The following is a 57,671-nucleotide window of genomic DNA, read 5'->3' as shown; positions in this document are numbered from 1 at the left end:
ACTTCCATAAGGTCACGCCACTCTTGCTTAGGCTCTGGTGGCGGCAATAAGTTTGCTTCTAGAATCGCACTTGCGTACATGTTGAAACTATTGACCGCAACGTCTGGCAAACCAAGCTTAAAGCGAATCATCTCACCCTGCTCTGTTACACGCAGACCGCCTTTTAAGCTTTTCGGTGGCTGAGAAAGAAGGGCAGCATGAGCAGGTGCGCCGCCACGGCCAACTGTACCGCCACGACCGTGGAATAGAGTAAGCTCGATGCCTTCTTCGTCACACGCTTTAACGAGAGCGTCCATTGCGCTGTATTGCGCCCAACCTGCTGCCATCACACCGGCATCTTTGGCCGAGTCAGAGTAGCCAATCATAACCATCTGGTGGTTTTGGATGAAGCCTCGGTAGAGGTCGATGTCCATAAGCTGTTTAATCACAGACTCTGCGTTGTTCAAGTCATCAAGTGTTTCAAACAGTGGACACACGTCCATGCGATAAGGACAACCTGATTCTTGTAGCAGTAGGTGAACGGCTAATACATCTGATGCGGTGCGAGCCATCGAGATAACATACGCACCAAAGGCTTCACGAGGTTGCGAGGCGACAATCTTACACGTATCCAGCACTTCTTTTACGGGTGCAGATGGCTCCCAGTCGCGAGGTAAAAGCGGGCGCTTAGAGCTGAGTTCATTGGTTAGGAATGCAATTTTATCTTGCTCGCTCCATTGATCGTAATCACCAATGCCCAAGTAGCGAGTCAATTCAGAAAGCACGTCTGAGTGACGCGTACTCTCTTGGCGAATGTCTAGGCGAACTAAGTGAACACCGAAGGCTTTAATTCGACGCAGGGTATCCAGTAATGAACCATCTGCGATGACGCCCATGCCACATTCGTGCAGTGATTGGTAACAGGCGTACAGGGGTTCCCATAGCTGCTCAATGTTTTGCAAAGGAGCCTTAACTGCGAGCTTTTGACCATTCACTTTCGCATCTAAAATCTCAAGTGTTTCAGTCAGCAATGAACGCAGGCCTTTTAGTACAGCACGGTAAGGTTCATGTTGGTCATCACCAGCGAGTTCACGGATAGCATCATTACATTTGGTCATCGATAGCTCGCTCACGAGCTCATTAATGTCACCTAAGTAAAGATCTGCCGCTTTCCAGCGAGACAGTAACATCACTTCACGGGTAATGGTGTGCGTGACAAACGGGTTTCCGTCTCTATCGCCACCCATCCATGAAGAGAAATGAACAGGGCGGGCATCAATTGGTAGCCCTTCGCCTAGGTAGTTGGTCAGGCGTTCATCCAGTTCACGTAAGAATTCAGGGACACCTTCCCAAAGTGAATTCTCGACAACAGCAAAGCCCCATTTCGCCTCATCAAGTGGCGTTGGGCGTTGCTTACGAATTACGTCCGAATGCCAGCCTTGAGCAATGAGTTGCTCTAATCGACGTTCTGTCTTTTGACGTTCTTTATAAGAGAGGTCGGTTAACTCAAGCTTCGACAGGCACTCATTGGTTTTGACTAGCTTATTGATCATCGTACGACGAGTGATCTCAGTTGGGTGCGCGGTCAATACCAATTCAATATTGAGGTCGCGTACTGCTTGAGCAGTATCCAGTTTGCTGATGTCGTTTTGGCTAAGCTTTGAGAATAGACTATTGATTACGTCAGGCTCGCATACGTGCTCTTCACAATGACGTGAAATCGTATGGTACTGCTCTGCCATATTGGTCAGGTTTAGAAATTGGTTAAATGCGCGTGCAACGGGGGTAAGCTGCTCATTAGGTAAGCTTTTAATCTCTTCAATCAGGGTATCGCGATCGGCCTGATTGCCTGCACTTGCTGATTTAGAAAGCTTACGAATCGTCTCAACTTTCTCTAAGATAACGTCACCATGAGCATCCTTGATGGTGTTGCCAAGCAAGCGGCCAAGCATGCTTACGTTACTTTTGAGTGCAGCGTATTTTTCGTTCATTTGTCATCCTGCCTTGTAAAAAAATTACATCCACTGTTCCTTCTTAGGTAGATAATCTAGCTAAAAAAGCTAGTAAGAGTCAAACATTGCAGTATAAGTTTGCATTTATTGTGCAAGTGAATGTAAACGAGATTACCTGCCTAACAGTCAATGAATTACTGAAACTTTATTACAAAAGTGTGCAGGGAATGCGTGCTAGTTGGTTGATAACTAGCACGCTTTTCGCCTTTTGGTGGAGGATTTGGATCGTTCGAAATAAAAAGTGCGCTTAGAAGCAGTACTTGTACATCGATTTTGACAGAATATTGATGGTTGGATCGATAAATTCAAACGCTAAGAACTCATCAGGTTGGTGCGCTTGGTCTATTGAACCTGGGCCTAGAACCAATGTTGGGCAAAGCTGCTGCAAAAATGGCGCTTCAGTACAGTAGTTAACCGTCTCGGATGGCGTTTCACAGATCGATTCAACGCCAGCAATAAACGGGTGATCGTGTTGGCATTCATAACCAGGAATGGGTTCATGAAGCGGTGTTATTTCTACCCGCCCTGGCCATTTTGCTTCGACTTCTTTAAGAGACGCTCTGAGCATGTTGTCCAGCCCATCAAGGCTGATACCCGGTAGAGGTCGTACGTCATAATGAAGCTCGCAGCAGCCACAAATGCGATTGGCACTGTCGCCGCCATGAATATGACCGAGGTTAAGCGTTGGGCTAGGTATCGCAAAACCGGGGTGATGGTATTCCTTGATGAGTTTGTCACGCATCTTCATAAGGGCATAAAGAACCTCATGCATGATTTCAATGGCGTTAACACCCAGTGCTGGATCCGAGGAGTGCCCCGATTTTCCGGTGATACGAACCGCGTTTGCAACGTGCCCTTTATGACCTCGAACAGGCACTAGGCTGGTTGGCTCACCAATGATGCAGTAATCGGGCTTGAACGGTGCGTTCTCGGTAAAGTGACGAGCGCCGAGCATGGTTGTTTCTTCGTCGCACGTCGCTAGTATATAGAGAGGTTTGGTTTGCTTGGACCAGTCGACCTTTTTGACCGCTTCAATAATGAAAGCAAAGAACCCTTTCATATCGGCTGTACCCAACCCATAAAAACGGTCATTGGCTTCGGTCAGTGCGTGGGGTTCAAAGTTCCAGCGTCCCTCGTCGAAAGGGACAGTATCGCTGTGGCCTGCGAGCAGTAATCCACCTTCTCCTGATCCCTTCTTCGCAATCAGATTGTGTTTACCAGGTTCAACTTCGGTCACCGTGACTTCAAAGCCAATGTCTTTTAACCAAGTGGCGAGTTTTTCAATCACCTGGCTATTACCTTCATCCCAGCTTGGATCGCTTGAGCTTATAGAAGAGGTTGAAATTAGGCCTTTATAGACCTCAATAAAACTAGGTAATTGCATATTATCTTCACTTCTACTGTTGACAGAGATACGTTAAGAGGGTAAAACACATATTAAATCATAATTAATGAATAAAAAATCAAATTAAGCGGTTTTTTTAAAATTAATAGTCAAAATTATACGTTTGAAGTGTCGTTGCAACCGAGTAAACCAATGGATACGCACTTTAAACCGAAATAGTCACTAACCTAGAACTTGGAAGTTGTTGATGTCACACGCTGAAATACTAAAAACCACCATTATTGGCGCAAGCGGTTATACCGGAGCAGAATTGGCCGTTATGGTTGAAAAGCATCCGCACCTTACGCTATCAGGTTTGTACGTTTCCGCCAACAGTGTTGATGCAGGCAAAAATATCGCTCAGTTACACGGCAAGCTTGCAGGTGTAATTGACATGCCTGTTCAGCCTTTAGTCGATGTGCAAAAAGCAGCGTCTGAGTGTGATGTGGTGTTCTTGGCAACCGCTCATGAAGTCAGTCACGATTTAGCGCCAGTATTTTTAGAAAACAATTGTCAGGTATTCGACCTTTCAGGTGCATTTCGAGTCAAAGGCGAAGGCTTCTACCAAGAGTTTTATGGTTTTGAACATCAACATGCCGGTTGGTTAGACAATGCTGCTTACGGTCTAGCGGAATGGAATGAAGAGGCGATTAAAGAAGCCAAGCTGGTTGCGGTTGCTGGGTGTTACCCAACAGCGTCTCAATTAGCAATTAAACCACTTGTTGAAGCGGGTTTGCTCGATCTAAACCAATGGCCTGTCATTAATGCTACTAGCGGTGTAACCGGTGCTGGGCGTAAATCGACCATGGTAAACAGTTTTTGCGAAGTGAGTCTTCAGCCATACGGCGTTTTTGCACATCGTCACCAACCAGAGATTGCGAGTCATTTAGGCTGTGATGTTATTTTTACACCGCATCTAGGTAACTTTAAGCGTGGCATCCTAGCTACAACAACGATGAAGCTTGCTTCAGGTGTGACGTTAGAGCAAGTCAATCAAGCGTTTGCGTCCGCTTATGAAGGCAAGCCCGCCGTTCGTTTACTTGACGACCAAATGCCAAGAATTCAGAACGTAGAGTTCACTCCGTTTTGTGATTTAGGTTGGAAGGTACAAGGTCAGCACATCATCGTCGTCTCAGCGATTGATAACCTGCTTAAAGGCGCATCCAGCCAAGCGATGCAATGCTTGAACATTCATTACGGATATAAACAGCTCACTGCTTTGCTGTAAAAAGCCAATTAACATAGATAATTAGCCATTTAGACAGGCGTAGTAAGGAAGTACTATGACAAAAACCAACACCATGCCATTAGTGATTAAGTTAGGTGGCGCTGCGCTCTCTTGCAGCGAAACATTAAGCCAACTATTTGCCGCGATTGAGGCGTATCAGCAACAGGCGCAGCGACAAATCGTCATCGTGCATGGTGGTGGCTATTTGGTTGATGATTTGATGAAAAAGCTGAACTTAGAAACGGTAAAGAAAAATGGTTTACGTGTAACGCCGTATGATCAGATTCCTCTAATGGCCGGTGCACTTGCTGGAACCGCAAACAAACTACTGCAAGGGCAAGCAATCAAAGATGGCTTAAATGCGGTTGGTTTAAGCCTAGCGGATGGTGGCTTATGTCATGTTGAAGAGTTAGACCCTGAACTTGGTGCAGTAGGTAAAGCAAGCCCTGGTGATTCTACGGTACTTCAAGCCATCCTAAACACAGGCGCATTGCCAATCATCAGTTCTATTGGCCTAACCGAGTCAGGTCAACTGATGAATGTGAATGCCGATCAAGCGGCGGTTGCGGTTGCGGGTGCTCTCGATGCAGAACTTGTGCTGTTGTCTGATGTGAGCGGTGTTCTCGATGGAAAAGGGCACTTGATTGAGAGTCTTGATGAGCAACAAGCATCGGCCTTAATTCAAGGGAAAGTCATTACCGATGGCATGATCGTTAAGGTCGAAGCAGCGCTAGAAGCCGCCAATGACTTAGGCAGAGCCATTCAAGTTGCCACATGGCGTTACCCGGAAAAACTTACCCAATTATTTGCCGGTAAAAACATCGGAACACAGTTTTTACCTAAGTAAGAATGAAAACGAATCGCTATTTTAAATAGCAAGAATAATGGCTTACGCCACGGCGTGAGACGAGAGTGACTAATTATAAATGGAAACCTTAGCACTGACCGCCAAGCGCAGAGCAAGGAATTTGGAGAAAGAAAATGAGCAAAGTTAACGTAAAGAAAGTTGTAGTAGCCTACTCTGGCGGTCTAGACACATCAGTCATCATCCCATGGTTGAAAGAGAACTATGACTGTGAAGTGGTTGCGTTTGTCGCGGATGTTGGTCAAGGCGACGAAGAATTAATTGGTATTGAAGAGAAAGCAAAAGCGTCAGGTGCATCTGAGTGTTACATCGCTGACCTGAAAGAAGAAATGGTGGCAGATTACATCTACCCAACGCTAAAAACAGGCGCTTACTACGAAGGCAAATACCTACTTGGTACGTCTATGGCTCGTCCAATCATCGCGAAAGCGCAGGTTGAAGTCGCACGTAAAGTCGGTGCAGACGCACTGTGTCACGGCTGTACAGGTAAAGGTAACGACCAAGTTCGTTTTGAAGGCGCATTTGCTGCACTAGCACCAGACCTTCACGTGATTGCGCCTTGGCGTGAGTGGGATCTCGTGAGCCGTGAAGAGTGTCTCGATTACTTAGCTGAGCGTAACATTCCTTGTACTGCTTCTCTGACTAAGATCTACTCGCGTGATGCAAACGCATGGCATATCTCTACAGAAGGTGGCGTTTTAGAAGATACATGGAATGCGCCAAACGATGATTGCTGGGCTTGGACGGTCGATCCAGAGCAAGCGCCAAACGAATCTGAAACCGTGACGCTTAAAGTTGAAAAAGGCGAAGTGGTTGCGGTTGATGGCGAAACAATGACGCCATACAACGCACTGGTTTATCTAAATGAGAAGGGTGCTAAGCACGGTGTTGGTCGTATCGATATCGTAGAAAACCGTCTTGTTGGTATGAAGTCACGTGGTTGTTACGAAACTCCGGGTGGCACAATCATGATGGAAGCACTGCGTGCAGTAGAGCAGCTGGTTCTTGATAAAGCGGCATTCGAATTCCGTGAAGAGCTAGGTGTTAAGGCTTCTCACCTTGTATACGACGGTCGTTGGTTCACTCCGCTATGTAAGTCAATCCTTGCCGCGACAGAAGAACTAGCACAAGACGTGAATGGTGAAGTGGTTATCAAGCTTTACAAAGGTCACGCAACGGTCACTCAGAAGCGTTCTGACAACAGCCTGTACTCAGAAGAGTTTGCTACCTTTGGTGAAGATGAAGTGTACGACCAAAGCCACGCGGAAGGCTTCATCCGTCTTTACTCGCTATCAAGCCGCATCCGTGCGCTAAACGAAGCGAAGAAAGCAAAGTAACACTATTCAAATTGGCCTCGCTTTAGAAGCCTGATTAAGAGAACCCACTTATTGATTAAGTGGGTTTTTTATTGTTTGTCGATCAATAAAGTCTTAAAGCGTCACTCTCGTTTGCCTAATATCTCAAGGTATTCGCATTAACATTTATTTAAAGTGAATAATTATGTGAAATAAATGCATTTTTAGCTTGTTTTTATATAGAATTACTGTAAGTTTGAATCATACAAAAAAAGAAGCTGAATTTAATCAGAGAACATCGTTGCACGAGCAGTAGATACTGAGCATTTAGGAGAGACACAATGGCATTATGGGGCGGTAGATTTACCCAAGCAGCAGACACTAGGTTCAAAGACTTTAACGATTCACTTCGCTTTGATTACCGATTGGCTGAGCAAGACATTGTTGGCTCTATTGCATGGTCAAAAGCGCTGCAGTCTGTCGATGTTCTAAGCGAAGAAGAGCAGCAAAAGCTTGAACTTGCGCTTAACGAGTTAAAACTTGAGGTGATGGAAGATCCAAACCAAATCTTACGCTCTGATGCGGAAGATATTCACTCTTGGGTTGAACAGCAACTGATTGGCAAAGTAGGCGACTTGGGTAAGAAGCTTCACACCGGACGTTCTCGAAATGATCAGGTAGCGACGGATCTTAAGCTTTGGTGTCGTCAGCAGGGCCAACAACTGCTTATTGGCCTTGATCGATTACAAGCAAAAATGGTCGAAGTCGCTAAAGAACATCAAGGGACCGTGCTGCCTGGTTATACTCACCTGCAGCGTGCTCAACCCGTGACATTTGCTCACTGGTGTTTGGCTTACGTTGAAATGCTTGAGCGTGATTATTCTCGTCTTAATGATGCAATTAAACGTCTTGATACGTGTCCACTTGGCTCGGGTGCACTTGCGGGTACGGCTTACCCAATGGACCGTGAAGAGCTGGCACACAATCTAGGTTTTCGCCGTGCAACGCGTAACTCATTAGATTCAGTGTCAGACAGAGACCACGTGATGGAGCTGATGTCGATTGCTTCTATCTCTATGCTTCACCTCTCTCGTCTTGCCGAAGATATGATTTTTTACAACTCGGGTGAATCTAACTTCATCGAGTTGGCTGATACCGTGACATCAGGATCTTCTCTTATGCCACAGAAGAAAAATCCAGATGCGCTAGAGCTTATCCGTGGTAAAACCGGTCGTGTTTATGGCTCACTAGCCTCTATGATGATGACGGTTAAGGCACTGCCACTGGCTTACAACAAAGACATGCAAGAGGACAAGGAAGGGCTGTTTGACGCGCTTGATACTTGGAATGATTGTATGGAAATGGCCGCGCTTTGTTTTGAAGGCATCAAAGTCAATGGCGAACGCACACTAGAAGCGGCGAAGCAAGGTTATGCAAACTCAACCGAGCTAGCGGATTACCTAGTAGCGAAAGATATTCCATTCCGTGAGGCTCACCATATTGTTGGAGTCGCGGTTGTTGGTGCGATTGCCAAAGGGTGTGCACTGGAAGAATTGTCCATTGCGGAGCTGAAAGAGTTCTCGGATGTGATTGAAGAAGATGTGTATGACATTCTGACGATAGATTCCTGTCTCGAGAAGCGCAGTGCTTTAGGTGGTGTATCGCCGAAGCAAGTAGCTTACGCCGTGGATCAAGCGAATCAACGCCTAGCACAGCGTGATACGTCCGCTGTGAAAGTAAGGCCTGCTCGTCTAACCGATATTGAAGCGCTAGAAGGCATGGTGACCTACTGGGCTAACATGGGTGAGAACTTACCGCGTTCTCGTAATGAACTGGTTCGTGATATTGGCTCATTCGCGGTTGCGGAACACCATGGTGAAGTGACAGGCTGTGCCTCACTCTATGTCTATGACTCAGGATTAGCCGAGATACGTTCTTTAGGTGTTGAAGCCGGTTGGCAGGGGCAGGGGCAAGGTACTGCGATTGTTCAACACCTTGTAGAGAAAGCGCGCGAAATGGCCATCAAGAAAGTGTTTGTATTAACGCGTTCGCCAGAGTTCTTTATGAAACACAGCTTTATCCCGACATCGAAGTCGCTGCTGCCAGAAAAAGTACTGAAAGACTGCGATCAATGCCCACGACAACACGCCTGCGATGAAGTGGCATTAGAAGTGAACTTAGTTGAACAGATCATTACTAAAGTAAACGTGGCTTAATCGAAGCGCCTCAGGTTGTGTAAATGATTGTATATACTGTTTAAAACAACGGGTTCGAAAAAAGATCAAAAAAGATCCTATAAAGAATGAACTTCTCAGAAAAGTGGCAGTCCTAATTAGTACCACTGCTTTTTCTTAGAAGAATCTAAGAAGGCCCCGCAACCGATATTGGCTGCGGGGCTTTTTTCTTTTTATACCGTAATCAAAATCTTAGTGTGAATGTTTGAGCTTCTGTTCAAAGGGCTGGTGGAAGTGAATGCATTGATTCGAAATGAATGCAGATTCAAAAATCCTTCATTTCATTGTTGCATTTCATGCTTATGGTTGGCGGGTAGCTAAAACTCTAGTGCTTGCCTGAAGTACTGGAGTTTTTTTTGTCTTGCTTAGGCGCATTGCTTGATATGCCATTTCTGTCCTTCTTCTCTTTGAGAGGGAGCACGATAAACTTCATCCATAAATGCAGAAAGAGTAGGCCATTGAACGCAAAACCAGCCATGATGAGTGCGATGGATTCAATGCTTGTTGGCTCATCACGACAGGTAAACCACCAGACCACGCCACACAATACTGAAAGCGCGGTGAGTTGATCCATACAGCGCTTACATCGACCGATCTTTTTCCAGAACCAACCAGAGTTTTCACAGGTTTTACATGTCATGAAGTTTGCTTATTGGGTAATATACACGCCTATAGAATATCGTAAACCGACAAGAAAGTGAGCAAAATGATTGAGCGCCAAGAAACCAAGCAACGCATGAGCCGTATTGTGAAGCACAACGGTACTATCTATCTCTGTGGTCAAGTGTGTGCCGATGCAACCAAAGACATCACCGAGCAAACACAGACGATGCTAGATAAAGTAGAAGCCCTACTCGAGCAGGCGGGTAGCGATAAAGAGCACATGCTGTCAGCAACGATTTACTTAAAAGACATGAAAGACTTTCAAGAAATGAACGCAGTATGGGATGCATGGGTTCCAGAAGGTCACGCCCCAGCGCGCGCATGTGTGACTGGCGACATGGCTCGTGAAGCGCTACTTGTTGAAATCTCTGTGATTGCCGCTGAGAAAAACAGCAGCTGTTGCTAAGTTTTGAGTAAGCGGTAAAGCTTTGATTCGCTTATTGCCAAAGCCAAAAGGAAAGCCACTGGCTTTCCTTTTTAGTATCTAGTCTCTATTAGCCAATCAAACGGCTACCTGTCTCAATGAGCTGAGATTAACAACCTGGGCCACAATCTAGACAGTGTTTCACCATCTCTGGACCAAGGTGCAGTTTCGCATTGAGGTCACGTAGCGCTGTTCGAACACCTTCTTCAATCACTGGGTGGTAGAACGGCATGTCTAGCATTTCAGAAACCGTCATCTTGTTCTGGTGTGCCCAAGCTAGCAGGTGAGCCAAGTGTTCTGCGTTTGGTCCCATCATCTCAGCACCAAGGAAGCGACCTGTACCTTGCTCACCGTATACGTGCAGAATCCCTTTGTTGCGCAGCATCACTCGTGAACGACCTTGGTTCTCGAAAGACACCTCACCCGTTGCGAAACAACCGCATGTACCTAAGCGTGTGGTGATCTCTTTGTAGGTTTCACCAATCATTGCAATTTGTGGGTCAGAGAATACCGCTGAGATTTTAGATCTGCGTAGGCCTGCACGAATCTCAGGGAAGCGACCTGCGTTGTCACCAGCAATGCGTGCTTGGTCTGCTGCTTCATGTAACAGAGGAAGTTGGTTGCTGGCATCACCCGCAATAAAGACTGAAGGTAGCGATGTTTGTAGCGTGTAGTGGTCTGCGATAGGCACACCACGTTCATCAAGCTCAAGAGAGGTGCTCTCTAGGCCAAGTTTATCTGTATTAGGGCGACGACCTGTTGCTGCCAGCACGTACTCAACGATGTTGGTTTCAAGCTCACCTTGCTTATTGATGAACTGGATTTCGACGCGATCTTCACCCGATTCAATAGTAATACGCTTCATGCTTTCGATCTTCACGTCGGCATCTAGATAGAACTCTTCATTGAAGGCTTTGTCTGCGTACGCCATGATCTCTGGGTCGGTGACTGGGCCTACTTGACCACCTAAACCGAACAATTTGGTTTTCACACCTAAGCGATGCAGTGACTGACCAAGCTCAAGGCCAATAACGCCAGGGCCAAATACAGCAACTGATTCTGGTAAATCATCCCAGCTGAACACGTCATCGTTAATGATTAGACGGTCACCGAGTTCATTCCAAACTGCAGGGTATGCAGGGCGAGAACCCGTTGCGATAACAATACGCTTAGCCGTCACAACAGTGTGGTCATCCACTTGAAGTGTGTTGTCGTCTAAGAATTTAGCGTAGCCCGAGATCTTGTCTTGCTCTGGGATTTCATCAACACCTTCTAAAACAAAACCAACAAAACGGTCACGTTCAAACTTCACTCGGTCCATCACTTCACGGCCGTTAATCACGATATCACCTTGTGGGTGAACGCCAAAAGCCGGAGCTTTCTCTATTTGGTGTACGCTTTCTGCCGCTGCAATAAGCAGTTTAGATGGCATACAACCAACACGAGCACAGGTTGTACCGTAAGGGCCGCCTTCAATCATCACAACACTGTCAGTGTGTGCTTTTGCAGCGCGGTAAGACCCTAGACCTGCTGTACCGCCCCCGATAACTGCGACATCTACATTGACTTGTTTCATAATAATCTTCTCGTAATAGCTAAATTTAGTGTGAACGAACCCCTCCAACTCTGGTGATATTTTTTTGAGAGTCAGGACAACGGGTCAGTTTTGTGATTCTGTTTTATTAGGTTTAGCTTGTGACTCTGCTTTTTGTTACTAACTATAGATTAGTTAAAACTGAGCGAGCCACAGGCTATATTCTTTTTCCAAAGCTCAGGTAGAGTGTTTGGAATAGCTAACCCACAAGAGGGTGGGTTAGCTTAGTTTGACTGCAAAGCTTTTATTAGCAATGAAGCGATTAACCTAGGAAAGTTTCTAGTTCTTCGCTACCACCGATGTGTTTGCCACCGATGAAGACTTGAGGAACGGTCGTGCGACCAGAGATAGCACGTAGGCTTACGGTTGTTGCATCTTTACCTAGAACGACTTCTTCGTAGTTTAGACCTTTGTCGATTAGGTTTTGTTTCGCTTTCATACAGAAAGGACAGCCTGGCTTAGTGAATACTGTGATTGACTCTTGCTCTTTGTGCTCAGGAGCAAGGTAGTTAAGCATAGTATCAGCATCAGAAACTTTGAACGGGTCGCCTGGTACGTCTTCTTCGATGAACATTTTCTCTACCACGCCGTTTTTAACCAGCATGCTGTAGCGCCATGAACGTTTGCCGAAGCCGATGTCGTTTTTCTCAACGAGCATGCCCATGCCGTCTGTGAAATCACCGTTGCCATCTGGGATGAACGTGATGTTTTCCGCTTCTTGGTCTGCTTTCCATGCGTTCATTACAAACGTGTCGTTTACAGAAACACAAAGGATGTCATCAACGCCGTTTTCTTTGAATACTGAATGCAGCTCGTTGTAACGAGGCAGGTGGCTTGAAGAACATGTTGGTGTAAACGCACCTGGCAGGCTAAATACGATAACGGTCTTGTTTTTGAATAGCTCTTCCGTCGTTACGTTAACCCATGCATCACCTTGACGAGTAGGGAAAGTAACTTGTGGTACGTTTTGACCTTCTTTTGATGTAAGCATAATCAGTTCCTATAAATTAAAGTGTTGTATTAGTTGGAAGTCTTATCAGCGTTTGTCTGTGCTCCGTTTTGTTGTAGCCATTATTGTTGATTTTCTTTGATAGGGATAATCGTTTGGTGCTATCGTTTCGATAGGCACTTTCTATTGAGGTCGATAGGCCTTAACGTTGATATTAAGTAGAGCACATATGAACATTCGTGATTTAGAATACTTGGTAGCACTAGCAGAGCACCAGCATTTTCGTAAAGCAGCAGAGTCGTGCTTTGTGAGTCAACCTACCCTTAGTGGGCAGATACGCAAGCTAGAGGATGAGATCGGCAGTGCATTGTTAGAACGCAATAGCCGCAAAGTTTTGTTCACTGAATCTGGCTTACAGCTGGTTGACCAGGCAAAAGTTATCCTAGGAGAAGTGAAACGCTTCAAAGATATGGCGAGTGGGCAGAGCGGAGAGATGGTTGGCCCAATGCAGATAGGCTTCATTCCAACCGTTGGGCCTTATATCTTGCCTAAGATTATTCCTCAGCTTAAAGCGAGCTTTCCTGAATTAGAGATGTTTCTTCATGAATCGCAAACTCATGACTTGGTGAGCAAGCTTCAAGACGGAAAGCTCGATTGCTTAGTATTGGCATCTGTTGCTGAAACGGCTCCTTTTAAAGAGATAGAATTATACGATGAACCTCTCGCCTTGGCGGTTCCTTGTGACCATGAATGGGCAGGCCTTGAATTTATTGATGTGGATGAGCTGAATGGGCGTACGGTCTTAATGCTCGGTGATGGGCACTGTCTGCGCGATCAAGCGCTCGGTTACTGTTTTGCTGCGGGTGCAAAGGAGGATGAGCGTTTTAAAGCCACCAGTTTGGAGACACTACGTAACATGGTTGCGGCTGGAGGAGGCATAACGCTATTGCCCGAGCTTTCCGTCCCTAAAGAATCGGAAAAAGACGGTGTATGTTATGTGAAGAGAATGGCCCCTCAGCCGTCGCGCAAAATTGTGTTGGCTTATCGTCCGGGCTCGCCATTGCGAGCGCGTTTTGAACAGCTAGGGGAAAAGATTAATGAAATTCTTCATGCAGAATCCAATGCTTCTTGAATCTGATTTAGAACGAAGACATAGAAATAAGGGATGAAGGAAGAGGAGCGATTCTAATTTGCTTCGACAAGGATACAAAAAGGGTTGGCACTGCCAACCCTTTATTATTTAAGAAAACCTAATCCGTCGTTTGAATTAAAACAGCTCTTCACCAGCGGAGTTAGAGTAAATGGTATCGCTGACCGACTCTTCTACGTACTCAGTTGGTTCCGTGCCTTCTAAGAAATATTCAAACATTGAGCTTGAATCAAACTTATTGGTCAACAAGCCTGAGTCTCGGTCAATTCTAACCCTGACGATATTGCTTGGGATTTGCTTAGATTGTGTAGGCACGCCTTCTAAGGCAACCTGCATGAAATCAACCCAGGCCGGTTGCGCTGTTTTAGCGCCCGCTTCACCACCCGTAATCTGGTCTTTACCGAGATTCTTGTTAGTGGTTGTTTTACCAAGCTTACGGTTGTGGTTATCAAAGCCGACCCATGAAATGGCCACCATACCCGGGCCATAGCCGTTGTACCACGCATCTTTTGAGTCGTTGGTTGTTCCTGTCTTTCCACCAATGTCACGGCGTTTTAGGGGCTGTGCTCGCCAGCCCGTTCCATTCCAACCGGTACCATCTCGCCAGTTACCACCGCCCCAAACGTTGCTGTACATCATTTCTCGCATCAAGAATGCCGTTTGTTCTGAGAGTACTTGCGGTGCATATTGCGTTTTTTCTTGAACATCTTGCTCCATAAACTCATTTTCATCGGGATTAACCGCAGCCATGGAGTCACAATCTTGGCGACAAATCTCTTTTGGGGTCGCTTGCCATTCTAGGTCACCAAATCGGCTTTCTACACGGCTGATGTAAAATGGGTCCACATAGTAGCCACCGTTTGCAAATACAGAATAACCTTGTGCCATTTTCACTGGGGTCAAACTGCCTGCGCCAAGTGCGATGGTTTCCGAGCGTGGCAGTTCGTCAATTTCAAACCCAAAACGAGTCAGGTAGTCTCGAGTCTCATCTAAACCAACAGCGCGAAGCACTCTCACTGCCATCACGTTTTTGGAGGTCGCTAAGCCGATACGCACGCGGGTTGGGCCAATGTAGGTCGGTGGTGAGTTACGTGGGCGCCACGCTGTACCTTGGCTTCTGTCCCATTGATTGATAGGTGCATCGTTAATGAGGGTTGCCAATGTCATGCCCTCATCCATGGCCGCGGCATAGATAAACGGCTTGATACTCGAGCCGACTTGGCGCACTGATTGCGTAGCTCGATTGAACTTGTTGTGAACAAAATTGAAGCCGCCAACTAACGAAATGACCGCGCCATTTTCAGGGTTCATAGCTACAAATGCGGTATTGGCTTCAGGTACCTGGCTAAGACGCCAAATCGAGTTTACGGAAGTGATAACCGTATCAGCATCTTCACTTGTATCAGCGTTCTCCGTTGCCGGAATATCTGTTAGTTCGGTCTCTGGCTGCTGAATCTCACGTACCCATACGAGCTCACCCAACGTCGCAATATCTCTGGCTTGCTGTGGTTCTTTACCTTGGCGGTCATCATTGATGAATGGTCGAGCCCATTTCATTTGATCCCAATCAATGGTCTGCTTATCACGCCCTTTTACTTCGACATCAATGGTCTTATCACTAACACCGATAACAATGGCTGGTCTTAACGAACCGTATATTGGCTGGGAGCGTAAGTAGCGGGTAATTTCATCTGTCGAAAGTGGTGCTTGACCTTTTTCCCAAGCCGATTGAGTCGGCTTGCGGTATCCGTGGCGTTCATCATAAGCGACCAAGTTTTCAATCGCTGCGATATTTGCGGCCTTCTGAAGCTTAGAGTCTACGGTTGTGTAGATGCTCATTCCCTGTGTATAGGCTGCTTCACCATACTGTTCAACCATCCAGGCTCGAGCGAGTTCGGCTACGTAAGGGGCTCTTAGCTCAATCTCTGCACTGTGGTAACGAGATTCAATCTCTTCAGCACGGGCTTCATCAAACTCAGCTTGAGTGATGTAGTTTTCATCCAGCATACGACGCAACACTACGTTACGACGGTGCGTCGCTCGCTCTAACGAGTAAATCGGGTTCATGGTTGAAGGGGCTTTTGGCATCCCGGCTAAGGTCGCGAGCTCACTCAGGGTTAATTCGTTAAGCTCATGACCAAAATAAGTTTGCGCCGCGGCGCCAAAACCATAGGAGCGATAGCCCAAGAAGATCTTGTTGACGTATAGCTGCAGGATTTCTTGCTTGCTCATTGATTGCTCTATGCGAATAGCAAGAAATATCTCTTTGATTTTACGCATGATCTTCTTCTCGTTTGTGAGGAAGAAGTTACGAGCAAGTTGCTGAGTAATCGTACTTGCACCTTGTTTGGCAGAGCCTGACATCGCCACGACAACGGCAGCACGTGCGATACCGATGGGATCAATACCGTAGTGGCTGTAGAAACGACTATCTTCTGTAGCAATCAGAGCTTCGATAAGGTGCTGTGGAATATCGTCATACTCGACCGGTGTACGACGTTTCTCACCAAATTGAGCGATCAGCTTACCGTCTTGGCTGTACACCTGCATCGGAGCCTCAAGCTCCACATGTCGCAATTCTTGAACGTCAGGCAGGTCTGGTTTTACGTAAAAGTAAAAGCCAATGATCGTACCGACCCCAAGAATCATGCAAAACAATGTGAATATAAATAGTCGCTTTATGAACTTCACCGAAGAATCCCTGATTAGTAGAGGTGGCAAAAGTGCAACCCCTTGTATTCTAAAATAAAAATAACTCGTATTTTAAATGACGGTGCTAAGGCTAGCAACGACATCTATTGGTCATAAATAGAGTCACTGGAGCAAAACACATGGGTAAATCGTTAATAACTGGTATAGATATTGGGCACTATAGTATTAAAGCCGTAGTTGTAAAGCCAGTGAGTGAAGGCTTTTCGCTCGTAAGTTTTAAAGAATTGCCCATTTCCGCAGGTGTATTCTCTGACAATCACACCGTTAATCATCAAGAAATTGTAAAGAAACTAAAAGAACTAAGAAAGACTCTGCCTTGGTTTAGTCGTCGAGTTGCCATCACCATTCCCGACAGTGCTGTGATCAGTAAGGTTCTTCAAGTTGAGAGGGATCTCGATGAACGTGAAACAGAGTTCGCGATCTATCAAGCCTTCTCACATCAATCTCCCTTTCCAATAGAAGAGTTGAGCCTCGATTATGTTCGTACAGACGTTGAGAGCAAAACGCCAACTGTTGCTTATCAAGTATATGCGACAAAGAAAGAAGTGGTAGAGAGCCGGTTGAATGCCGTTAAAAAAGCGGGGTTCGCTCCCATTGTTTGCGACGTCCATGCGCACAGTCTAGTCAGTACATGGCAGCTAGCGGCTCGAAAAACCAACCGTCACGATTGGCTCTTGGTTGACATTGGCTATTCCCAGACCTTGCTGTGTATGGATTTCATCAATCGAACTCCGTTCTGTAAAGAAATCGCCCTCGGGACAACGTTCATGGAGCACGAGCCCCAGTCGACGAACTCTTTGGTTGACACGAAGAGCGACCAATTTGTGCAGCTCATGATTGAACGCATTCAACGACAGATTCAAATGCTGTTGTCGTTGAATGAGTTGAAATCTGTCGGTGGGATTTGGCTGTCTGGTGGTGGAGCGCTGACCGAGACACTGTTAGAAGAGCTTGAGCGTCGATTGAGTCTCACTTGTCAGATTCTCAACCCACTGAGTTTATTTGAACAGTCGTCAGTCAAAAACTCCTCTCGCCATAAGGAATTCAATCGCTTTAGCTCAGCTGCTGGCATAGCGATTCGAGCGAATGATTGGTTGGAGGCTGAGTATGCTTCCTAACATCAATCTCTTTCCCTGGAGAGAGCAAAAACGTGAACAACACAAGAGACGATTTCTCAATCTCGCTGTTTTGGTATTGATGGTGTCGTTTCTGATTCAATACTTCATTGGCTGGTACTTCAATGAGCAAATGAGTCTGCAGCAAGGGCGCAATAATTACTTCACTCACTATATAGAGCAGTTAGATAAACAGATCCATGAGTTAAAACTCACGGAGCAAGATCATGCGGCACTTCTTACGCGTTTGTCTGTCGTGGAAAAGCTTCAGGAATCTCGGAATAAAAGTACTGAATTTATGATTGAGATTCAAAAGTTGGTTCCTGACGGCGTTTATGTTGACAAGATTAGGATAAATGGCGATGCGATAGAGATGAGAGGGTTTAGCGATAGCACGGCTCATCTTGCCACGATGCTCGACAATCTAGAAAAATCGGCATTTCTTACTGATGTTGAAATGCACTCTATTGTTCATGATCAAAAGCGATTCAATCATGACTTCGATACTTTCGAGGTTTCATTCCGTATTGCGGAAAAAGAGTTGAGAACGAGTAAGTTATCTGCCTTAAGCAATGACTCTCATGACCAAGGAATGGATGCAAAGCAAGGGAGGGATCATGGCTAATTTTCAGGATCTCGAACTTGATGAAATAACCGAGTGGCCTCTACTGCCACAGCTATTTGCGTTGGTTGTGCTTGCTATTCTCCTCCAAGCCGCTGGTGGTTGGTTTTATGTCATGCCCAAACAAGAACGCCTTGAAGTACTTAAGCAACAAGAAGACACGTTGAAGTCAACGCTCAGAATCAAGGCGCACAAGGTGGCGACGTTACCGGCATTGAGAGGCCAACTTGATGAACTGCAAGAGCGTTATGACTATCTCATGCGTCAACTCCCAGAACAGAAAGAGCTCGCGAGCATGCTTGCGTCAGTCAATGAATCAGGTCTGAAGAATGAACTGACATTTACGCGCATTGGTTGGGGTGAAAAACAGAATCAAGAATTTCTGTATCGCTTGCCGCTGAACATCGAATTGACGGGAAGCTACAGCAATATTGGCCAATTCTCAGAGGACATTGCCAGCTTAGCTCGAATTATTGTCCTTGAAGACATTGAATGGCAGCGAATCAGTAAAGAAAGTAGCACGCTGCACTTTCGAGTTCGAGCGTATACCTATCAATTTAAAGCGGAGGTCAGTGATGAAGGTTAAATCGCTTCTTTCTGTGGTCATTTGTATTTTTCTTTTCGGTTGCAACGCAAACCAAGACTCCGTTGATGAATTTGTTGCTCATGTTGAGTTGCAGGCACGTAAAGAGGTTCAACAGCTCGCCCCAATTTTGAAGTTTCAAGCGTCTGAGTATCACGCTAAGGGGCTACGCGAGCCGTTTGTCATTCCAGTATTTGCACGAGTTCAAGAGCAAGCCGTGGTAAAGAAAAACTGCTGGCAGCCCAGTAAGCGTGCTAAATCAGGCCAACTTGAGCGCTATCCAATCAGCAAGCTGAGACTCAAAGGCGTGATGGGCAACTCTGAACAAGTATCCGCGTTGATTCAAACGCCAACAGGGCAGGTCGTGAAAGTCGGTAAGGGCCAGTTCATTGGTCTTAACAACGGAAAAGTGACGCGAGTGACACCTAAGTACCTTGTGATTAATGAAACCTTGCCAGATGGGCTAGGTTGCTGGAGCAAGCGCAACGTAAAGCTTGCTCTTAAATAGAATTTTTATGTTTTTTGAGATATCACCATGATTAAAGGATTAACGCTACTAATGACCATCTTCTTCTCTCGGCCTTTATTGAGCTTTCTATTTGTCACGGCTCTGACTGCTTCTGCGCTTTATAGCACTAGCGCTTTAGCTACGGAGACTAATCAACTGTCAAACATAGATTTTCGAGTCGATAACAACAAAAACGCGCTGTTAGTGATTGAGCTAGAGTCGAGCACTTCCGTTGTCGATGTGCAAAAAGTACAAGAAGGCCTGAGTATCGAGTTATTGAATACGGAAGTCGGTGACGATCAAATCAACGTGCTCGATGTGAAAGATTTTGCGACGTTGGTTGAAAGTGTCGAGGTGTTTCGCAAAGGTGCGAATACGTTATTGTTGGCGAGCATTGCGGGCGAGTACGACTTTGACTACCAGTTTAAAGGGCGTTCACTCGAGGTTGTGATAACCGCAAAAGCTGATGAACAAGAATCGCCTACACCATCCCTCCTCGAAAAAGAAGGGAAACTGATCTCTATTAATTTTCAAGACATTCCAATTAGAAACGTCTTGCAGCTTATTGCGGATTACAATGAATTTAACCTCGTTGTCTCTGATTCCGTCGTTGGCAATCTGACGTTGCGCTTAGATGGCACACCCTGGCAGCAGGTATTGGATATCATCTTACGTGTTAAGGGCTTAGATAAGCGAGTGGAAGGGAACGTGATTCTAGTTGCTCCAGCCACTGAACTCGATCTTATGGAGCAGCAGAAGCTTGAAAAAGCCCGCCTGACGGAAGAACTGGGAGAGCTCTCGTCCGACATTATTAAGGTTAACTTTGCTAAAGCATCCGACATTGCCGATATGATTGGCGGGGAAGGAGCCATCAGTATGCTCTCTGAAAGAGGCTCTATTAACATTGACGAACGGACGAACTCTTTGTTGCTAAGAGAGCTGCCAGACAATATCGAGGTTATTCGAGGTATCGTATCGGCGCTCGATATTCCCGTTAAGCAAGTTCAAATCGAAGCCCGCATTGTGACCATTAATGAAGGTAACCTCGACGAGCTAGGTGTCCGTTGGGGGTATAGCAACACTAATGGAGATAACAAAGTAGGCGCTTCAATAGAAGGGAACAAATATCTTTTCCCTCAACTTGATGATGTTCTTAACGTGAATCTTGGGGCAACGGCGGCGAATGCGTCATCTATCGCATTTCAAGTGGGCACACTTGGAGATGCTTTATTAGACCTAGAGTTATCTGCCCTGCAGCGAGAATCTAAAGCGGAGATTATTTCGAGTCCAAGATTAATCACGACCAATAAAAAATCGGCCTACATTGAACAGGGTACAGAGATTCCTTATTTAGAGTCTTCGTCTAGCGGGGCAACCACTATCGCATTTAAAAAAGCGGTGCTTAGCCTTAAAGTGACGCCACAAATCACACCAGATAATCGACTGGTGCTTGATTTAAGTGTGACGCAAGACAGACCCGGTGAAGTGGTAAAAACGGGTACAGGCGAAGCCGTTGCCATTGATACCCAACGAATTGGTACTCAGGTATTGGTGAACAATGGGGAAACAGTGGTGCTAGGGGGAATCTATCAACACAGCTCAACTAACTCCGTTGATAAAGTGCCTTTACTCGGTGATTTACCGCTACTCGGTGCGCTTTTTCGCCGAACATACGAGCAAAAAGGGAAAAGTGAATTGCTGATTTTCGTTACGCCTAAGGTCATTCTTCAGTAACAAAGTGAAAATAATAGCGATCTACACAAAATAAAGTTGCATTAGTGGCAGCAGATCTAGATAATTTCGGGTCTTATCACGAAACATCTGTGAGGAATAGGTGCCACAAGCAACTATAAGGCCTGAGAATATCAGGTTTCTCTTGTGGCGATGTCATTGAATTAACGTTGTAAATTACTGCTAAAAACATGGCTGAGAAACGCAATATTTTTCTTGTTGGCCCAATGGGCGCCGGCAAAAGTACAATTGGTAGACACCTTGCACAACAACTGCATATGGAGTTTTTAGACTCAGATACAGTTATTGAAGAGCGCACAGGTGCTGATATCGCATGGGTTTTTGATGTAGAAGGCGAAGATGGCTTCCGTAAGCGTGAAGAGTCTGTCATCAATGATCTTACTGAACAGCAAGGCATCGTACTTGCCACTGGGGGCGGCTCTGTAAAGAGTAAGGATAACCGCAACCGTTTATCTGCACGAGGCATTGTTGTTTACCTTGAAACAACAATTGAAAAGCAGCTTGCGCGTACTAATCGCGACAAGAAGCGACCTCTGCTACAAACAGACAATCCTAGAGATGTTCTAGAATCTCTAGCGGGCGAACGCAATGATCTCTACGAAGAAGTAGCGGATTATACAGTTCGTACCGATGACCAGAGTGCAAAAGTAGTAGCCAACCAGATCGTAAAAATGCTAGAAGAACGTTAAGTCGTTTTTTATCGGAGAGCAAACCATGGAACGGATTACGGTCAGTTTGGGCGAACGAAGCTACCCAATCTCTATCGGTGCCGGGCTATTTAATAGTTCGGCACAACTTTTTTCTTCTTTCATCGATCAAGAGTTTTCTGCGCATCAGAAAGTAGTGGTTATCAGTAATGTAACCGTTGCTCCGCTTTATGCCGATCAAATTTTGAATCAATTTAAAGCGCTTGGTTGTGATATCTCACTATTAGAATTAGCTGATGGTGAACAACACAAGAATCTCGAGACCTTTAATCAAGTGATGGACTTCCTTCTGGAAGGTAACTACAGCCGCGATGTGGTGGTGGTGGCGCTTGGTGGCGGTGTTATTGGGGATCTTGTTGGATTTTCTGCGGCTTGTTATCAGCGTGGCGTGGATTTCATCCAAATTCCTACTACATTACTCTCTCAAGTGGATTCCTCGGTTGGAGGAAAAACGGCAGTCAATCACCCTATGGGTAAGAATATGATTGGTGCGTTTTATCAGCCGAAATCCGTCATCATTGACACGAACTGTTTATCGACGCTGCCGGAGCGTGAATTTGCTGCAGGCATTGCCGAGGTTATTAAATATGGCATCATTTACGATGAAGCCTTTTTTGATTGGCTCGAAGCAAATTTAGATAAACTGTATGCACTTGATAAAGAAGCACTAAATTATGCCATCTCCCGTTGCTGTGAAATAAAAGCCGAAGTTGTCGCTCAAGATGAAAAAGAGTCAGGCATTCGCGCATTATTGAATCTAGGTCATACATTTGGTCATGCCATTGAAGCTGAACTAGGGTATGGTAATTGGTTGCATGGGGAAGCAGTTGCATCAGGTACAGTGATGGCCGCAAAGACAGCAGAGTTACAGGGGCTTATCTCTGAACAGCAAGTTACGCGAATCATCTCTATACTCAAGAATGCAAAGTTGCCTATTCATACACCAGAAAGCATGTCATTTTCTGATTTTATGAAGCACATGATGAGAGATAAAAAAGTACTGGCTGGGGAGTTACGTCTCATACTGCCAACCAGTATTGGTACCGCTGAAGTCGTTAAAGGTGTTCCCGAATCCGTTCTTGAGCAAGCCATTGATTTTTGTCGAAGCGTATAATTTAATTTAAAGACAGTGAACTGTCAGTAGGACGGCTTAATGAGTTTAACGCATGAATCACGTGTGTTGGAATTAGAGTCCCAAACCGAGTTGCTTGAGCGCATGCAACTGTTGACCAATTTTGGTTCTAACCTTGTCACCGTAGGTGGTGAAGTTGGGGCTGGAAAATCATGGTTAGCGCAGCGTTATTTAGAAGCTTGGGCGCAAGACAAAAATCAATCATTGTTGATGTGTCATCCCAATCAAGACGATGCACAGCGCCGTTCTACTATTTTAAATCAAGTCATTTCCAATCCTCTCTTTAGCCCTCAAGATTCTTTGGTCGATAGTCTGCATCAAATTCTTGATGGTGAACCGTGTGACTTAGTCATCGTTGTCGATGACGCCCACTTACTTACCGAGTCTTTTATTTCAGAGCTATGGATGCTGGTGCTAGAAGCGCAAAGTAACCCGCACTGGAGTGTTAATGTTGTCCTCTTCGCCAAATCCAATAGCATCGAAGGTCTGTTGACTCGTTTGAGCTATGGCCAAGATCACAAACCTATTGAGTTAGAGGTTGATGCTCTTAGTCAGGAAGAGGCCGATCGATTTTTTGAATTTCTTGTGATTCGTTACGTTGCTGACGACATAGAGAAACGAGTTCGTCAGGTGTACAAAAAAGTGCTTCCGAATCCGGGAGCGATTATGGCATTAGGGGATCATCAAGTGGAAAAACGCATTATCATTCGCTCTATTATTGGCTCACCAATTAAGATTGCAGCTTTAATTGTCCTACTGCTACTCATCATTGGTGGTGGATATTACTGGATGATGGGGCAGCCTTCTCCAGATGATAAAGCTCAACAAATAAACAGTTCACTTGAACAGACGGTCATTCCTACTTTGCCAACCATTGAATCATCGTCAGAGACAGCAAACTCTCCTGAAGTGGATGGGCAAGACGAATCGATGGTTGATCCTAGCTATCAAGGTGCTGATGATGACAGTATGGCATTACCAGACAATATGATTGATGAAGCCGCCACCGTTGGGCTGAATGATGACGATCACCAGCGCGTTGTAATCACTTCCGATGTCGTGGACGCACTGCTAGAAGATAAGCCTGCGGATACCAGTGATATTGATAATGCGATATCCGATGCTAGAGAAGTGGCGACGGATCTGAATGAAGAAGCTGCAACGGAAGAGCTTGACGTGATAGACGAAGAGCCGCCGACCACAAAGACAATTACCTTTTCCTTTGAGCGAGAGTCCCTGCTCGCTTTCTCTCCTCGCAGTTATACATTGCAATTAGCAGCAATGAACTCTCTTAGTGAAGTTCAAGAATTTATAGAGCAATACACTCTGCAAGATAAAGTTCGAGTCTACCCAACGGTTCGAAATGAGATTGAGTGGTACATCGTGACTTATGAGAATTATCCGACGATTCAAATTGCTCGTGATGCTGTTGATACGCTTCCTGCAGAACTTCAAGAACTCGGTCCTTGGGCTAAATCAATGAGCCAAGTACACAGAGAGATAGAACGTGCGAAATAACGCTGAGGTTAGCGTGAAAATGTGTTACATTCCGCAACCTTATTTTGTGGTTGATAGACAGAGCAGTAGATGAAAAAGCAGCGTGCCTTTCTTAAATGGGCTGGTGGTAAGTATGGCCTAGTTGAAGACATTCAGCGTCACCTGCCTCCTGCTCGTAAGTTAATCGAACCTTTTATCGGTGCTGGTTCTGTTTTCCTCAATACTGACTACGATCAGTATCTGCTTGCAGACATTAATCCTGATCTCATCAATCTGTATAATCTCCTCAAAGAGAAACCTGATCTCTATATCTCAGAAGCCAAGCGTTGGTTTACTCCTGAGCATAATCGTAAAGAAGTTTACTTAGACATTCGAGCTGAGTTCAATAACACCGATGATGTCATGTATCGCTCGTTGGCTTTCTTATACATGAACCGATTTGGCTTCAATGGCCTTTGTCGTTACAACAAAAAAGGCGGCTTCAACGTGCCTTTTGGTTCTTATAAAAAGCCCTACTTTCCGGAAGCGGAACTCGAGTTCTTTGCTCATAAAGCCAAAAAATCCACGTTCATCTGTGAGGGTTATGTTGAGACCTTTAAGCGTGCTCGTAAGGGCAGTGTCGTCTACTGTGATCCCCCTTATGCGCCATTATCGACTACCGCCAACTTTACCTCTTACGCAGGAAATGGGTTCTCTCTTGATGATCAAGCGGCACTTGCCGATATTGCTGAGAAAACGGCCCATAATCGTGGTATTCCAGTACTGATCTCCAATCATGATACAACGCTGACAAGAAGGCTTTACCACGGCGCGGAACTCAATGTGGTTAAGGTGAAACGCACCATTAGTCGAAATGGAGCCGGTCGTAATAAAGTCGATGAGTTACTGGCACTGTTCTATGACAAGAAAAATAACAGTGCAGATACGTCACTTTAATCAGGGTACCCCCTAGGATCTCTTAGCTTGCTTCTGTAGAATTGCGCGCGAAACTTGTTCAACGCCAATTCTATCTAGATCATCATTTCAGATTTAGAGTCGATGACATTGGCCTGTTTATCCATTTAAGCATTTATAGCACGAGGCTAGGTATGAAAGACTTTCTTATCGCTCCATCCATTTTATCTGCAGATTTTGCTCGCTTAGGCGAAGACGTTGAGAAAGTACTCGCAGCAGGTGCCGATGTTGTGCACTTCGATGTGATGGATAACCATTACGTACCTAACCTGACGTTTGGCGCACCTATTTGTAAAGCGCTGCGCGATTACGGCATTACCGCTCCTATCGATGTTCACCTAATGGTGAAGCCTGTAGATAGCATCGTACCTGAGTTTGCAAAAGCAGGCGCATCAATGATTACCTTCCACGTTGAAGCATCAGAGCATATCGATCGTACTCTACAGCTCATCAAAGAACACGGCTGTAAAGCGGGTGTGGTACTCAACCCTGCAACGCCGCTTTCTTGCCTAGATTACATCCTAGACAAAGTAGACATGATTCTACTGATGTCTGTGAACCCAGGCTTCGGCGGTCAATCTTTCATTCCTCATACTCTCGATAAGCTGCGCGCTGTTCGTAAGCTGATTGATGAGTCTGGCCGTGATATCCGCCTTGAGATTGATGGTGGCGTGAAGGTTGATAATATCCGTGAAATTGCAGAAGCGGGCGCCGATATGTTTGTTGCGGGTTCCGCTATCTTCAATCAACCGGATTACAAAGAAGTGATCGATGAGATGCGTGCAGAGCTTGCAAAAGTAAACGCATAATCGTAAAACTACAGATAGATTGAATATTAAGGGGCTAATTTGCCCCTTTTTTACGTCTTATCGCTCAACTCATAAGACGAACATAATAAATAGGAAAGTAAGATGTCATTAAGCTCAATAAAACTGATCGCCTTTGATTTGGATGGAACCTTGTTAGACAGCGTGCCTGATTTGGCCGTTGCAGCTAACCAATCTTGTCAGGAGCTGGGTTTCCCTTCCGTGAGCGAAGAGCAAGTTCGCGACTACGTGGGTAATGGTGCTGATGTTCTTATCGGACGTTCACTGAGCCGTAACTTGACGGTTGATTCAAGCCTAGAGCCTGAGCTATTAAAGAAGGCGCGCATCCTGTTTGATGATTTTTACGAGCAGGGCGGCCACAAGTTGAGCCATCTTTACCCGTCAGTAAAAGAGACGTTGGCTGAGTTACATAAAGCGGGCTTCACTATGGCATTGGTGACCAACAAGCCATCGAAGTTTGTCCCAGATGTTCTGGCGCAACACGGTATCGACAAGTACTTTGTTGATGTGTTGGGCGGCGACTCTTTTCCAGAGAAAAAACCGAACCCAGTCGCGCTCAACTGGTTGCTAGAAAAGCACAATGTGAAAGCGGAAGAAATGTTGATGGTGGGTGATTCAAGCAATGATATCAAAGCGGCGAAGAATGCAGGCTGTCACTCGTTTGGTCTGACTTACGGTTACAACCACGGCGAGCCCATTTCAGCATCAAACCCTGACTATGTGGCGGATACCGTTGCTCAATTACTGGATGTCGTTCTAGTTTCAGTATAAAGCGGACAAAAGTTAGCGAACCTACTAGCAAAATACTTGTCAATGAGTACACTGGATAAGCCGTGCAGAAAGAGCTGCACGGCTTTTCTATATTTACGTTAAGAAGCTAAGTCTTAATAGACGACGTTATAAAAAACGGAGTTGTTAAGACACTAAGCGAACAAGCAAAGGAATTATAAGCATGAGCAAACCCATCGTATTCAGTGGCGTTCAACCGTCAGGTGAACTTAGTATCGGTAACTACTTGGGTGCTCTACGTCAATGGCAACAGATGCAAGATGATTACGACTGCCAATACTGTGTTGTAGACCTTCATGCTGTTACGGTTCGTCAAGATCCGAAAGCACTCAATGAAGCGACGCTAGACGCATTGGCTATTTGTCTTGCCGTTGGTGTTGATCCTAAGAAGAGCACGCTATTTGTTCAGTCACACGCACCAGAGCATGCTCAACTTGGTTGGCTTCTTAACTGTTACACTCAAATGGGTGAGCTGAGCCGAATGACTCAGTTCAAAGATAAGTCAGCGCGTTACGCAAATGATGTCAATGCGGGCTTATTTGGCTACCCAGTGCTGATGGCGGCAGATATTCTATTGTATGGAACGCACCAAGTACCTGTTGGCAATGACCAGAAGCAACACCTAGAGCTGGCTCGCGACATTGCAACGCGTTTTAATAACGTATACAGCACACCGGATAACCCAATCTTCCAAATTCCTGAACCGTACATTCCAACAGTGAATGCACGTGTAATGAGCCTGCAAGATGCGACTAAGAAGATGTCTAAATCCGATGATAATCGTAAAAATGTGATTACTCTGTTGGAAGATCCGAAGTCTATTCTTAAGAAGATCAATAAGGCGCAGACAGATACAGAAACGCCTCCACGTATTGCGAACGACTGGGAAAATAAAGCCGGTATTTCAAACCTAATGGGTCTTTACTCTGCCGCAACGGGCAAGTCGTTTGAAGAGATTGAAGCGGACTACAAAGGCGTTGAAATGTATGGGCCGTTTAAGAAGGATGTAGGCGAAGCCATTGTTGCAATGCTAGAGCCGATTCAATCTGAGTACCATCGTATTCGTGAAGACAGAGCGTATTTGGATAGCGTAATGAAAGCGGGTGCTGAAAAAGCGTCAGCCCGAGCGGCGGTAACACTTAAAAAGGCGTATGAAGCAGTAGGCTTTATAGCGCGTCCATAAAATAAGTTGCAGTAGCTATAAACGCTCACCTAGGCATTTATAGCTCTCAGAATACCCAAGCCCTTAGCATGCGTTAAGGGCTTTTTATTTATAAATCCATCAGTTAGCTCTTTCACTTCCTCCACTTCTTCCAATTTACCTCTGGTCGCGTTTACTTTGTTTGTTGAAATATTGCGCTTCATTCAAACATTACCCTGTGCAATGAGATCGAGATCTCGATAAGTGGTGTGAATGTTTTTATTACATACATAAAAGTCCAACACTGAACACGCAAAATAAAAACAACTATTCAATTAACGTGATATGGAATGCCTTCTAAATGTAACGGTTACATATGGAAGGATGTTCGAGGTGGATAATGGAAATCAAATTTACACGTAGTTTGCTTGCTTTAGCGGTAACATCGACCGTTGCAACCCCCGCACTGTCAGAAGTCGTCATTTCTCAGTACATCGAGGGAAGCAGTTATAACAAGGCGTTAGAAATTGCGAATACAGGCAATACGACAGTGAGCTTAGACAATTTTCAGCTTGCAAAATCGAGCAATGGTGGTGGAAGCTGGGATACCAAACTTCCGCTAACGGGAAGAGTGATTAAGGCGCATGACGTTCTTGTACTCTCTCATCCAAGTGCGGGGTCAGAGGTACAACAAAAAAGCCATGAAAATAACGCAACAGTGATTAATTTTAATGGGGATGATCCCGTTGCGTTGCTTAATTCTGATGGCACTGTTCATGACATGCTTGGCGAAATGGGCGATGTTGACTGGGGAAAAGACGTCACGTTAGTGAGATCCGACTTGACACCTTCCACTGGTTACCAAGCCTCCCAATGGGTTGTATTGGGTAAAGATGATTTTTCAGGCTTAGGGCTGCTTGATAGTGTTGACGTACCAGAGCCGTTCGCTTGTACACAAGACGGTTCATCGCCTGTGTTTACCTCTATCCAAGACATTCAAGGAGAAGGGGCGAGCTCACCATTCATCAATGGCTACCCTTACATTACTGACGAAGAGTACTTTGTTAAAGGGGTGGTGAGTGCAGTAACAACAGGGTTGACGAAAGGCTTCTATCTGAGCGCTCTGAATGATGATTACAACGCCAATACCTCTGAAGGTCTTTTTGTTCATACGAATCTTGCGCAATCGGATTTGATTGCGGGTGATGTCGTGTGCGTAAAAGGAAAAATTCAAGAGAGCTACGGTCTGACGCAACTTAAGGCTGAGAATAACAACTGGATAAAGCTCGCTTCTCAAGATGCTCCTCAAGCTGTAGATATCACCTTACTCGACAGCGATGAAAACTTTGAGCAAACGTTAGAGCGCTATGAAGGGATGTTAGTGCGAACGTCAGAAGATCTTGATATGCGTGTGACTCGCACCTTTGGTTACGACTATTCAGGTCGTCGCAACAATATGGTTTTGGCTCAAGGTGCCATCAATATGCAGCCAAACCAACTTCATGCAGCCGGCTCTCAAGCAGCAATTGAACAATCAGAGCACAATGCATTGGCGCGTCTATTTGTTGAAAGTGACCAGAAAGCGGGTAATGGTCAAGTGCCGTTTTACCCAGACTTTGGCCGTACCGATATAGACCAAAACGGTTCAACAGAAGACTACATTCGCATCGACGATTCAGTCATCGGGCTTGAAGGTGTTTTAAGCTATAGCTACAACGAGTATCGCTTGATTGCGACCAATCAGCTTAATAGCGACAATTTCATTCGTAATACGCCAAGAACAGAACGACCTGAAATGAATCGTGGTGATTTACGCATTGCGACCTTTAACGTTCTAAACTATTTCAACTCCCCATTTGGTGGCGATTCAAATCTGCATGGTGGCAATCGTGGTGCCAACAGCTATGAAGAGTTTGAAGTCCAACAGGAAAAAATCGTTAATGCAATCTTGTTACTGGATGCCGATATCGTTGGCTTGATGGAAATAGAGAACAACGGTTTTGGTGACAGCGGAGCAATAACCCAGTTGGTTGATCAAATTAACCTGCGTATCCCCAATGAAAAAGACCTCTATTCGTTTGTCGCGATAGATTCGAACCAAGATGGTGAGACAAACCATTTGGACTCGATTGGCACTGATGTGATTACAACCGGTGTTATTTATCGCGATAGCGCGGTTAAGCTGAAGAAAAGTCGAGTAATAGCAATGCCGAGTCAGTTAGCACCAGAAGTGCTGGATGATGAAGGCAAGGTGATAGAAGACGGTAAAAACTACCAGCGAGACTCATTAGCGCCAACATTTAAAGTAAAAGGCACGAAAGAGAAGATTACGGTTGCTGTCAATCATCTGAAATCTAAGGGCTCGAAATGTTGGGAAGATGCGGCTCCTGTCGCAGAAGGTGGGCAGGGTGGCATTGATGCCGACAAGCAAGGTTCGTGTGAGCAGTTTCGCGTTGCGGCTGCCGTTGCGCTAGGTGACGCGCTAGAAGACATCAAAGGGCATAAAGTGATCTTGGGTGACATGAACTCTTACGGGATGGAAGATCCTATGCTGATTCTGACGGATTATAGTGCTGAGAAGTACGGTAAAGAGATCAAAGCTGCACGTAATACTTTCATCAATGGTGAACAGCAGTTTGGTGATGATGGCGCTGTGATATCGGATAACTATGGCTACATCAATGCTGTCGCGATGTTGCACCCTAAAAGCTGGAGTTATTCATACAATGATGAGGTTGGTGCTTTGGATCATCTGTTGATCAGTGAGGGTCTTGCTGACAAAGTGGTTGATGCAACAGACTGGCACATCAATGGTGGGGAATCGACATTGTTCGATTACAACGATGAATACAAAGGTGACTTGCCGAAGTATCAAGATCATTTCCGCTCTTCGGATCATGATCCTGCGGTTCTAGAGTTGCAGATGGGCGGTTCTTTTGGCCTGATCAGTTTAATGTCGATGTTTGGTATTGCCGTGTGGCGTCGTCGCCAATAGTAACCAAATTCGAGATCGAAGTGTAAAACGATAAGGCCAGTTGATGCTGGCCTTATTTCTATTTTTATCAAGTTTCTACTTGCCTTTCCATGTTGGTATTGCACAATACCGCCCTCTGAATTGTTTCAATGTTTTGAGCTGTATTGTCACCATGCTATTGATTATCGATAATTACGATTCGTTTACCTACAATCTATACCAGTACTTTTGCGAGTTGGGTGTAGAGGTTGAGGTTGTGCGTAATGACGCGATTGATATAGTCGGAATTGAAGCTTTAAACCCAACTCATCTGGTTATTTCTCCTGGGCCTTGCACCCCGAACGAAGCGGGTATTTCCCTTGCAGTGATTGAATATTTCTCTGGAAAACTACCGATCATGGGAGTTTGCCTTGGTCATCAAGCGATAGCTCAGGTATTTGGCGCTAAAGTCGTTCGTGCGAGACAAGTCATGCATGGAAAAACATCGCCGATCACTCACAATGGTAGAAGTGTATTTGAAGGTTTAAATAACCCACTCACCGTGACCCGATATCACTCTCTCGTAGTACAAAATGACACGCTTCCTGACTGCTTCGAATTGACGGCATGGACAGAGCATCCTGATGGTTCAATGGACGAAATTATGGGTTATCAACATAAAACGTTACCCATTGATGCGGTGCAGTTTCACCCGGAATCGATAAAAACAGAGCAAGGACACCAACTACTGGCAAATTTCTTGTCACGCCAGCCTGTGTAATGATCTGACAACGATCACCTTTCTTAACATTTCTTTCATATTTACTGCCTGAATTCGCGAATGAAAAACTATTCGCAACAGATACTCTTTGCCCCTTTATTTCCTTGATAGCCCTAGTCTTCCATTGCCTGTTTTCATCAAACTCAAAAAAAAGCTTCATAAAAGAAGCGACTTGATGCATAAATAGTCATATGTAGTGATTATGCGTGGATGTTTCCGCAGATGAAAAGAATAAATCACTATTGAAATGGTTAATTAAATGTAAATACAATGCGTCAGCAGTAAAAGTGCGAAATAAAATATGCCTCCAATTGTAGAGAGGCAAAATGCGCAACTGAACGCTGATCGTGTTAAGAGGGAATGTGCGATGACAATGGAAAATAACGGTGTGGAAAAAATTAAAGTAGAACGCGAACTCTTCAATGAAGTGATGGTGCCTTGTTATAACCCAATGGAAATGATTCCAGTAAAAGGGGAAGGTGCACGCGTTTGGGATCAAAACGGTCAAGAGTACATCGATTTTGCTGGCGGTATTGCGGTGAGTTGCTTAGGCCATTGCCATCCTGAAATGGTGAACGCACTGACAGAGCAAGGTAATAAAATTTGGCACCTCAGCAATGTGATGACCAATGAGCCTGCGCTTCGTTTAGCAAAAACACTGACGGAAGTCAGCTTTGCTGAAAAGGTTTTCTTTGCTAACTCGGGCGCCGAAGCGAATGAAGCGGCTCTTAAGCTGGCGCGTCGTTGGGCAGCAGATGTTCATGGCGAAGAGAAATCTGAAATCATCGCATTCCAACAAGGTTTCCATGGTCGCACGTTCTTTACTGTCACCGTTGGTGGTCAAGCTGCATATTCTGATGGCTTTGGTCCTAAGCCGGGTGATGTCACGCACTTGCCATACAACGATATTGAAGCGCTTAAAGCCCATATGTCTGACCGTACTTGCGCCATCATGATGGAGCCACTGCAAGGCGAAGGCGGCATTATTTCGCCAACGGATGAGTTTGTTAAAACGGTTCGTGAACTGTGTGATCAGCACAATGCTCTGCTTATTTTCGATGAAGTGCAAACCGGTAATGGTCGTACTGGTGAGTTTTACGCGTACCAAGGTTTAGGCGTTACGCCAGACATCTTGAGCACAGCAAAATCGCTAGGCGGCGGCTTCCCGATTGGCGCGATGCTGACGACAGCAAAACTGGCTGAACACATGAAGGTGGGGACGCACGGTTCTACGTACGGTGGTAATCCATTGGCGTGTGCAGTTGCAGAAGCCGTAGTGAATGTGGTTAAGCAGCCAGAAACCTTAGCCGGTGTGAAAGAAAGAGAAGCACTGTTCCGCGAAGGATTGACTAAGATTAATGATAAGTACCCGATCTTCTCTGAGGTTCGCGGTAAAGGTTTATTGCTTGGTGCTGTTCTTAATGAAGAGTGGCAAGGACGTGCTCGTGACGTACTTGTTGCAGCGGGTCAGCAAGGTCTAATGGTGTTGGTTGCTGGTGCAAATGTGGTTCGCTTTACACCATCGCTTGTCATCACACCGCAAGAGATAGAAGAAGGGCTTGCCAAGCTAGAGGCGGCTATCGCGTCACTGGTTCAGTAAGCTAAGAGTATACAACAGCGTTGAGTGGCAATAGTTCAGCGCTGTTCACTGACAATTGTGGGTATCTAGCCCCAAATATACATATCATTTTTGCACTCTCTAGAGTGCTGTTCGGGGCTAAGCTCTCTTTTAGCTCCAATCGCTTTATAGCTCCACTTGCATCAGGAGGGATTGTCGATGCTGGTTGTTCGCCCTATTTCAATGTCTGACTACGACGCACTGCATACTTGCGCGGTAGAGTCGGGCCATGGTTTTACCTCTCTTCCCGTAAACGAAGAACTGTTAACCAATCGTATCCAACATTCAGAATATAGCTTCACGAAAGAAAACGTCACCGAGCCCGGTGATGAAGGCTATTTGATGGTCGGCTTTGACAGCGAAACTGGAGAGGTGGCTGGTTGTACTGGGGTCGAAGCCTCAATCGGCTGGGACGTCCCATTCTATTCTTACCACATCAGTACCGTTGTGCATTCTTCGCCAAAACTTGGCGTGAATAATGTTGTGAAGCTACTGACGTTTGGTAACAACTACACAGGTTGCAGCGAGATTTGTACCTTGTTCTTGCGTCCGAGTTTTCGTGGCGGTTTAAATGGTCGCTTGATGTCTAAGTGTCGCTTCTTGATGTTGGCTGAGCACCCAGAGCGTTTTTCTAAAACGATCTTCGCTGAAATGCGCGGGGTCTCTGATGATGAAGGTAACTCCCCGTTCTGGAAGTGGTTGCAAGAGCATTTTTTCTCAATCGATTTCACCATGGCTGATTACCTTACAGGGATAGGGAAAAAAGGCTTTATTGCGGATTTGATGCCTAAACTGCCTATCTATATCAATTTGCTGAGTAAAGACGCTCAGGAAGTGATCGGTAAAGTGCATGAAAATACTCTGCCTGCTCTCAAGCTCTTAGAGCGTGAAGGATTTACGTGTCGTAACTACGTCGATATCTTCGATGCTGGCCCGACAGTTGAATGTGATGCGCGCAATATAGAGTCGGTGCGTCACTCCTTTAGAGCCAAAGTCGTGATCTCTGAGCACACCAGTGCTGATGACTACCTGATTTCAAATACTTCATTTGAAGATTTCCGAGCAACGGCGGGCAAAGCGGCTTATGACCAAGCAAGTGATAGCGTTATTTTATCTCCTGAAGTCGCCAAGGCGTTAAAGGTTCAACAAGATGACTACGTGCGCATGCTTGCGCTTTAGTTTACGTTCTGTGTAACAAGTTAAGGAAACAAATATGACGCATTGGATTGCTGGAGATTGGGTTGCTGGACAAGGCGATGCAATGAACTCAACGAGCCCATACAATAACCAACAAATTTGGCAGGGTGAAAGTGCCACGCCACAACAAGTTGAAGCGGCAGTAAGTGCAGCGCGAGTAGCACTGATCGACTGGAAAAAAACACCCTTTGCAGAGCGTGAACAGGTGGTTCTGAAATTTGCGGAACTGGTTAAAGCGAACAGCGAAGAGATCGCTGAGATCATCGCGAAAGAAACCGGAAAGCCGATTTGGGAAACGCGCACTGAAGCAGGTGCAATGGCGGGTAAAATTGCCATATCGATTCGTGCTTATCATGAGCGAACCGGTGATGCGAGACGCGAAGCTGCGGGCAATCAGATAGTTCTTCGCCATAAACCGCTTGGTGTGATGGCGGTATTTGGCCCTTACAACTTCCCTGCGCATCTACCAAATGGTCATATCGTGCCTGCATTACTGGCTGGAAATACTGTTGTATTTAAACCATCCGAACAAACACCGTGGATTGGTGAGTTTGCCATGAAGCTATGGGAACAAGCTGGCCTACCCAAAGGCGTGATCAACCTTGTACAAGGCGCAAAAGAAACGGGTATTGCCTTAGCCGATGCGAAAGGCATTGATGGCGTTCTCTTTACAGGTAGCGCGAATACGGGCCATGTACTGCATCGCCAGTTCGCGGGTCAACCTGGAAAGATGCTGGCGTTAGAGATGGGTGGCAACAACCCGATGGTGATTTCGAATGACTATGGTGACGTCGACGCGACGGTGTACACCATCATTCAATCGGCATTCATTAGTGCGGGTCAGCGCTGTACCTGTGCTCGTCGACTGTATATCCCTCAAGGTGAAAAAGGGGATGCGCTGTTGGTTCGTTTGGTTGATGCGACGCGTAAGATTGTGGTGGATGAACCTTTTGCAGAGCCTGCACCGTTTATGGGACCACAAATTTCTAATGCGGCGGCCGAGGTTATTCTTAATGCGCAACAACACCTTCAATCGCTTGGTGGTGAAAGCCTGATTGAAGCGAGAGCAGGGCAAGCAGCATTTGTCTCTCCTGGGATTATAGATGTAACCAGTATCAGTGAGTTGCCTGATGAAGAGTACTTTGGTCCGTTACTGCAAGTGATTCGTTACAGTGGCCTAGAGAGTGCTGTTGAGATGGCAAACGATACTCGCTTTGGTCTATCGGCTGGCTTGGTTTCTACTGATGATTCTGAATGGGATTACTTTGTTGATCATATTCGTGCCGGTATTGTGAATCGAAATAGACAGTTAACAGGCGCAAGCGGTGATGCACCGTTTGGAGGACCTGGCGCTTCGGGTAACTTAAGACCAAGTGCTTATTATGCGGCTGATTACTGCGCGTATCCAATGGCGTCAATGGAAGGTGAAGAGACATTACTTCCGGCGACATTCAGCCCTGGTATTGAACTGTAACTCGTAATCTATACATGCCAGTTGATAGCTGGCATTAACAAGGACTCGTTATGACACCTGATACTCTCTTTTCTGCTCTTTGGAATGACTATATTGAGCGTTTATGTCCATCGGCCGCTCAAGTGCACCAATTGCTGCGTGAAGATGAAGCCCTGATCAACGATCACATTGCTTTAAGAACATTTAATAGTTCGCCGCTTGGTATTGAAACTTTGGCTAGGCCATTCTTGGATATCGGCTATGTCGCCTGTGGTGATTATGAGTTTGAGAGTAAAAAGCTGGTCGCTAAGCACTATGAGCATCCTGACCCAAAACAGCCCAAGGTATTCATCAGCGAATTGAAAGTGGATGAATGCTCTCAGCAGCTTCAGGAGATAGTTGCTCGGCTCGTCGAGCAATTGGATCATAGTAACCTAAAAGGTCACGAGTTCTTATTTGGTGGTCGACTTTGGGACTTGAGCTACGCTGATTTCCAAGCGCTGGCTAAAGAAAGTGAGTACGCGTCTTGGCTTGCTGCGCATGGTTATGGCGCAAATCACTTTACCGTAAGCGTGAACCAACTCAATACGTTTGAAGAAGTGAAACAGGTTAATGATCATCTTCGTCAGTCAGGCTTTGTGATTAATGAAGCTGGTGGCGAAGTTAAGGGCTCACCAGAGGTGCTTCTTGAACAGTCCTCAACCATGGCGGATAAAGTCTCTGTGCGCTTTAGTGATGGTGTAGAGCTGATTCCAGGTGGGTTCTATGAGTTTGCAAAGCGCTACGCGATGCCAAATGGCGATCTTTACACGGGCTTTGTTGCTGCATCAGCAGACAAGATATTTGAGAGCACCAATACTTAGTTTTAGTGAGCTGTATGTTAGAAATGAAAAAGCCACCAAGTGTTAGCTTGGTGGCTTTATTATTTCTAATCGCTAGTGCTTAGAGATTAACGAGTTCCGTAGACAACGATAGTTTTACCGTGTGCAGAAATCAGGTTTTGCTCTTCTAGCATTTTCAAAATACGACCAACGGTTTCACGTGAACAACCTACGATTTGACCGATCTCTTGACGAGTGATCTTAATCTGCATGCCGTCTGGGTGAGTCATTGCATCAGGTTGTTTCGCTAGGTTTAGAAGCGTTTGTGCAATGCGACCAGTTACGTCTAGGAACGCTAGGTCTCCTACTTTTTGGCTTGTCACTTGTAGGCGGTTAGCCATTTGTGACGAAAGACGCATTAGGATATCTGGGTTAACTTGGATAAGTTGACGGAATTTCTTAAAAGAGATTTCCGCAACTTCACAAGGTGATTTAGCACGAACCCATGCAGTACGCTCTTGGTCTTCTTCAAAAAGGCCTAATTCACCAATAAAGTCGCCTTGGTTCAGGTAAGAAAGAATCATTTCTTTACCTTCTTCATCCTTGATTAGGACCGCAACAGAGCCTTTAACGATGTAGTACAACGTTTCAGCTTTTTCGCCCGCGTGGATTAGCGTGCTTTTTGAAGGGTACTTATGAATATGACAGTGTGAAAGAAACCACTCTAGTGTTGGATCTGTTTGAGGTTTGCCTAAAACCATAATATATCAATTCCTCTGAAAGGTGCGCGTATCGCTTTCCATGTGTACAGCGAAGCCTTAAATTTAGCTTACTTTAGGGTAAGGGTACGATTCTAATGCCGTAAGCTATCTTGTATTACGGTTAAGAATAGTATCCTTTTTTTAGTCGGATTTCTTGATTTTAATCGGCCCAATATGCGGTTATTTTACGCAAAAATGTGCACATGATCACGGTATGAAAAGTAAACGACTCGAATGGTGAGTCTTTATCCGATTTTACCTGTCTCGATAAGTTGCTGCAGGATAGGTCTTGCAATGAGTTCCATAGCAAAACTCATCTTACCGCCTGGTACAACTAGGGTATTGTGTCTCGACATGAATGAGCCATCAATCATAGCGAGAAGATATGGGAAGTCGACGTTTTTAATACCGCGCAATCGAATAACCACAAAGCTCTCATCGAGACTTGGGATACCCTTTGCGTTCAGTGGGTTTGACGTATCGACGGTGGGTACTCGCTGAAAGTTGATGTGAGTGCGTGAAAACTGCGGTGTGATGTAATTTAAGTAGTCGTCCATCGAGCGAACAATCGAGTCCATCACCGCTTCTCGAGAGTGGCCTCTGTCTCGAGTGTCTCGAACGAACTTTTGGATCCACTCTAGGTTTACGATAGGCACCATGCCGATCAATAGATCCACATGCTGGGCAACATTCACATCGCCATCGACTACGCCCCCGTGCAAGCCTTCATAAAACAGTACATCTGAATTTTCTGGTAAGTCTTGCCATGGCGTAAAGGTACCTGGCATTTGGTTGTAGGGGACGGCCTCATCGAAGGTGTGCAGGTATCGGCGTACTTGCCCAGTGCCATCGTTGCCATAGGTTCTAAAAAATTCCTCGAGAGTCGGGAAGTCATTTGCCTGCGGACCAAAATAGCTGATGTGTTTGCCCTGTTCTCTGGACTTTCGGATCTCAACATCCATCTCTGGTCGGGTAAAGCGGTGGAAGCTATCGCCTTCAACCCAGGCTGGTTTCACATTCATCATATTAAACATTTTGCGAAATGCTTCTGATGTTGTTGTTGTTCCAGCACCAGAAGATCCTGTTACTGCGATTATTGGATGTTTTGCTGACATGACAAACCTTGTCGTAAATGAAACTTACTTGTTGAATGTTCTTGAAGCCCTTCTTTGATGGTAACAAGGGCAAGCTTTTCACTATAGCACGCATTAATGAAAGGTCTACGCTGAGCAAACCTGTATAGCGAAAAGCGAGAAGGCTATAGCGAATTACTCATTTTTATGTCTACAGTTTCATGTAACTCTGAGAACACAACCGTTGCCTCTCCGCTTTTTAATAGGAGTTTCACTTGCTCGACTTTTTCGTCGAGTGAGTATTCCAATTCACCATAATCTGTTCCCTCTCTTAGAACAAATTCTCTGATTAGGTTTTCTAAGGTGTCTGTTTCTATCTGTTGCCACGGAATAATCATAAGTTTCTTTTTCGTGCGTGAATGTGAATTGTCTTTCTGGGAGCGATGAAAATTGAATTCAATCCAGTCCAGATAAGCTTTCATGTAAAGGCGATGGCTAACTCTTTAGCGCCTCATAGTAGGCAGGCAACATTTGCTCTAGCCAAAAGACAGGCTTGGCAAGGCTACCTGAGATGAAGCCCACATGGCCACCATGGTCGAGCAGTCGGTAGTCAATGTTGTCTGGCAGTATAAAGCTAGGGATGACCTGTTCAGTCATAAAGGGATCATCTTTAGCGTGAATGATCTGAAGTGGCAGAGTGATCTGCTGAAGCTTATGGATTCCTGAGCAGCGTTGATAGTAATTCTGTGCGCTTTCAAAGCCATGCAACGGTGCGGTGATGAGCTCATCAAACTCGTAAAGCTTTGAGATACGTTTGATTCGTTGATAGGAAAGACCAAGCTCTCCTTTTAGTAATCGGTGTTTGTTGAGTGCACTTTTCTTTAAGGAGGAGACGAGATAACGACGATACACCTTAGAAAAACCTTGCTCAATTCTCTCTGAGCACGCAGAGAGATCCAGTGGAGCAGAGACAATCGTTGCGGCGTCGAGTAAGGGATTGTCATTATAGTGAGCGAGATAGTTGGCAAGCATGTTTCCACCAAGAGAGATGCCGACTGCGACCTTCGGTTTATTGGGGAAACGCATGTTGAGGTAGTTGAGGAAATAGCGTGCATCTTCAATCTCACCGGAATGGTAAGCACGTGCAAGATTGTTTGGTTTACCGCTGCAGCCACGAAAGTGCATCATAACCGCTAGCCAGCCTTGATCCGAGAACGCTTGCATCAAGCCATTTGCATAAGGGCTGTAGAAACTGCCCTCTAAGCCATGGAATAGGATGAAAACAGGTTTATTGCTGGCGCTTTCTGAGTGTGGGTCTTCACTCCACGCTAAATCAACAAAGTCACCATCGGCTGTGTCTAACGTTTGCCATACCGGTTCAAATAGTGCTTTATTTCGCATTAGGCGAGGGGCAAGTGTTTGTAGGTGCGGGTTTTTCATGCCCGTCGCGGCGATAAATTGAGTCATGGTGAACCGTTAGTGTTTGTTGTTATTGTTTTGACTGCATGGCGCAGGTGCTGAAAAGGCTTGATAAAGGTGTTCACCACCCAATTGACGGCAGTAGCGCTGAGTCAAAGATGGACTAGTGCTTTTGGTTAAAGGTATTTGATTAATACAGTCAACTAAGTCTGATTGCTGTTGCCTTTCTAGTTGAAGTTCAAATTGCAGAGACTCCCGATACAAGGTGTCTGGAATGTGCAGTTTGAGTTTTCGTCTAAGCTCTCGATAGCTATGAAGTAATGCCTCAGAACGGCCTAGGCACTCTTCAACTTTATGCCAATCTTCATCAAGAAAACTGACCTGCTGCTCATCAAGCCATTTTAAGAGTAACAGCAGGTTTACATTGCCGTGGTATTGATTTTGGAGTTCTAAACACGCCTGTTTCACTTCGCGAACGCTGTAGTATTGAAGACTGAATTGCCACAGTCTCTCTAGTGTTAGCGATAATTGAGCGTGTATTTGATTCATCCGCGATTAAATTCCTCTTCCATCTGCTCTAAGGCTTCTTGTCCGGCCATCCATTCCATCTCTACCTCTTCAAGTTGCGACTTGCTGTTTGCTTGAAGCGCGAGTACTTCGGTAAGTTTAGCTTTATTTTCCGCTTCATACAGAGAAGTATCGGATAATTGATCTTCAGCCTGAGCAATCGCGTCGCTGAATTTATCCATTTGCTTTTCTAATTTGGTCAAGTTCTTACGCAAAGGTGAGGTCAGTTTTCGGAACTCTGCGTCTCGACGTTTCTGCTCTTTTTTAGCCGCTGCGCTGTTGTTGCCTTCTTTTTCTGGCAGCTGTGCTTGTGCTTCTTTCTTTTCCGCCTTTTGCTGCTCAGTTAGCCACTTGTAGTAATCGCTCAGGTCACCATCAAAAGGGGCAACCTGACGATCATGAACCAGGTAAAGATCATCGGTGGTCGCGCGCAGGAGGTAACGGTCATGACTGACAATCACCATCGCTCCCTCGAACGTTTGCAGAGCAAAGGTCAAGGCTTGACGCATATCGAGATCAAGGTGGTTAGTTGGCTCATCGAGTAGTAACAGGTTCGGTTTTTGCCAAACGACAAGCGCTAGCACTAAGCGGGCTTTCTCGCCGCCAGAGAAAGGGGCAACCTTATCCAGTGCTTTTTCACCTTGAAACCCAAAGCTACCTAGATAATCACGAAGCTGTTGCTCCGTTTTGCCAGGGGCAATCTGCATCATATGCTGCAGTGGTGTCTCTTCAGGGTGTAAGGTCTCAAGTTGGTGCTGGGCGAAGTAGCCAATTTTCACACCTTGAGAATAACCAAGATCGCCAGATTGCGGATTCAGTTCTCCTGATAACAACTTGATTAAGGTTGATTTACCCGCACCATTGCGGCCGAGCAAGCCAATTCGGCTGCCGGGAACAAGGTTAAGGCGAATCTTTTCAAGGATTAAAGTGTCATCGTACCCTGCACTGACATCATCCATCATGATGATTGGGTTAGGCAGGGTGGCAGGCTCTTTAAACTCAAAGCTGAATGGGTTATCAAACTGAGCGGGCAGTACCTTTTCCATTTTTTCTAGGGCTTTAATGCGGCTTTGTGCTTGACGTGCCTTTGAAGCCTTATAACGAAAACGGTCGATGTAGCTCTGCATGTGGCTCATCTGTTTTTGCTGCTTTTGGTACTGAGCTTGTTGCAGAATGAGCTTTTGTGCGCGCTGCGTTTCAAACGACGAGTAGTTGCCTGTGTATTCATTCAACTGTTGGTTTTCGACATGAATGATTCGACCGACAATCGGGTCTAGGAAATCTCGGTCATGTGAGATGAGGATTAAAGTACCAGGGTAGTTTTGCAGCCAACGCTCAAGCCACATAACGGCATCTAAGTCCAAGTGGTTGGTTGGCTCATCGAGCAGCAGCAGGTCTGAGCGACATAATAGCGCTTGAGCTAGGTTCAACCTCATTCGCCAACCACCTGAAAATTGAGTCAGGTTCCAGCTCATTTGTTCTTGGCTAAACCCTAAACCATCGAGCAGCTCGGCCGCGCGTGATTTGATGGTGTAACCACCTATGGTTTCTATCTTTCCGTGCAGTTCAGCAACGAGCGTTCCATTGTCAGCTTCTTCCGCTTTGCGCAGGTTATCTTCAAGCGCTCGATATTCTCGATCGCCATCGATTACATATTCTAGTGCCTGACGTTCTAATGCTGGCGTTTCTTGAGCAACCCATGCGAGTTCCCAGTGCGAAGGTTGGCTGAATGAGCCACCATCGATGGAGAGCTCATCTTTGAGCAGAGCAAATAGGGTGGACTTACCGCAACCATTCTTACCGACAAGGCCTACTTTGTCGCCAGGGTGTATGGTTGCAGAGGCTTGCTCGAGAAGAGGCTTTCCACCTCGGAGTAACTGAATGTCAGAAAAGATAATCATAAAATTTTAACTTGCACGTGGTGGCGTTTATGGCGACAAATACTATGAGGAATAAGGATAAATGTCGATCATTATACAAATTACGTTATGATGCTAAAAAACAATAACAACTTTACAACATGCTAGGATGCTTGCTGACGAAATGACGGAACTCAATAGCTCAAATAAGCAAACCCCAAAAGTATTAGTGATTTATGCTCACCCTGAGCCTAAAAACTCAATCGCTAACCAAGTGATGATAAAGAAAATTGAATCGCTCGAGCACGTTACTGTCCATGACCTGTATGCCAATTACCCTGATTTCTTTATTGATGTAGCTCTTGAACATCACCTATTGCTCGAGCACGACGTGATCGTTTTTCAGCATCCTCTTTATATGTACTCTTGCCCGTCACTACTCAAAGAATGGTTTGACCGAGTCTTGAGTAAGGGGTTTGCGTTTGGCAGTGCCAGCGCATTGAAAGGCAAGGTGTGGAGAAATGCCATCACTGCGGGAGGTAACGAGGATGCATTTGGTGCGAAAGGCTATAATAAATATCCCTTAGAGCAAATTCTGCAGCCATTTGAATTGATGGCATCATTGTGTCAAATGAAGTGGGTTGATCCCTTGGTTTTGTATTGGTCTCGAAATATTACTGATATTGATCGCTATCAACACGCCGAACTCTATCGACGCTGGTTAATAGACCCTACCTGCGAAGTAGTAAAAGAAACCCATTCGGAAGAGGAGACAGATCGTGGCCGTTGAATATGATTTTCTCCAAAGTAGCGCCATTTTTCTCACCGCTGCGGTTGTCGCCGTTCCATTAGCGCAAAGAGTTGGGCTTGGCTCTGTTCTGGGCTATCTCTTGGCGGGTGTTGCTATTGGCCCGTGGGGGTTAGGCTTGATCAGCGATGTTGAAGCGATATTGCATTTTGCTGAATTTGGCGTGGTGCTGCTGCTGTTTTTGATTGGTTTAGAGCTTAACCCTAAAAAGCTATGGCAAATGCGCGGTCCTATTCTGGGGTTAGGTGGCGCTCAAGTGGTTATCACCACGGTTATCATCTCCGCCATCGTCAGTGTGTTTGGGTTGAGTTGGCAGACGAGTTTAGTCATTGGGATGGGGCTTGCCCTTTCTTCTACTGCAATAGCGCTACGGGTGATAGAAGAACGAGGTTTAGCGGGGACGGAAACTGGGCAGTCAGGATTTGCCGTCTTGCTTTTCCAAGATGTGGCGGTGATTCCAATGTTGGCTATTTTGCCGATTCTTGCGGGTAATACCGCCGGTAGTTGGTTAGATGCGCTGTGGATGTTAGTGGGCATTGCCGCTTTATTGGTTGGTGGCCACTTCCTTCTTCGACCCCTTTTTCGATATGTTGTCCTTAGTGGGGTAAGAGAACTGTTTACTATTGCTGCTTTACTCCTCGTGATAGGTATTGCAGTGATGATGAAGCAACTGGGTTTGTCGATGGCCTTAGGCACTTTCCTAGCCGGTGTGTTGTTGGCAGAAAGTGAGTATCGTCATGAACTTGAAATAGCGATTGAACCCTTCAAGGGGCTATTGCTCGGATTGTTTTTTATCTCTGTTGGAATGGCGGCCAACTTAGGTTTACTTGCTTTAGAGCCAATGAAGGTGTTGCTAGCGGCGGCGAGCTTAGTGTTCATCAAAGGCTGGGTACTTTACTTATTAGCTCGGTTCTTTGGTACACGAGCAAAGGCGAGAAGTAAGATGGCAGCCATCCTCAGTCAAGGTGGCGAATTTGCGTTTGTTATTTTCACTGCCGCGAGTGCCGAAGGGTTGTTATCAAGCGAACAGCTCTCATTCCTTCTTGTGGTTGTGAGCTTGTCCATGGTGACGACGCCTCTTTTATTGGCGGCTCAGACCAAGTGGTTTGCCCGTAATCTTAACCATGAAGAGGGAGGTCTAAAGTCAGATGTCATCGACAAGGAACCAAGAGTCATTATTGCGGGTTTCGGGCGTTTTGGTCAGGTTGTCGGGCGCTTGATGTATGCCAATAAGATTAAGATAACGGTGCTAGAGAGTGATGCTAGCCAAATAGCATTGCTGCGTAAATTTGGTTACAAAGTCTTCTATGGCGATGCAACGCAATTGGATTTATTGAGAGCGGCTGGGGCTGATAAGGCAGAGGCCATCGTCATTTGTACCGATACGCCAGATCAGATTGTTAGAATTGTCGACCTTTGTAAGCATCACTTTCCAAAATTGAAGGTGCTAGCCCGTGCGCGCAGTCGTGTCGAAGCATATCAACTGATTAATCATGGCGTTGATCGCTACTCTCGTGAGACTTTCTTGGGAGCGTTAGACCTTGGCAGGCAAACATTAACTGAGTTAGGGATGCACCCTTATCAAGCGAAACGAGCAGAAGCGCATTTTAGAAAGCTTGATAATGCAATGCTGAAGGAGTTGCTGCCACAGCACAGTGAAGACAAACAGCTAGCATTAAGAGCGAAAGAAGCGCGTAAAGAGTTGGAAGAGATCTTTGGGCGTGAAATGGATAATGATCGTCAGTCTCATAATTATTGGGAAAAGTAATACTGGTGTAGATAATGACCAGAAACCTATGGAGTTGTTATGAGTAAGGTTAAGCTAAACGTGAAAAAACGATTTATAGCAGGGGCGAACTGCCCTAAGTGCCAAGCGCCAGATACACTACGCTGGTGGATTGAGAACAATATTGAAATGGTAGAATGTGTTGAATGCCAACATATTGATCAACGTAAACCGAAGTCTGTAGATTCTAGTGAACATGCTTCACAGGAAATGATTGGGATTTTTAAGCCGGAATAATTGAGTTTCATTATTTGATCCCCATAATATAGCCAACTGACTTGGGGCAAGCCTCAAGATGTAAAATTTTGCTTGGGGAGTTTCTCAAGCTGTAACTGCCTTGGAGCAAATATGAAGATTGAAAAGAATGTTGTCGTTAGCTTGGCATACGAAGTAAAAGTTGAAGGTGCGGTAGTGGATAAGTCTACAGTAGAAGCACCTCTTGATTACCTTCATGGCAACAACAACCTCATTACTGGTTTGGAAAGCAAACTAGAAGGTAAAGTTGCTGGCGATAAATTCTCTGCAACTATCTCTCCTGAAGATGGCTACGGCGAGCACAACGATGCGCTAGTACAGCGTGTACCTGCAAACGTATTCCAAGGCGTTGAGCAAATTGAAGTGGGTATGCGTTTCTTGGCAGATACAGATCAAGGTCCGATCCCTGTCGAAGTGACAGAAGTTGATGGTGATGAAGTAGTGGTTGATGGTAACCACATGCTTGCAGGGCAAACTTTAACGTTTGATGTTGAAGTTGTGGCTGTTCGTGAAGCAACGGCTGAAGAAGTCGAGCATGGACATGTGCACAAAGAAGGTGGCTGTGGTTCAGACCATGATCACGACCATGAGGGCGGTTGCTGCGGTGGCGAAGGTCACGGCGAGAAAGAAGAAAAAGAAGGTTGTTGTGGTGGCGGCGGTTGCAGCTCTAACTAATCTTTTCTCTGCTTAGTAACATCAATCACTTAGATATTAAGAACGCTACTCATTTTGAGTAGCGTTTTTGTTTTTAGGTGTCGAGGAGTGTGAGCCAGTACCTAAGAAGTAAGGCTATTTGTTCCGTGTGCAACTTGTAACTCATACTCTATGTTTTGTCATTGAGACTGGCAGATACCTTTATAAACAGACTCAATGTGTTAGCCCTTTATTGCATAAATATGATTAAAAAATGACTGCAAGAAATGTGATTCAGTGCTAGAATCCATTTTTAACAATCAACAGAACTGGAAAGATGGGAAATAACGTAGTCGTTCTAGGCACCCAATGGGGTGACGAAGGTAAAGGCAAAATAGTTGACCTTTTAACTGAAGATGCAAAATATGTTGTGCGCTACCAAGGCGGACACAATGCAGGCCACACTCTAGTCATTAACGGTGAAAAAACCGTTCTTCACTTAATTCCATCAGGCATTCTTCGAGATAACGTGAAATGTGTTATCGGTAACGGAGTTGTATTATCGCCTGAAGCACTTCTTAAAGAAATGAAACCTCTTGAAGAGCGCGGGATTCCTGTGCGCGAACGTCTTTTCATTTCTGAAGCTTGTCCACTAATTCTTCCTTACCACATTGCTATCGATAACGCGCGTGAAATCGCTCGTGGTGCGAAAGCGATCGGTACAACAGGTCGTGGTATCGGTCCTGCTTATGAAGATAAGGTTGCTCGTCGCGGTCTTCGCGTTGGTGACTTATTTGATAAAGAAGCTTTTGCTCTGAAACTAAAAGAAGTCATGGAATTCCATAACTTCCAACTAGAGCACTTCTACAAAGCTGACACAGTAAGCTATGAAGAAGTTCTAGAGCAGGCAATGAGCTACGCAGACATGCTAACCGCTATGGTTATCGATGTAACAGATACGCTTGATGCAGCGCGTAAGCGTGGTGACAAAGTGATGTTTGAAGGTGCTCAAGGTACGCTTCTTGATATCGACCACGGTACTTACCCATACGTAACGTCTTCTAACACGACTGCTGGCGGTGTTGCTGCTGGTTCTGGTTTTGGTCCTCGTCACATCGGTTACATCCTTGGTATTACTAAAGCGTACTGTACCCGTGTTGGTTCTGGTCCATTCCCGACAGAATTGTACGATGGTCTAGATAAGCAAGACCCAGTTGGTAAGCATCTTGGTGATGTTGGCCATGAGTTTGGTGCAACGACAGGGCGTTTACGTCGTACAGGTTGGTTTGATGCTGTTGCGATGCGTCGTGCAATCCAAATCAACTCTTTATCTGGTATCTGTCTAACGAAGTTAGATGTTCTTGATGGTCTAAAAGAGATCAAGATCTGTACCGGTTACAAGATGAATGACGGTTCTGTTTTGGAAGTCTCTCCGATGGCTGCTGAGTCATTTGAAAAAGCAACGCCAATGTACGAAACAATGCCAGGTTGGTCTGAAAATACCTTCGGTGCACAGTCTATCGACGCGCTTCCACAAGCTGCTCTAGATTACATCAAGCGCATTGAAGAACTAACAGGTGTGCCAATCGATATTATTTCAACTGGCCCTGACCGTAATGAAACAATTGTTAAGGTTCACCCATTTAATTCTTAATGGTTGAAATTTAAGAAGTTGTAAAAGCCGACCTTAATGGTCGGTTTTTTTATGTGTAGTTTGATGCTATTTTGTTCGTCTTGCGGCAAGGAATTGCCGAATTGGGCAATATTTGCCTAAAGGGATTCGATTTTTTGCCGATATAGAAATCAAGCCCAAGCCCTTGTGTGATTTATCACTATACTTATAGGGCTATCGGAATTGATAAAGAGTGCAGATATGAAGCTACGAACGGTAGCAGCTTCGTTATTGATGGCAATAGGTTCATCGTTTTGTCACGCAAACGTGACAGGAATAGGTGAGCCGATTCCTATATATTCTGAAGCTGAACTAATCAAACTGATTGAACAGAATAAACATCTTGAGCGAGTCAAAGCGGACAAGTGCCAGTTAGTGGAAGACATTGTCGCACGTGCTACTCGTATCAGCCTGCCTTCGTACGAATTTCTCTACGGAGATATGTTGGCGTGGGGTGTTTGTGTTGAACAAGATGTTGAGCTTGGCCTCTATTATATGGAGAACGCAGCCCATCAAGGTTTACCGTCTGCACTTGAACAGTTAGGTAGTTACTATTCTCGTGGCACGTTAGTTCAGCAAGATAAAGAGAGGGCGATCCCTTACTTGCGCGAAGCGGCGGCCATGGGGAATTTAGATGCGCGTATTCATCTTGCTGAATTACTATTGCGAGATTATGGAAGTCCACTCGATTATGAAGATGCCTATCGGTGGCTCTATAACTCAGTGACGGCAGACCAGCGTACGCACCGGCGAATATCCGTATTACGGCAAGGTCTGGAAAACCGAATGCCAGACAACATTATTGCCAGAGCCAAACGGCGAGATACCTTCTGGTAAACAATATTATTACTTATGAAATGCCTAGCAATTGATTGCTAGGCATTTTGTTTCTCTATCTTAAAAGCAATCCTGTAGCTTAGTTGAGGAGTCAGATATACTAAAATTAACCCCTCCTTGCTTCAGTAGGCGAGTATATGTCAGAAAAAAGCAATAGCGATCCCTTTGCGGAACGTGAATCTAAAAACTACGAAAATCCAGTGCCTAGTCGTGAATTCATCATTGAATTTCTAACGACGGCTAATGTTCCAATGAACAGAAATGATCTATTCGAAGCTCTTGAGTTGCAAGGAGAAGAGCAGTACGAAGGGCTTCGTCGTCGTCTTCGTGCTATGGAAAGGGACGGTCAGTTAATTTTTACTCGTCGTCAGTGTTATGCCCTTCCAGAAAAGCTAGATCTTATTAAAGGATTAGTTATTGGACACAAAGACGGTTTTGGCTGGGTTCGGCCTGAGGGGAGTATTGGTAAAGACAACGATGTTTTACTCCCTCATCATCAAATGCGTCATATCATTCATGGCGACCTTGTACTAGTTCAACAGACAGGTACCGACAAGAGGGGCCGCAAAGAAGGCCGCCTGGTTCGAGTACTCGAAGAGCGGACAACCCCTCTCGTGGGACGCTTCTTCTTAGAGTATGGTCACTCTTTTGTTGTTTGTGACGACTCTAGGATTACTCAAGATATCCTTATCCCTACTGAACATAAGAGTGCAGCAAGGATGGGTAACGTTGTCGTGATTGAACTGACCGATCGTGGCACGCGAAGTCGCGGCATGATGGGTAAGGTTACAGAAGTATTGGGTGAAAATATGGCGCCTGGTATGGAAACCCAAATAGCGATTCGAACACATCAAATTCCTAATGAGTGGCCTGAAGCCGTTGATAAGCAAATTGCCAATCTTGGTGAGTTTGTACCGGAAGAAGCTAAAAAAGACAGAGTCGACCTACGTGAACTGCCATTGGTAACCATTGATGGTGAAGACGCCCGAGACTTTGATGATGCTGTTTATTGTGAAGCGAAGAAAGGCGGCGGTTGGCGTTTATGGGTAGCCATTGCGGACGTTAGCTATTATGTCCGTCCAGATACAGCTTTAGACAAGGAAGCGATAAATCGCGGTAACTCGGTTTATTTCCCATCTCAAGTTGTACCGATGTTACCAGAAGTTTTGTCGAATGGCCTGTGTTCGTTGAATCCACAAGTGGATCGTTTATGTATGGTTTGTGAAATGACCATCTCAGCAAACGGCAAACTATCCGGTTATAAACATTACGAAGCGGTGATGAATTCACATGCTCGCCTTACTTACAATAAAGTAGGCTCAATATTAGACGGTGACGATGACCTGCGTCTTCGATATGGAAAAGAGGTTCCGCATCTTGAAGAGCTGCACAAGATGTATAAGGTACTGAAACAAACTCGGGACAAACGCGGCGCTATAGAATTTGAGACGGTGGAAACCAAGTTCATCTTTAATTCGGACCGTAAGATCGACCGTATTGAACCTGTGATTCGTAACGATGCGCATAAGATCATTGAAGAGTGTATGATTCTCGCGAATATAGCGTCAGCATCGTTAGTTGAAAAAGCCAAAGAAGCGGCACTTTATCGAATTCATGAAACCCCAGGAGAGGAAAGGCTAACTGGCTTTAGAAGCTTTCTTGGTGAGCTAGGCCTGAGCTTAAGTGGTGGGTTGCAACCTTCTCCAACAGATTACGCTGAGTTGATGCACCAGATAAGCGAGCGTGAAGATAAAGAGCTTATTCAAACGATGCTATTACGCTCAATGAAGCAGGCTGTATATAACGCGGATAATTGCGGTCACTTCGGTCTAGCGCTAAAACGCTATGCTCACTTTACGTCTCCAATTCGTCGTTATCCTGATTTGCTACTTCATCGTGCAATTAAGTATCTAGTAGCGAAAGAAAAAGGGAATAATACAGACCGTTGGACACCAACTGGCGGGTATCATTACTCTTTCGATGACATGGACTTCTACGGTGAACAATGTTCAATGACTGAACGTCGCGCTGATGATGCAACGCGTGAAGTCAACGATTGGCTCAAGTGTGAATACATGCAGGACCATGTCGGTGAGGAAATGGACGGCGTTATTGCTAATGTGACTGGTTTTGGTTTCTTTGTTCGTCTAACTGAATTACATATTGATGGATTAGTACACATCTCATCACTAGCGAATGACTATTATCAGTTTGATCCGATGGGGCAACGTCTTATTGGAGAAGCCGGCGGTATGATCTACCGTTTAGGAGACTCAGTTAAAGTAACCGTTAAAGCGGTTAATCTTGATAGCCGTCAAATCGATTTTGAATTGGTTGGTACTGAGCGTAAAGTGCGTGGCAAAGGTAAGACAACGAAGAAACGGGCAGCCGAAGCGCAAGAGAAGGCGAAGAATAAGCGTCGTAGCTCGAGCAAAGGCAGAAAACCGGGCGAAAAAGCGAAGGCGATGGTTGAACCTACAAAGCGTCCTGATGGCTCAAAAGAAGAGGCATCTAATAAGAACGGTAAGAAAAAGCCCAACGCTCGTAAAAAGAAATCTCGCGCAGGCTCTGATAAAGCTCGCGCTAAAAAGTAAGCAGTGGATTAGATAATGAGTAATGAATTAATTTATGGTATTCATGCCGTTAAAGCGGTGCTAACAAAAGACCCAGAAAGGTTCATTGAAGCCTATGTGTTGAAAGGCCGTCAAGATGATCGAGTACTTCCGTTATTGAATGAACTTCAGGTCTGTGGTGTATCGATCCAAAAAATGGGTCGAAAAGCTCTGGATGATAAAGCTCAAGGCGCAAATCACCAAGGCCTGATTGCAAAAGTTAAAGCGGCAAAACCGCTTAATGAGAATGATCTAGACTCAATCATCGCGCAACATGAACAACCACTTTTATTAGTGCTAGACGGTGTGACTGATCCACATAACCTTGGAGCTTGTTTAAGAAACGCTGATGCAGCAGGTGTTGCAGCAGTGATCGTGCCTAAAGACAGGTCAGCGCCACTAACCGCAACGGTAAGCAAAGTTGCTTGTGGTGCAGCTGAAATGGTTCCACTCGTACGCGTAACGAACCTTGCTCGTACTATGCGTGCACTGCAGGAAAAAGGCATTTGGTTTGTGGGCACAGCTGGCGAAGCAACACACGATATCTATCAAGCTAAATTGTCGGGTCCACTGGCCATCGTGATGGGGGCTGAAGGGGATGGAATGAGAAGACTCACTCGAGAAACGTGTGATGATTTGATTAAAATTCCAATGGCCGGAAGTGTATCTAGCCTTAACGTTTCCGTTGCTTCGGGAATTTGTTTATTTGAAGCTGTGAGACAGCGCATCGGCTAAGGCTTATCGCATTGCTACCTTTAGTGTTCATTTGATGAAACCTAGAGGTAGCTAACTTGAATTCTATTCCATTTTTCCCTCATTCGTTTATTTTTCAAACACCCCTTGCATGTGAAACTGTGATCTGTATAATGCACCGCACTGGTTAAGCCAGTTGTGAACCAATGAGCGTCGAGGAGCTAGCTTTTCATTAGATTAGTTAGGTAATGTAGACTCAGCTTATGTTCGCGGTTAATACAATTTGCAGCTTATTTTAAAGGATAACCATTCTAAAGGTGACTTTAGCTTTGGGGGCTGTTAATCGAAAATTAACTGACAATGCGTCCTAATCTTGGATGCTACGGTTTCACATAAATCAATCGGCATTCTCTCGTATTTACGAGCTTGAGTGGCGATATTGTTTGTGTAATATTTAATTATTGGAGCTCTGTCTGATGCAGAACCAACGTATCCGAATCCGCCTTAAAGCATTTGATTACAAGCTAATCGATGCTTCTACTGCGGAAATCGTAGAAACAGCAAAGCGTACCGGCGCACAGGTTCGTGGTCCTATTCCACTTCCTACTCGTAAAGAGCGTTTCACTGTTCTTGTCTCTCCACACGTCAACAAAGATGCACGTGACCAGTACGAAATTCGTACTCACAAGCGTTTGATCGACATCGTTGAGCCAACAGATAAAACTGTTGATGCTCTTATGCGTTTAGATCTTGCTGCAGGCGTTGATGTACAAATCAGCCTAGGTTAAGGGAGATTAGAATAATGATTGGTCTAGTCGGACGTAAAGTGGGTATGACCCGCGTATTTACCGAAGAAGGCGTTTCTATCCCAGTAACTGTTGTTGAAGTTGAAGCTAACCGCGTTTCTCAAGTACGTACTATTGAGAATGACGGCTACGCAGCAATTCAAGTAACTGCTGGTGCTAAGAAAGCTAACCGCGTAACTAAGCCAGAAGCTGGTCACTTTGCGAAAGCAGGTGTTGAAGCTGGTCGCGGTCTTTGGGAATTCCGTTTAGAAAACGGAGAAGAGTTTGAAGTTGGCGCTGAGCTAAACGTAGAACTATTCAACGAAATTAAAAAAGTAGACGTTACTGGTACTTCTAAAGGTAAAGGCTTCCAAGGCGCAATTAAGCGTTGGAATTTCTCTACTCAAGATATGACTCACGGTAACTCTTTGTCTCACCGTGCACCGGGTTCAATTGGCCAATGTCAAACTCCAGGTCGCGTGTTCAAAGGCAAGAAAATGGCAGGTCATATGGGTGCTGAGCGTGTAACGACTCAAAACCTAGAGATCGTACGTGTTGACGCTGAGCGCAATCTTCTCCTTATTAAAGGTGCAGTACCGGGCTCAACAGGTGGCAACGTGATCGTAAAACCAGCTATTAAAGCATAACGTCTAGGAGTAAGTAATGGAATTGATGGTTAAAGGTGCTGATGCACTAACTGTTTCCGAAACTACTTTCGGACGTGAGTTCAACGAAGCCCTTGTTCACCAAGTAGTTGTTGCATTTGCAGCAGGTGCTCGTCAAGGTACTCGTGCTCAAAAGACGCGTTCAGAAGTTTCTGGCGGTGGCGCTAAGCCATGGCGTCAAAAAGGTACTGGCCGCGCACGTGCTGGTACAATTCGTAGCCCAATCTGGCGTACAGGTGGTGTTACTTTTGCTGCGAAACCACAAGATCACAGCCAAAAAGTAAACAAGAAAATGTACCGCGGTGCTATGAAAAGCATTCTTTCTGAGCTTGTTCGTCAAGAGCGTTTAATCGTTGTTGATAACTTCTCAGTAGAAGCACCAAAAACAAAAGAGCTTGTAGCTAAACTTAATGAACTTGAGTTAAGCGATGTTCTTATTGTGACTGGCGAAGTAGATGAGAATCTATTCTTAGCTGCTCGTAACCTTTATAAAGTTGATGCGCGTGACGTTGCTGGGATTGATCCTGCAAGCCTAATCGCTTTCGACAAGGTTCTAATGACTGCTGAAGCAGTCAAGCAAGTTGAGGAGCTTCTAGCATGATCACTGAAGAGCGTCTACTAAAAGTTCTACGTGCTCCACATATCTCTGAAAAAGCAACTATGGCTGCTGAGAAAGCGAACACTATCGTTTTCAAAGTATCTATTGATGCAACTAAGAAAGAGATCAAAGCAGCTGTAGAGAAGCTATTTGAAGTTGAAGTTAAGTCTGTAAATACTCTTATTAATAAGGGTAAGACCAAACGTCAAGGTCTACGCCAAGGTCGCCGCAGCGACGTTAAGAAAGCGTATGTTACCTTGAAAGAAGGTCAAGATCTTGACTTCGTTGGCGGTGCTGAGTAACAGGAGTAGTTAAAAATGGCTATTGTTAAATGTAAGCCGACTTCCCCTGGTCGTCGTCACGTTGTTAAAGTTGTTAACGCTGACCTACACAAGGGTAAGCCATACGCACCACTTCTAGAGAAAAACTCTAAGAACGGTGGTCGTAACAACAACGGTCGTATTACAGTACGTCACATCGGTGGTGGTCATAAGCACCATTACCGTGTAGTTGACTTCAAACGTACTAAAGACGGTATTCCAGCGAAAGTTGAGCGTCTAGAATATGATCCAAACCGTAGCGCTAACATCGCTCTAGTTCTGTACGCAGACGGTGAGCGTCGTTACATTATCGCACCTAAAGGTGTTCAAGCCGGTGACCAGATTCAATCTGGCGCTGATGCGCCAATCAAAGCAGGTAACACTCTGCCGATGCGCAACATTCCAGTAGGTTCTACTGTACACTGTGTTGAACTTAAGCCTGGTAAAGGTGCACAACTAGCTCGTTCGGCTGGTGCTTATGCTCAAATCGTCGCTCGCGACGGTGCATACGTAACTATCCGTCTACGTTCTGGTGAAATGCGCAAAGTACTTTCTGAAGGCCGTGCAACGGTTGGTGAAGTTGGTAACTCTGAGCATATGCTACGTGAATTAGGTAAAGCTGGTGCTACACGCTGGCGCGGTGTTCGTCCTACCGTTCGCGGTGTGGTAATGAACCCGGTAGACCACCCACACGGTGGTGGTGAAGGCAAAACCTCTGGTGGCCGTCACCCAGTATCACCTTGGGGTCAGCCTACTAAAGGCTTTAAGACTCGTAAAAACAAACGCACCGACAAGTACATTGTACGTCGTCGCACTAAATAATCTATAAAGAGGAATCGCCATGCCACGTTCTCTCAAGAAAGGTCCTTTTATTGACCTACACTTGCTGAAGAAGGTAGAGAAAGCGGTGGAAAGCGGAGACAAAAAGCCTATTAAGACTTGGTCCCGTCGCTCAATGATCATCCCAACAATGATTGGTTTGACCATCGCTGTCCATAATGGTCGTCAGCACGTTCCAGTATTTGTTACCGAAGAAATGATCGGTCACAAACTGGGCGAATTCGCACCAACACGTACTTATCGCGGCCACGCTGCAGATAAGAAAGCTAAGAAGCGTTAAGGAGTAGATGATGGAAGCACTAGCTAAACATAACTTTGCTCGCATTTCGCCTCAGAAAGCTCGCTTAGTTGCAGACCAAATTCGCGGTAAATCTGTTGATCAGGCTCTAGAAATCTTAACTTTCAGCAACAAAAAAGCTGCTGAACTAATTAAGAAAGTTCTTGAATCAGCAATCGCTAACGCGGAACACAACGAAGGTGCAGATATTGACGATCTAAGTGTCGCTAAAATCTTCGTAGACGAAGGCCCTATCATGAAGCGTATTATGCCTCGTGCTAAAGGTCGTGCGGATCGTATCTTGAAGCGTTCAAGCCACATCAGTATTGTTGTAGCTGATCGCTAGACTAGGAGAGTAAGCAATGGGTCAGAAAGTACATCCTAATGGCATTCGTCTTGGCATTGTAAAGCCTTGGAATGCTACATGGTTTGCTAATACCAAAGATTTCGCTGACAACCTAGACGGCGACTTCAAGGTACGTCAGTTCCTAACAAGTGAACTGAAAAAAGCATCTCTATCACGTATCGTTATCGAGCGTCCTGCTAAGAGTATTCGTGTGACTATTCACACTGCTCGTCCAGGTGTTGTTATCGGTAAGAAAGGTGAAGATGTAGAGAAACTACGCGCAGCTGTAGCTAAAATCGCAGGTGTACCAGCGCAAATCAATATCGCTGAAGTACGTAAGCCTGAGCTTGATGCTCAACTTGTGGGTGATAGCATCGCGTCTCAACTAGAGCGTCGCGTTATGTTCCGTCGTGCTATGAAGCGTGCGGTACAAAATGCTATGCGTCTAGGCGCTAAAGGCATCAAAGTGCAAGTAAGCGGTCGTCTTGGCGGCGCTGAAATCGCACGTGCAGAGTGGTACCGTGAAGGTCGTGTACCTCTACACACTCTACGTGCAGACATTGATTACGCAACTTCTTCGGCTCACACTCAATACGGTGTGATCGGCATTAAAACTTGGATCTTCAAAGGTGAGATTCTAGGTGGTATGCCAGCAGCTAACGCTGTTGAGCCAAAAGGCGACAAGCCTAAGAAGCAGCGTAAAGGCCGTAAGTAAGGAGTCGACAGATGCTACAACCTAAACGTACTAAGTTCCGCAAGGTTATGACTGGTCGTAACCGTGGTCTTGCTAAAGGTACAGATGTAAGCTTCGGCACATTTGGTCTTAAAGCTACTGGCCGTGGTCGTCTAACTGCTCGTCAAATCGAAGCGGCACGTCGTGCTATGACGCGTCACGTTAAGCGTCAAGGTAAAATCTGGATCCGTGTGTTCCCAGACAAGCCTATCACTGAAAAACCACTTGAAGTTCGTCAGGGTAAAGGTAAAGGTTCAGTTGCGTACTGGGTTGCCCAAATCCAACCTGGAAAGGTAATGTACGAAATGGACGGTGTACCTGAAGAATTGGCTCGTGAAGCGTTCCGTCTTGCGGCTCGCAAACTGCCGTTCAAAACTACATTTGTAACTAAGCAGGTGATGTGATGAAAGCACAAGATCTACGCGAGAAAAACGTTGAAGAGCTTAATGCTGAGCTATTAGAATTGCTACGTGAACAGTTTAACTTGCGCATGCAAGCTGCAACTGGTCAACTACAGCAAACTCATACTCTGAAAGCTGTACGCCGTGACATCGCACGTGTGAAAACTGTTTTGACTGAAAAGGCAGGCGCATAATGAGCGAACAGAAACGTACCCAGCAAGGTCGTGTTGTTAGTGACAAGATGGACAAGTCTATCGTTGTTGCTATCGAGCGCACAGTGAAGCACCCAATTTACGGGAAGTACACTAAGCGTACGACTAAAGTACACGCACACGATGAAAACAACGAATGTGGCCTAGGCGACAAAGTTGAAGTTCAAGAGTGTCGTCCTCTGTCTAAGACTAAGTCTTGGACATTGGTATCAGTCTTAGAAAAAGCGAAAGGTTAATTTCGAGTTTTCTTTGATATTCAAGCGGCTCCATTTTATTTTTGGAGCCGCTTGTTTTTTGTCTACCCAATCGAAAGAAAGGGTGGTACAATTCGCGTCCCTTATATATAGGGAGCCCGACCCGAGAGGGTCTAGTATTAATATTTAGCGGAGCACTAACATGATCCAAATGCAAAGTACACTCGACGCTGCGGATAATTCCGGCGCTCGTAGAGTAATGTGTATTAAGGTCCTGGGTGGTTCACATCGCCGTTATGCACATATCGGAGACGTCATTAAAGTTACTGTTAAGGAAGCAATTCCTCGCGGTAAAGTTAAGAAAGGTGACGTTCTGAAAGCGGTGG

General features: G+C 45.4%; 57 protein-coding genes (1 of these 57 cut by a window edge). 44 read left to right on the top strand and 13 right to left on the bottom strand.

Annotated elements, in window-relative coordinates; translation table 11 throughout:
- Together ppc and argE are read right to left on the bottom strand one after the other, a co-directional pair.
- On the bottom strand, positions 1-1,970 hold the 5' portion of the coding sequence (gene ppc, locus BCU12_RS21855) for a phosphoenolpyruvate carboxylase (RefSeq protein ID WP_102406694.1). It extends 664 nt beyond the left edge of the window; only the first 1,970 of its 2,634 coding nucleotides appear in the window; the start codon lies at positions 1,968-1,970; its stop codon lies off the left edge, out of view.
- 268 nt (positions 1,971-2,238) lie between these two features.
- Positions 2,239-3,375, bottom strand: a complete 1,137-nt coding sequence (gene argE / locus BCU12_RS21845) for an acetylornithine deacetylase (RefSeq protein ID WP_102406690.1) — start codon at positions 3,373-3,375, stop codon at positions 2,239-2,241.
- 223 nt (positions 3,376-3,598) lie between these two features.
- Between argE and argC the strand changes: the two genes are divergently transcribed.
- The 4 genes from argC (at position 3,599) to argH (ending at position 8,979) form a co-directional block, all read left to right on the top strand.
- Positions 3,599-4,603 (top strand): N-acetyl-gamma-glutamyl-phosphate reductase, encoded by a 1,005-nt coding sequence (argC, locus tag BCU12_RS21840; protein WP_102406719.1) that lies wholly within the window; start codon positions 3,599-3,601, stop codon positions 4,601-4,603.
- A 55-nt stretch (positions 4,604-4,658) separates the two neighbouring features.
- Positions 4,659-5,450: an acetylglutamate kinase gene (gene argB / locus BCU12_RS21835; RefSeq protein ID WP_102406688.1), complete on the top strand. Its 792-nt coding sequence runs from the start codon at positions 4,659-4,661 to the stop codon at positions 5,448-5,450.
- Positions 5,451-5,584: 134 nt separating this feature from the next.
- On the top strand, positions 5,585-6,805 hold the full coding sequence (locus tag BCU12_RS21830) for an argininosuccinate synthase (protein WP_102406686.1): 1,221 nt from the start codon (positions 5,585-5,587) through the stop codon (positions 6,803-6,805).
- Between the two features lie 299 nt (positions 6,806-7,104).
- The gene (gene argH / locus BCU12_RS21825) at positions 7,105-8,979 is read left to right on the top strand and encodes an argininosuccinate lyase (protein ID WP_102406684.1); all 1,875 of its coding nucleotides are present in this window, start codon (positions 7,105-7,107) and stop codon (positions 8,977-8,979) included.
- Positions 8,980-9,322: 343 nt separating this feature from the next.
- Here argH and BCU12_RS21820 read toward each other — a convergent pair whose 3' ends face one another.
- Complete coding sequence (locus BCU12_RS21820) at positions 9,323-9,637, bottom strand: DUF3624 domain-containing protein (protein WP_102406682.1); 315 nt, start codon at positions 9,635-9,637, stop codon at positions 9,323-9,325.
- Positions 9,638-9,703: 66 nt separating this feature from the next.
- Between BCU12_RS21820 and BCU12_RS21815 the strand changes: the two genes are divergently transcribed.
- Positions 9,704-10,066, top strand: a complete 363-nt coding sequence (locus BCU12_RS21815) for a RidA family protein (protein WP_102406680.1) — start codon at positions 9,704-9,706, stop codon at positions 10,064-10,066.
- A gap of 127 nt (positions 10,067-10,193) precedes the next feature.
- Here BCU12_RS21815 and BCU12_RS21810 read toward each other — a convergent pair whose 3' ends face one another.
- Both BCU12_RS21810 and BCU12_RS21805 read right to left on the bottom strand, forming a co-directional pair.
- Positions 10,194-11,660 carry a dihydrolipoyl dehydrogenase gene (locus tag BCU12_RS21810; RefSeq protein ID WP_102406678.1) on the bottom strand — a complete coding sequence of 489 codons (1,467 nt, stop codon included), beginning with the start codon at positions 11,658-11,660 and terminating at the stop codon, positions 10,194-10,196.
- 280 nt (positions 11,661-11,940) lie between these two features.
- Complete coding sequence (locus tag BCU12_RS21805) at positions 11,941-12,669, bottom strand: glutathione peroxidase (protein ID WP_102406677.1); 729 nt, start codon at positions 12,667-12,669, stop codon at positions 11,941-11,943.
- Between the two features lie 187 nt (positions 12,670-12,856).
- On the opposite strand from BCU12_RS21805, the gene oxyR reads away from it, so the two are divergent.
- Positions 12,857-13,759, top strand: coding sequence for a DNA-binding transcriptional regulator OxyR (gene oxyR, locus BCU12_RS21800; RefSeq protein ID WP_102406675.1), 903 nt, complete (start codon positions 12,857-12,859; stop codon positions 13,757-13,759).
- A gap of 135 nt (positions 13,760-13,894) precedes the next feature.
- Here oxyR and BCU12_RS21795 read toward each other — a convergent pair whose 3' ends face one another.
- Positions 13,895-16,468 carry a PBP1A family penicillin-binding protein gene (locus BCU12_RS21795; protein WP_102406673.1) on the bottom strand — a complete coding sequence of 858 codons (2,574 nt, stop codon included), beginning with the start codon at positions 16,466-16,468 and terminating at the stop codon, positions 13,895-13,897.
- Positions 16,469-16,608: 140 nt separating this feature from the next.
- Here BCU12_RS21795 and pilM point away from each other — a divergent pair, with 140 nt between their 5' ends.
- From pilM to trpS, 12 genes are all read left to right on the top strand, one after another.
- A complete protein-coding gene (gene pilM / locus BCU12_RS21790; RefSeq protein ID WP_102406671.1) occupies positions 16,609-17,607 on the top strand; it encodes a type IV pilus assembly protein PilM in 999 nt (332 codons plus the stop codon).
- A complete protein-coding gene (locus tag BCU12_RS21785; protein ID WP_102406669.1) occupies positions 17,597-18,229 on the top strand; it encodes a PilN domain-containing protein in 633 nt (210 codons plus the stop codon). Before pilM ends, BCU12_RS21785 begins: the two co-directional genes overlap by 11 nt.
- On the top strand, positions 18,222-18,812 hold the full coding sequence (gene pilO, locus BCU12_RS21780; protein WP_102406667.1) for a type 4a pilus biogenesis protein PilO: 591 nt from the start codon (positions 18,222-18,224) through the stop codon (positions 18,810-18,812). Before BCU12_RS21785 ends, pilO begins: the two co-directional genes overlap by 8 nt.
- Positions 18,802-19,317, top strand: a complete 516-nt coding sequence (locus BCU12_RS21775; RefSeq protein WP_102406665.1) for a pilus assembly protein PilP — start codon at positions 18,802-18,804, stop codon at positions 19,315-19,317. The genes pilO and BCU12_RS21775 overlap by 11 nt, the downstream gene beginning before the upstream one ends.
- Positions 19,318-19,344: 27 nt before the next feature.
- Positions 19,345-21,051, top strand: coding sequence for a type IV pilus secretin PilQ family protein (locus tag BCU12_RS21770; protein ID WP_102406663.1), 1,707 nt, complete (start codon positions 19,345-19,347; stop codon positions 21,049-21,051).
- A 188-nt stretch (positions 21,052-21,239) separates the two neighbouring features.
- Positions 21,240-21,758, top strand: coding sequence for a shikimate kinase AroK (gene aroK / locus BCU12_RS21765; protein WP_102406661.1), 519 nt, complete (start codon positions 21,240-21,242; stop codon positions 21,756-21,758).
- A gap of 25 nt (positions 21,759-21,783) precedes the next feature.
- Complete coding sequence (aroB, locus tag BCU12_RS21760; protein WP_102406659.1) at positions 21,784-22,890, top strand: 3-dehydroquinate synthase; 1,107 nt, start codon at positions 21,784-21,786, stop codon at positions 22,888-22,890.
- A 39-nt stretch (positions 22,891-22,929) separates the two neighbouring features.
- Positions 22,930-24,426, top strand: coding sequence for an AAA family ATPase (locus BCU12_RS21755; RefSeq protein WP_102406657.1), 1,497 nt, complete (start codon positions 22,930-22,932; stop codon positions 24,424-24,426).
- A gap of 69 nt (positions 24,427-24,495) precedes the next feature.
- Positions 24,496-25,341 (top strand): Dam family site-specific DNA-(adenine-N6)-methyltransferase, encoded by an 846-nt coding sequence (locus BCU12_RS21750; RefSeq protein ID WP_102406655.1) that lies wholly within the window; start codon positions 24,496-24,498, stop codon positions 25,339-25,341.
- 152 nt (positions 25,342-25,493) lie between these two features.
- Complete coding sequence (gene rpe, locus BCU12_RS21745) at positions 25,494-26,168, top strand: ribulose-phosphate 3-epimerase (protein ID WP_010435263.1); 675 nt, start codon at positions 25,494-25,496, stop codon at positions 26,166-26,168.
- A 102-nt stretch (positions 26,169-26,270) separates the two neighbouring features.
- A complete protein-coding gene (locus BCU12_RS21740; protein WP_102406653.1) occupies positions 26,271-26,957 on the top strand; it encodes a phosphoglycolate phosphatase in 687 nt (228 codons plus the stop codon).
- A 181-nt stretch (positions 26,958-27,138) separates the two neighbouring features.
- Positions 27,139-28,158 (top strand): tryptophan--tRNA ligase, encoded by a 1,020-nt coding sequence (gene trpS, locus BCU12_RS21735; RefSeq protein WP_102406651.1) that lies wholly within the window; start codon positions 27,139-27,141, stop codon positions 28,156-28,158.
- Positions 28,159-28,187: 29 nt separating this feature from the next.
- Here the strand turns inward: trpS and BCU12_RS23365 are convergent, their stop codons facing one another.
- Positions 28,188-28,340 (bottom strand): hypothetical protein, encoded by a 153-nt coding sequence (locus tag BCU12_RS23365; RefSeq protein ID WP_157939897.1) that lies wholly within the window; start codon positions 28,338-28,340, stop codon positions 28,188-28,190.
- A gap of 176 nt (positions 28,341-28,516) precedes the next feature.
- Here BCU12_RS23365 and BCU12_RS21730 point away from each other — a divergent pair, with 176 nt between their 5' ends.
- The 6 genes from BCU12_RS21730 (at position 28,517) to BCU12_RS21705 (ending at position 36,981) form a co-directional block, all read left to right on the top strand.
- Positions 28,517-31,111: an ExeM/NucH family extracellular endonuclease gene (locus BCU12_RS21730; protein WP_102406649.1), complete on the top strand. Its 2,595-nt coding sequence runs from the start codon at positions 28,517-28,519 to the stop codon at positions 31,109-31,111.
- Between the two features lie 151 nt (positions 31,112-31,262).
- Positions 31,263-31,850 (top strand): aminodeoxychorismate/anthranilate synthase component II, encoded by a 588-nt coding sequence (locus tag BCU12_RS21725; protein WP_102406717.1) that lies wholly within the window; start codon positions 31,263-31,265, stop codon positions 31,848-31,850.
- A gap of 367 nt (positions 31,851-32,217) precedes the next feature.
- A complete protein-coding gene (locus BCU12_RS21720) occupies positions 32,218-33,450 on the top strand; it encodes an aspartate aminotransferase family protein (protein ID WP_102406648.1) in 1,233 nt (410 codons plus the stop codon).
- A gap of 177 nt (positions 33,451-33,627) precedes the next feature.
- Positions 33,628-34,647 carry an arginine N-succinyltransferase gene (astA, locus tag BCU12_RS21715; protein ID WP_102406646.1) on the top strand — a complete coding sequence of 340 codons (1,020 nt, stop codon included), beginning with the start codon at positions 33,628-33,630 and terminating at the stop codon, positions 34,645-34,647.
- 34 nt (positions 34,648-34,681) lie between these two features.
- Positions 34,682-36,139, top strand: coding sequence for a succinylglutamate-semialdehyde dehydrogenase (gene astD, locus BCU12_RS21710; RefSeq protein WP_102406645.1), 1,458 nt, complete (start codon positions 34,682-34,684; stop codon positions 36,137-36,139).
- A gap of 50 nt (positions 36,140-36,189) precedes the next feature.
- Positions 36,190-36,981, top strand: a complete 792-nt coding sequence (locus tag BCU12_RS21705; RefSeq protein ID WP_102406643.1) for a DUF1338 domain-containing protein — start codon at positions 36,190-36,192, stop codon at positions 36,979-36,981.
- Positions 36,982-37,067: 86 nt separating this feature from the next.
- On the opposite strand, the gene crp is transcribed toward BCU12_RS21705, so the two are convergent.
- The 6 genes from crp to BCU12_RS21675 all read right to left on the bottom strand — a co-directional run bounded on the left by crp (position 37,068) and on the right by BCU12_RS21675 (position 42,660).
- The gene (gene crp, locus BCU12_RS21700) at positions 37,068-37,700 is read right to left on the bottom strand and encodes a cAMP-activated global transcriptional regulator CRP (RefSeq protein WP_017036097.1); all 633 of its coding nucleotides are present in this window, start codon (positions 37,698-37,700) and stop codon (positions 37,068-37,070) included.
- A gap of 245 nt (positions 37,701-37,945) precedes the next feature.
- Positions 37,946-38,815 (bottom strand): phosphoribulokinase, encoded by an 870-nt coding sequence (locus BCU12_RS21695; protein WP_102406641.1) that lies wholly within the window; start codon positions 38,813-38,815, stop codon positions 37,946-37,948.
- A gap of 143 nt (positions 38,816-38,958) precedes the next feature.
- Positions 38,959-39,171 (bottom strand): YheU family protein, encoded by a 213-nt coding sequence (locus BCU12_RS21690; RefSeq protein ID WP_102406715.1) that lies wholly within the window; start codon positions 39,169-39,171, stop codon positions 38,959-38,961.
- Positions 39,172-39,268: 97 nt separating this feature from the next.
- Entirely contained in the window at positions 39,269-40,240 is a 972-nt protein-coding gene (locus tag BCU12_RS21685; protein WP_102406640.1) for a hydrolase, read from the bottom strand.
- Positions 40,241-40,249: 9 nt separating this feature from the next.
- Complete coding sequence (locus tag BCU12_RS21680) at positions 40,250-40,741, bottom strand: TIGR02444 family protein (RefSeq protein ID WP_102406638.1); 492 nt, start codon at positions 40,739-40,741, stop codon at positions 40,250-40,252.
- Positions 40,738-42,660 (bottom strand): ABC transporter ATP-binding protein, encoded by a 1,923-nt coding sequence (locus BCU12_RS21675; RefSeq protein WP_102406636.1) that lies wholly within the window; start codon positions 42,658-42,660, stop codon positions 40,738-40,740. Before BCU12_RS21675 ends, BCU12_RS21680 begins: the two co-directional genes overlap by 4 nt.
- Positions 42,661-42,802: 142 nt before the next feature.
- Between BCU12_RS21675 and kefG the strand changes: the two genes are divergently transcribed.
- The 20 genes from kefG to BCU12_RS21570 form a co-directional block, all read left to right on the top strand.
- The gene (kefG, locus tag BCU12_RS21670; protein WP_198599407.1) at positions 42,803-43,408 is read left to right on the top strand and encodes a glutathione-regulated potassium-efflux system ancillary protein KefG; all 606 of its coding nucleotides are present in this window, start codon (positions 42,803-42,805) and stop codon (positions 43,406-43,408) included.
- Complete coding sequence (kefB, locus tag BCU12_RS21665; RefSeq protein ID WP_102406633.1) at positions 43,398-45,194, top strand: glutathione-regulated potassium-efflux system protein KefB; 1,797 nt, start codon at positions 43,398-43,400, stop codon at positions 45,192-45,194. The genes kefG and kefB overlap by 11 nt, the downstream gene beginning before the upstream one ends.
- Positions 45,195-45,233: 39 nt before the next feature.
- A complete protein-coding gene (locus tag BCU12_RS21660; protein ID WP_102406631.1) occupies positions 45,234-45,449 on the top strand; it encodes a YheV family putative zinc ribbon protein in 216 nt (71 codons plus the stop codon).
- 111 nt (positions 45,450-45,560) lie between these two features.
- Entirely contained in the window at positions 45,561-46,142 is a 582-nt protein-coding gene (gene slyD / locus BCU12_RS21655; RefSeq protein ID WP_102406629.1) for a peptidylprolyl isomerase, read from the top strand.
- Between the two features lie 295 nt (positions 46,143-46,437).
- Positions 46,438-47,754 carry an adenylosuccinate synthase gene (locus tag BCU12_RS21650; RefSeq protein WP_102406627.1) on the top strand — a complete coding sequence of 439 codons (1,317 nt, stop codon included), beginning with the start codon at positions 46,438-46,440 and terminating at the stop codon, positions 47,752-47,754.
- Between the two features lie 219 nt (positions 47,755-47,973).
- Entirely contained in the window at positions 47,974-48,609 is a 636-nt protein-coding gene (locus BCU12_RS21640) for a tetratricopeptide repeat protein (protein ID WP_102406625.1), read from the top strand.
- A gap of 137 nt (positions 48,610-48,746) precedes the next feature.
- Positions 48,747-51,203, top strand: coding sequence for a ribonuclease R (gene rnr / locus BCU12_RS21635; RefSeq protein ID WP_102406623.1), 2,457 nt, complete (start codon positions 48,747-48,749; stop codon positions 51,201-51,203).
- A 15-nt stretch (positions 51,204-51,218) separates the two neighbouring features.
- Complete coding sequence (gene rlmB, locus BCU12_RS21630) at positions 51,219-51,956, top strand: 23S rRNA (guanosine(2251)-2'-O)-methyltransferase RlmB (RefSeq protein WP_102406622.1); 738 nt, start codon at positions 51,219-51,221, stop codon at positions 51,954-51,956.
- 434 nt (positions 51,957-52,390) lie between these two features.
- Positions 52,391-52,702, top strand: a complete 312-nt coding sequence (gene rpsJ, locus BCU12_RS21625) for a 30S ribosomal protein S10 (RefSeq protein WP_102406620.1) — start codon at positions 52,391-52,393, stop codon at positions 52,700-52,702.
- A gap of 14 nt (positions 52,703-52,716) precedes the next feature.
- Positions 52,717-53,346: a 50S ribosomal protein L3 gene (rplC, locus tag BCU12_RS21620; RefSeq protein WP_102406618.1), complete on the top strand. Its 630-nt coding sequence runs from the start codon at positions 52,717-52,719 to the stop codon at positions 53,344-53,346.
- Positions 53,347-53,362: 16 nt separating this feature from the next.
- Positions 53,363-53,965, top strand: a complete 603-nt coding sequence (gene rplD / locus BCU12_RS21615) for a 50S ribosomal protein L4 (RefSeq protein ID WP_102406617.1) — start codon at positions 53,363-53,365, stop codon at positions 53,963-53,965.
- Positions 53,962-54,264 (top strand): 50S ribosomal protein L23, encoded by a 303-nt coding sequence (rplW, locus tag BCU12_RS21610; protein WP_102406615.1) that lies wholly within the window; start codon positions 53,962-53,964, stop codon positions 54,262-54,264. The genes rplD and rplW overlap by 4 nt, the downstream gene beginning before the upstream one ends.
- Positions 54,265-54,279: 15 nt before the next feature.
- On the top strand, positions 54,280-55,104 hold the full coding sequence (gene rplB / locus BCU12_RS21605; RefSeq protein ID WP_102406613.1) for a 50S ribosomal protein L2: 825 nt from the start codon (positions 54,280-54,282) through the stop codon (positions 55,102-55,104).
- 19 nt (positions 55,105-55,123) lie between these two features.
- On the top strand, positions 55,124-55,402 hold the full coding sequence (gene rpsS / locus BCU12_RS21600; RefSeq protein WP_005435078.1) for a 30S ribosomal protein S19: 279 nt from the start codon (positions 55,124-55,126) through the stop codon (positions 55,400-55,402).
- Between the two features lie 10 nt (positions 55,403-55,412).
- Entirely contained in the window at positions 55,413-55,745 is a 333-nt protein-coding gene (gene rplV, locus BCU12_RS21595; protein ID WP_102406611.1) for a 50S ribosomal protein L22, read from the top strand.
- A gap of 16 nt (positions 55,746-55,761) precedes the next feature.
- A complete protein-coding gene (rpsC, locus tag BCU12_RS21590) occupies positions 55,762-56,460 on the top strand; it encodes a 30S ribosomal protein S3 (RefSeq protein ID WP_102406609.1) in 699 nt (232 codons plus the stop codon).
- A gap of 11 nt (positions 56,461-56,471) precedes the next feature.
- Positions 56,472-56,882, top strand: coding sequence for a 50S ribosomal protein L16 (rplP, locus tag BCU12_RS21585; RefSeq protein WP_102406607.1), 411 nt, complete (start codon positions 56,472-56,474; stop codon positions 56,880-56,882).
- Positions 56,882-57,073, top strand: a complete 192-nt coding sequence (gene rpmC, locus BCU12_RS21580) for a 50S ribosomal protein L29 (protein WP_017036076.1) — start codon at positions 56,882-56,884, stop codon at positions 57,071-57,073. The genes rplP and rpmC overlap by 1 nt, the downstream gene beginning before the upstream one ends.
- Positions 57,073-57,327, top strand: coding sequence for a 30S ribosomal protein S17 (rpsQ, locus tag BCU12_RS21575; protein ID WP_102406605.1), 255 nt, complete (start codon positions 57,073-57,075; stop codon positions 57,325-57,327). The genes rpmC and rpsQ overlap by 1 nt, the downstream gene beginning before the upstream one ends.
- Positions 57,328-57,487: 160 nt before the next feature.
- A partial coding sequence (locus tag BCU12_RS21570; protein WP_198599408.1) for an uL14 family ribosomal protein occupies positions 57,488-57,671 on the top strand: 184 nt, incomplete at its 3' end.

It is taken from the genome of Vibrio sp. 10N.261.55.A7 (assembly GCF_002877365.1).
Classification (GTDB): Bacteria; Pseudomonadota; Gammaproteobacteria; order Enterobacterales; family Vibrionaceae; genus Vibrio.
The sequence above is the reverse complement of the archived record's forward strand: the minus strand, read 5'-3'. Positions and strand labels throughout refer to the sequence as shown.

What these genes read in the sequence shown, in the direction of transcription:
- argE (WP_102406690.1), bottom strand. Translation starts at nt 3,375, where the DNA reads ATGCAATTACCTAGTTTTATTGAGGTCTATAAAGGCCTAATTTCAACC.
- argB (WP_102406688.1), top strand. Translation starts at nt 4,659, where the DNA reads ATGACAAAAACCAACACCATGCCATTAGTGATTAAGTTAGGTGGCGCT.
- BCU12_RS21830 (WP_102406686.1), top strand. Translation starts at nt 5,585, where the DNA reads ATGAGCAAAGTTAACGTAAAGAAAGTTGTAGTAGCCTACTCTGGCGGT.
- argH (WP_102406684.1), top strand. Translation starts at nt 7,105, where the DNA reads ATGGCATTATGGGGCGGTAGATTTACCCAAGCAGCAGACACTAGGTTC.
- BCU12_RS21820 (WP_102406682.1), bottom strand. Translation starts at nt 9,637, where the DNA reads ATGACATGTAAAACCTGTGAAAACTCTGGTTGGTTCTGGAAAAAGATC.
- BCU12_RS21815 (WP_102406680.1), top strand. Translation starts at nt 9,704, where the DNA reads ATGATTGAGCGCCAAGAAACCAAGCAACGCATGAGCCGTATTGTGAAG.
- BCU12_RS21810 (WP_102406678.1), bottom strand. Translation starts at nt 11,660, where the DNA reads ATGAAACAAGTCAATGTAGATGTCGCAGTTATCGGGGGCGGTACAGCA.
- BCU12_RS21805 (WP_102406677.1), bottom strand. Translation starts at nt 12,669, where the DNA reads ATGCTTACATCAAAAGAAGGTCAAAACGTACCACAAGTTACTTTCCCT.
- oxyR (WP_102406675.1), top strand. Translation starts at nt 12,857, where the DNA reads ATGAACATTCGTGATTTAGAATACTTGGTAGCACTAGCAGAGCACCAG.
- pilM (WP_102406671.1), top strand. Translation starts at nt 16,609, where the DNA reads ATGGGTAAATCGTTAATAACTGGTATAGATATTGGGCACTATAGTATT.
- BCU12_RS21785 (WP_102406669.1), top strand. Translation starts at nt 17,597, where the DNA reads ATGCTTCCTAACATCAATCTCTTTCCCTGGAGAGAGCAAAAACGTGAA.
- pilO (WP_102406667.1), top strand. Translation starts at nt 18,222, where the DNA reads ATGGCTAATTTTCAGGATCTCGAACTTGATGAAATAACCGAGTGGCCT.
- BCU12_RS21775 (WP_102406665.1), top strand. Translation starts at nt 18,802, where the DNA reads ATGAAGGTTAAATCGCTTCTTTCTGTGGTCATTTGTATTTTTCTTTTC.
- BCU12_RS21770 (WP_102406663.1), top strand. Translation starts at nt 19,345, where the DNA reads ATGATTAAAGGATTAACGCTACTAATGACCATCTTCTTCTCTCGGCCT.
- aroK (WP_102406661.1), top strand. Translation starts at nt 21,240, where the DNA reads ATGGCTGAGAAACGCAATATTTTTCTTGTTGGCCCAATGGGCGCCGGC.
- aroB (WP_102406659.1), top strand. Translation starts at nt 21,784, where the DNA reads ATGGAACGGATTACGGTCAGTTTGGGCGAACGAAGCTACCCAATCTCT.
- BCU12_RS21755 (WP_102406657.1), top strand. Translation starts at nt 22,930, where the DNA reads ATGAGTTTAACGCATGAATCACGTGTGTTGGAATTAGAGTCCCAAACC.
- BCU12_RS21750 (WP_102406655.1), top strand. Translation starts at nt 24,496, where the DNA reads ATGAAAAAGCAGCGTGCCTTTCTTAAATGGGCTGGTGGTAAGTATGGC.
- rpe (WP_010435263.1), top strand. Translation starts at nt 25,494, where the DNA reads ATGAAAGACTTTCTTATCGCTCCATCCATTTTATCTGCAGATTTTGCT.
- BCU12_RS21740 (WP_102406653.1), top strand. Translation starts at nt 26,271, where the DNA reads ATGTCATTAAGCTCAATAAAACTGATCGCCTTTGATTTGGATGGAACC.
- trpS (WP_102406651.1), top strand. Translation starts at nt 27,139, where the DNA reads ATGAGCAAACCCATCGTATTCAGTGGCGTTCAACCGTCAGGTGAACTT.
- BCU12_RS23365 (WP_157939897.1), bottom strand. Translation starts at nt 28,340, where the DNA reads ATGAAGCGCAATATTTCAACAAACAAAGTAAACGCGACCAGAGGTAAA.
- BCU12_RS21730 (WP_102406649.1), top strand. Translation starts at nt 28,517, where the DNA reads ATGGAAATCAAATTTACACGTAGTTTGCTTGCTTTAGCGGTAACATCG.
- BCU12_RS21725 (WP_102406717.1), top strand. Translation starts at nt 31,263, where the DNA reads ATGCTATTGATTATCGATAATTACGATTCGTTTACCTACAATCTATAC.
- BCU12_RS21720 (WP_102406648.1), top strand. Translation starts at nt 32,218, where the DNA reads ATGACAATGGAAAATAACGGTGTGGAAAAAATTAAAGTAGAACGCGAA.
- astA (WP_102406646.1), top strand. Translation starts at nt 33,628, where the DNA reads ATGCTGGTTGTTCGCCCTATTTCAATGTCTGACTACGACGCACTGCAT.
- astD (WP_102406645.1), top strand. Translation starts at nt 34,682, where the DNA reads ATGACGCATTGGATTGCTGGAGATTGGGTTGCTGGACAAGGCGATGCA.
- BCU12_RS21705 (WP_102406643.1), top strand. Translation starts at nt 36,190, where the DNA reads ATGACACCTGATACTCTCTTTTCTGCTCTTTGGAATGACTATATTGAG.
- crp (WP_017036097.1), bottom strand. Translation starts at nt 37,700, where the DNA reads ATGGTTTTAGGCAAACCTCAAACAGATCCAACACTAGAGTGGTTTCTT.
- BCU12_RS21695 (WP_102406641.1), bottom strand. Translation starts at nt 38,815, where the DNA reads ATGTCAGCAAAACATCCAATAATCGCAGTAACAGGATCTTCTGGTGCT.
- BCU12_RS21690 (WP_102406715.1), bottom strand. Translation starts at nt 39,171, where the DNA reads ATGATTATTCCGTGGCAACAGATAGAAACAGACACCTTAGAAAACCTA.
- BCU12_RS21685 (WP_102406640.1), bottom strand. Translation starts at nt 40,240, where the DNA reads ATGACTCAATTTATCGCCGCGACGGGCATGAAAAACCCGCACCTACAA.
- BCU12_RS21680 (WP_102406638.1), bottom strand. Translation starts at nt 40,741, where the DNA reads ATGAATCAAATACACGCTCAATTATCGCTAACACTAGAGAGACTGTGG.
- BCU12_RS21675 (WP_102406636.1), bottom strand. Translation starts at nt 42,660, where the DNA reads ATGATTATCTTTTCTGACATTCAGTTACTCCGAGGTGGAAAGCCTCTT.
- kefG (WP_198599407.1), top strand. Translation starts at nt 42,803, where the DNA reads ATGACGGAACTCAATAGCTCAAATAAGCAAACCCCAAAAGTATTAGTG.
- BCU12_RS21660 (WP_102406631.1), top strand. Translation starts at nt 45,234, where the DNA reads ATGAGTAAGGTTAAGCTAAACGTGAAAAAACGATTTATAGCAGGGGCG.
- slyD (WP_102406629.1), top strand. Translation starts at nt 45,561, where the DNA reads ATGAAGATTGAAAAGAATGTTGTCGTTAGCTTGGCATACGAAGTAAAA.
- BCU12_RS21650 (WP_102406627.1), top strand. Translation starts at nt 46,438, where the DNA reads ATGGGAAATAACGTAGTCGTTCTAGGCACCCAATGGGGTGACGAAGGT.
- BCU12_RS21640 (WP_102406625.1), top strand. Translation starts at nt 47,974, where the DNA reads ATGAAGCTACGAACGGTAGCAGCTTCGTTATTGATGGCAATAGGTTCA.
- rnr (WP_102406623.1), top strand. Translation starts at nt 48,747, where the DNA reads ATGTCAGAAAAAAGCAATAGCGATCCCTTTGCGGAACGTGAATCTAAA.
- rlmB (WP_102406622.1), top strand. Translation starts at nt 51,219, where the DNA reads ATGAGTAATGAATTAATTTATGGTATTCATGCCGTTAAAGCGGTGCTA.
- rpsJ (WP_102406620.1), top strand. Translation starts at nt 52,391, where the DNA reads ATGCAGAACCAACGTATCCGAATCCGCCTTAAAGCATTTGATTACAAG.
- rplC (WP_102406618.1), top strand. Translation starts at nt 52,717, where the DNA reads ATGATTGGTCTAGTCGGACGTAAAGTGGGTATGACCCGCGTATTTACC.
- rplD (WP_102406617.1), top strand. Translation starts at nt 53,363, where the DNA reads ATGGAATTGATGGTTAAAGGTGCTGATGCACTAACTGTTTCCGAAACT.
- rplW (WP_102406615.1), top strand. Translation starts at nt 53,962, where the DNA reads ATGATCACTGAAGAGCGTCTACTAAAAGTTCTACGTGCTCCACATATC.
- rplB (WP_102406613.1), top strand. Translation starts at nt 54,280, where the DNA reads ATGGCTATTGTTAAATGTAAGCCGACTTCCCCTGGTCGTCGTCACGTT.
- rpsS (WP_005435078.1), top strand. Translation starts at nt 55,124, where the DNA reads ATGCCACGTTCTCTCAAGAAAGGTCCTTTTATTGACCTACACTTGCTG.
- rplV (WP_102406611.1), top strand. Translation starts at nt 55,413, where the DNA reads ATGGAAGCACTAGCTAAACATAACTTTGCTCGCATTTCGCCTCAGAAA.
- rpsC (WP_102406609.1), top strand. Translation starts at nt 55,762, where the DNA reads ATGGGTCAGAAAGTACATCCTAATGGCATTCGTCTTGGCATTGTAAAG.
- rplP (WP_102406607.1), top strand. Translation starts at nt 56,472, where the DNA reads ATGCTACAACCTAAACGTACTAAGTTCCGCAAGGTTATGACTGGTCGT.
- rpmC (WP_017036076.1), top strand. Translation starts at nt 56,882, where the DNA reads ATGAAAGCACAAGATCTACGCGAGAAAAACGTTGAAGAGCTTAATGCT.
- rpsQ (WP_102406605.1), top strand. Translation starts at nt 57,073, where the DNA reads ATGAGCGAACAGAAACGTACCCAGCAAGGTCGTGTTGTTAGTGACAAG.